This window comes from Microbacterium paludicola (assembly GCF_015235415.1).
Classification (GTDB): domain Bacteria; phylum Actinomycetota; class Actinomycetes; order Actinomycetales; family Microbacteriaceae; genus Microbacterium; species Microbacterium paludicola.
In genome coordinates, this window is the sequence record NZ_JADGLL010000021.1 from 1 (window position 1) to 50,903 (window position 50,903).

49 protein-coding genes, 2 tRNA genes and 1 pseudogene are annotated in these 50,903 nt (G+C 70.0%); 21 read left to right on the plus strand and 31 right to left on the minus strand.

Annotated features, from left to right (window positions below; translation table 11 throughout):
- Window positions 1-292 precede the first annotated feature (292 nt).
- Window positions 293-1,810 carry a DUF7059 domain-containing protein gene (locus IR155_RS09525; RefSeq protein ID WP_135114643.1) on the minus strand — a complete coding sequence of 506 codons (1,518 nt, stop codon included), beginning with the start codon at window positions 1,808-1,810 and terminating at the stop codon, window positions 293-295.
- 138 nt (window positions 1,811-1,948) lie between these two features.
- Here IR155_RS09525 and IR155_RS09530 point away from each other — a divergent pair, with 138 nt between their 5' ends.
- Complete coding sequence (locus tag IR155_RS09530; protein ID WP_135114601.1) at window positions 1,949-2,383, plus strand: Hsp20/alpha crystallin family protein; 435 nt, start codon at window positions 1,949-1,951, stop codon at window positions 2,381-2,383.
- A 181-nt stretch (window positions 2,384-2,564) separates the two neighbouring features.
- Here the strand turns inward: IR155_RS09530 and galK are convergent, their stop codons facing one another.
- Together galK and galT are read right to left on the minus strand one after the other, a co-directional pair.
- Entirely contained in the window at window positions 2,565-3,794 is a 1,230-nt protein-coding gene (galK, locus tag IR155_RS09535; protein ID WP_135114602.1) for a galactokinase, read from the minus strand.
- Window positions 3,758-5,014 (minus strand): galactose-1-phosphate uridylyltransferase, encoded by a 1,257-nt coding sequence (gene galT / locus IR155_RS09540; RefSeq protein ID WP_135114603.1) that lies wholly within the window; start codon window positions 5,012-5,014, stop codon window positions 3,758-3,760. The genes galK and galT overlap by 37 nt, the downstream gene beginning before the upstream one ends.
- A 94-nt stretch (window positions 5,015-5,108) precedes the next feature.
- Between galT and IR155_RS09545 the strand changes: the two genes are divergently transcribed.
- The 6 genes from IR155_RS09545 (at window position 5,109) to IR155_RS09570 (ending at window position 13,116) form a co-directional block, all read left to right on the plus strand.
- Complete coding sequence (locus tag IR155_RS09545) at window positions 5,109-6,074, plus strand: LacI family DNA-binding transcriptional regulator (RefSeq protein ID WP_135114604.1); 966 nt, start codon at window positions 5,109-5,111, stop codon at window positions 6,072-6,074.
- 119 nt (window positions 6,075-6,193) lie between these two features.
- On the plus strand, window positions 6,194-8,431 hold the full coding sequence (locus IR155_RS09550) for a DUF6049 family protein (RefSeq protein ID WP_135114605.1): 2,238 nt from the start codon (window positions 6,194-6,196) through the stop codon (window positions 8,429-8,431).
- Window positions 8,424-10,040, plus strand: a complete 1,617-nt coding sequence (gene murJ / locus IR155_RS09555; protein WP_135114606.1) for a murein biosynthesis integral membrane protein MurJ — start codon at window positions 8,424-8,426, stop codon at window positions 10,038-10,040. The genes IR155_RS09550 and murJ overlap by 8 nt, the downstream gene beginning before the upstream one ends.
- A gap of 137 nt (window positions 10,041-10,177) precedes the next feature.
- A complete protein-coding gene (locus IR155_RS09560) occupies window positions 10,178-11,572 on the plus strand; it encodes an OFA family MFS transporter (RefSeq protein ID WP_135114607.1) in 1,395 nt (464 codons plus the stop codon).
- Window positions 11,569-11,712: an MFS transporter small subunit gene (locus IR155_RS09565; protein WP_167760758.1), complete on the plus strand. Its 144-nt coding sequence runs from the start codon at window positions 11,569-11,571 to the stop codon at window positions 11,710-11,712. Before IR155_RS09560 ends, IR155_RS09565 begins: the two co-directional genes overlap by 4 nt.
- 75 nt (window positions 11,713-11,787) lie before the next feature.
- Window positions 11,788-13,116 (plus strand): HNH endonuclease signature motif containing protein, encoded by a 1,329-nt coding sequence (locus IR155_RS09570; protein ID WP_135114608.1) that lies wholly within the window; start codon window positions 11,788-11,790, stop codon window positions 13,114-13,116.
- Between the two features lie 13 nt (window positions 13,117-13,129).
- On the opposite strand, the gene IR155_RS09575 is transcribed toward IR155_RS09570, so the two are convergent.
- From IR155_RS09575 to IR155_RS09635, 13 genes are all read right to left on the minus strand, one after another.
- The gene (locus IR155_RS09575) at window positions 13,130-13,696 is read right to left on the minus strand and encodes a prepilin peptidase (protein WP_167760759.1); all 567 of its coding nucleotides are present in this window, start codon (window positions 13,694-13,696) and stop codon (window positions 13,130-13,132) included.
- Entirely contained in the window at window positions 13,693-16,161 is a 2,469-nt protein-coding gene (locus IR155_RS09580; RefSeq protein WP_135114609.1) for a LysM peptidoglycan-binding domain-containing protein, read from the minus strand. Before IR155_RS09580 ends, IR155_RS09575 begins: the two co-directional genes overlap by 4 nt.
- Before the next feature lie 128 nt (window positions 16,162-16,289).
- A complete protein-coding gene (locus IR155_RS09585) occupies window positions 16,290-16,886 on the minus strand; it encodes a hypothetical protein (RefSeq protein WP_135114610.1) in 597 nt (198 codons plus the stop codon).
- A 14-nt stretch (window positions 16,887-16,900) separates the two neighbouring features.
- Window positions 16,901-17,950 carry a hypothetical protein gene (locus tag IR155_RS09590; protein ID WP_135114611.1) on the minus strand — a complete coding sequence of 350 codons (1,050 nt, stop codon included), beginning with the start codon at window positions 17,948-17,950 and terminating at the stop codon, window positions 16,901-16,903.
- Between the two features lie 11 nt (window positions 17,951-17,961).
- Window positions 17,962-18,378: a pilus assembly protein TadG-related protein gene (locus IR155_RS09595; protein ID WP_135114612.1), complete on the minus strand. Its 417-nt coding sequence runs from the start codon at window positions 18,376-18,378 to the stop codon at window positions 17,962-17,964.
- A 1-nt stretch (window position 18,379) separates the two neighbouring features.
- Window positions 18,380-18,826: a pilus assembly protein gene (locus IR155_RS09600; RefSeq protein WP_135114613.1), complete on the minus strand. Its 447-nt coding sequence runs from the start codon at window positions 18,824-18,826 to the stop codon at window positions 18,380-18,382.
- The gene (locus tag IR155_RS09605; protein ID WP_135114614.1) at window positions 18,826-19,242 is read right to left on the minus strand and encodes a hypothetical protein; all 417 of its coding nucleotides are present in this window, start codon (window positions 19,240-19,242) and stop codon (window positions 18,826-18,828) included. Before IR155_RS09605 ends, IR155_RS09600 begins: the two co-directional genes overlap by 1 nt.
- A gap of 9 nt (window positions 19,243-19,251) precedes the next feature.
- Window positions 19,252-19,449 (minus strand): hypothetical protein, encoded by a 198-nt coding sequence (locus IR155_RS09610; protein ID WP_135114615.1) that lies wholly within the window; start codon window positions 19,447-19,449, stop codon window positions 19,252-19,254.
- A 62-nt stretch (window positions 19,450-19,511) separates the two neighbouring features.
- Window positions 19,512-20,405: a type II secretion system F family protein gene (locus IR155_RS09615; RefSeq protein ID WP_135114616.1), complete on the minus strand. Its 894-nt coding sequence runs from the start codon at window positions 20,403-20,405 to the stop codon at window positions 19,512-19,514.
- Between the two features lies 1 nt (window position 20,406).
- Entirely contained in the window at window positions 20,407-21,252 is an 846-nt protein-coding gene (locus IR155_RS09620; RefSeq protein ID WP_209306766.1) for a type II secretion system F family protein, read from the minus strand.
- A 1-nt stretch (window position 21,253) separates the two neighbouring features.
- Window positions 21,254-23,056, minus strand: coding sequence for a CpaF family protein (locus tag IR155_RS09625; protein WP_167760760.1), 1,803 nt, complete (start codon window positions 23,054-23,056; stop codon window positions 21,254-21,256).
- Entirely contained in the window at window positions 23,053-23,865 is an 813-nt protein-coding gene (locus IR155_RS09630; RefSeq protein WP_167760761.1) for a P-loop NTPase family protein, read from the minus strand. Before IR155_RS09630 ends, IR155_RS09625 begins: the two co-directional genes overlap by 4 nt.
- Window positions 23,866-23,868: 3 nt before the next feature.
- The gene (locus tag IR155_RS09635) at window positions 23,869-24,549 is read right to left on the minus strand and encodes an SAF domain-containing protein (protein WP_135114618.1); all 681 of its coding nucleotides are present in this window, start codon (window positions 24,547-24,549) and stop codon (window positions 23,869-23,871) included.
- A gap of 214 nt (window positions 24,550-24,763) precedes the next feature.
- Here IR155_RS09635 and IR155_RS09640 point away from each other — a divergent pair, with 214 nt between their 5' ends.
- The 3 genes from IR155_RS09640 (at window position 24,764) to trxA (ending at window position 26,678) form a co-directional block, all read left to right on the plus strand.
- Complete coding sequence (locus tag IR155_RS09640; protein WP_135114619.1) at window positions 24,764-25,222, plus strand: DUF4383 domain-containing protein; 459 nt, start codon at window positions 24,764-24,766, stop codon at window positions 25,220-25,222.
- Window positions 25,223-25,315: 93 nt separating this feature from the next.
- On the plus strand, window positions 25,316-26,290 hold the full coding sequence (gene trxB / locus IR155_RS09645) for a thioredoxin-disulfide reductase (RefSeq protein WP_135114620.1): 975 nt from the start codon (window positions 25,316-25,318) through the stop codon (window positions 26,288-26,290).
- Window positions 26,291-26,354: 64 nt separating this feature from the next.
- Window positions 26,355-26,678, plus strand: a complete 324-nt coding sequence (trxA, locus tag IR155_RS09650) for a thioredoxin (RefSeq protein WP_135114621.1) — start codon at window positions 26,355-26,357, stop codon at window positions 26,676-26,678.
- 105 nt (window positions 26,679-26,783) lie between these two features.
- Here the strand turns inward: trxA and IR155_RS09655 are convergent, their stop codons facing one another.
- From IR155_RS09655 to rpmH, 15 genes and pseudogenes are all read right to left on the minus strand, one after another.
- On the minus strand, window positions 26,784-27,758 hold the full coding sequence (locus IR155_RS09655) for an SRPBCC family protein (RefSeq protein ID WP_135114622.1): 975 nt from the start codon (window positions 27,756-27,758) through the stop codon (window positions 26,784-26,786).
- Between the two features lie 29 nt (window positions 27,759-27,787).
- Window positions 27,788-28,123 carry an ArsR/SmtB family transcription factor gene (locus IR155_RS09660; RefSeq protein ID WP_135114623.1) on the minus strand — a complete coding sequence of 112 codons (336 nt, stop codon included), beginning with the start codon at window positions 28,121-28,123 and terminating at the stop codon, window positions 27,788-27,790.
- Between the two features lie 64 nt (window positions 28,124-28,187).
- Window positions 28,188-28,526 carry a tryptophan synthase subunit alpha gene (locus tag IR155_RS09665; RefSeq protein ID WP_194210320.1) on the minus strand — a complete coding sequence of 113 codons (339 nt, stop codon included), beginning with the start codon at window positions 28,524-28,526 and terminating at the stop codon, window positions 28,188-28,190.
- A gap of 141 nt (window positions 28,527-28,667) precedes the next feature.
- Window positions 28,668-28,925 (minus strand): DUF7218 family protein, encoded by a 258-nt coding sequence (locus tag IR155_RS09670; RefSeq protein WP_135114625.1) that lies wholly within the window; start codon window positions 28,923-28,925, stop codon window positions 28,668-28,670.
- Between the two features lies 1 nt (window position 28,926).
- Entirely contained in the window at window positions 28,927-29,817 is an 891-nt protein-coding gene (locus tag IR155_RS09675; RefSeq protein WP_233441168.1) for an SDR family oxidoreductase, read from the minus strand.
- A 392-nt stretch (window positions 29,818-30,209) separates the two neighbouring features.
- A complete protein-coding gene (locus IR155_RS09680; RefSeq protein ID WP_135114626.1) occupies window positions 30,210-31,193 on the minus strand; it encodes a ParB/RepB/Spo0J family partition protein in 984 nt (327 codons plus the stop codon).
- Entirely contained in the window at window positions 31,193-32,137 is a 945-nt protein-coding gene (locus IR155_RS09685; protein WP_135114627.1) for a ParA family protein, read from the minus strand. The genes IR155_RS09680 and IR155_RS09685 overlap by 1 nt, the downstream gene beginning before the upstream one ends.
- Window positions 32,138-32,242: 105 nt before the next feature.
- Window positions 32,243-32,365, minus strand: a complete 123-nt coding sequence (locus IR155_RS16335; protein ID WP_409366552.1) for a hypothetical protein — start codon at window positions 32,363-32,365, stop codon at window positions 32,243-32,245.
- Between the two features lie 112 nt (window positions 32,366-32,477).
- Window positions 32,478-33,254: pseudogene (locus tag IR155_RS16340) on the minus strand (diacylglycerol/lipid kinase family protein); the annotation flags it as partial.
- A gap of 727 nt (window positions 33,255-33,981) precedes the next feature.
- Window positions 33,982-34,617, minus strand: a complete 636-nt coding sequence (rsmG, locus tag IR155_RS09695; RefSeq protein ID WP_135114629.1) for a 16S rRNA (guanine(527)-N(7))-methyltransferase RsmG — start codon at window positions 34,615-34,617, stop codon at window positions 33,982-33,984.
- Between the two features lie 2 nt (window positions 34,618-34,619).
- Window positions 34,620-35,111, minus strand: a complete 492-nt coding sequence (locus IR155_RS09700) for a Jag family protein (protein ID WP_135114630.1) — start codon at window positions 35,109-35,111, stop codon at window positions 34,620-34,622.
- Between the two features lie 52 nt (window positions 35,112-35,163).
- Complete coding sequence (gene yidC, locus IR155_RS09705) at window positions 35,164-36,234, minus strand: membrane protein insertase YidC (RefSeq protein WP_135114631.1); 1,071 nt, start codon at window positions 36,232-36,234, stop codon at window positions 35,164-35,166.
- Between the two features lie 6 nt (window positions 36,235-36,240).
- Entirely contained in the window at window positions 36,241-36,552 is a 312-nt protein-coding gene (yidD, locus tag IR155_RS09710; RefSeq protein ID WP_135114632.1) for a membrane protein insertion efficiency factor YidD, read from the minus strand.
- 50 nt (window positions 36,553-36,602) lie between these two features.
- Window positions 36,603-36,941, minus strand: coding sequence for a ribonuclease P protein component (gene rnpA, locus IR155_RS09715; RefSeq protein WP_135114633.1), 339 nt, complete (start codon window positions 36,939-36,941; stop codon window positions 36,603-36,605).
- Window positions 36,942-36,978: 37 nt separating this feature from the next.
- Window positions 36,979-37,116 carry a 50S ribosomal protein L34 gene (rpmH, locus tag IR155_RS09720; protein ID WP_043595303.1) on the minus strand — a complete coding sequence of 46 codons (138 nt, stop codon included), beginning with the start codon at window positions 37,114-37,116 and terminating at the stop codon, window positions 36,979-36,981.
- Between the two features lie 438 nt (window positions 37,117-37,554).
- Here rpmH and dnaA point away from each other — a divergent pair, with 438 nt between their 5' ends.
- From dnaA to IR155_RS09775, 11 genes are all read left to right on the plus strand, one after another.
- Window positions 37,555-38,868, plus strand: a complete 1,314-nt coding sequence (gene dnaA, locus IR155_RS09725; protein WP_409366553.1) for a chromosomal replication initiator protein DnaA — start codon at window positions 37,555-37,557, stop codon at window positions 38,866-38,868.
- 16 nt (window positions 38,869-38,884) lie between these two features.
- Complete coding sequence (locus IR155_RS09730; protein WP_135114635.1) at window positions 38,885-39,838, plus strand: D-2-hydroxyacid dehydrogenase family protein; 954 nt, start codon at window positions 38,885-38,887, stop codon at window positions 39,836-39,838.
- Between the two features lie 462 nt (window positions 39,839-40,300).
- Window positions 40,301-41,443, plus strand: coding sequence for a DNA polymerase III subunit beta (dnaN, locus tag IR155_RS09735; RefSeq protein ID WP_135114636.1), 1,143 nt, complete (start codon window positions 40,301-40,303; stop codon window positions 41,441-41,443).
- Window positions 41,444-41,852: 409 nt separating this feature from the next.
- Complete coding sequence (recF, locus tag IR155_RS09740; RefSeq protein WP_135114637.1) at window positions 41,853-43,067, plus strand: DNA replication/repair protein RecF; 1,215 nt, start codon at window positions 41,853-41,855, stop codon at window positions 43,065-43,067.
- Entirely contained in the window at window positions 43,064-43,552 is a 489-nt protein-coding gene (locus IR155_RS09745; RefSeq protein ID WP_135114638.1) for a DUF721 domain-containing protein, read from the plus strand. Before recF ends, IR155_RS09745 begins: the two co-directional genes overlap by 4 nt.
- Before the next feature lie 122 nt (window positions 43,553-43,674).
- On the plus strand, window positions 43,675-45,729 hold the full coding sequence (gyrB, locus tag IR155_RS09750; RefSeq protein WP_135114639.1) for a DNA topoisomerase (ATP-hydrolyzing) subunit B: 2,055 nt from the start codon (window positions 43,675-43,677) through the stop codon (window positions 45,727-45,729).
- Between the two features lie 100 nt (window positions 45,730-45,829).
- The gene (gyrA, locus tag IR155_RS09755) at window positions 45,830-48,394 is read left to right on the plus strand and encodes a DNA gyrase subunit A (protein WP_135114640.1); all 2,565 of its coding nucleotides are present in this window, start codon (window positions 45,830-45,832) and stop codon (window positions 48,392-48,394) included.
- Complete coding sequence (locus tag IR155_RS09760; protein WP_135114641.1) at window positions 48,391-48,795, plus strand: DUF3566 domain-containing protein; 405 nt, start codon at window positions 48,391-48,393, stop codon at window positions 48,793-48,795. The genes gyrA and IR155_RS09760 overlap by 4 nt, the downstream gene beginning before the upstream one ends.
- A gap of 83 nt (window positions 48,796-48,878) precedes the next feature.
- Window positions 48,879-48,955 (plus strand) — tRNA-Ile (locus IR155_RS09765).
- A 141-nt stretch (window positions 48,956-49,096) separates the two neighbouring features.
- Window positions 49,097-49,169: transfer RNA gene (locus IR155_RS09770), tRNA-Ala, on the plus strand.
- Between the two features lie 800 nt (window positions 49,170-49,969).
- Window positions 49,970-50,614 (plus strand): hypothetical protein, encoded by a 645-nt coding sequence (locus tag IR155_RS09775; protein ID WP_135114642.1) that lies wholly within the window; start codon window positions 49,970-49,972, stop codon window positions 50,612-50,614.
- The last annotated feature ends 289 nt before the right edge of the window (window positions 50,615-50,903 follow it).

Genomic DNA, 50,903 nt, shown 5'->3' on the forward strand with positions numbered 1-50,903 from the left:
CTCGATAACCGCGGTTGGGTGGAGCGCTGTGCCCCCCACCGGTTGCTGAGCGAGCTTGCGAGCCGAAGCGACCGACCCCAAGCCGCCCGCCCGTGCGAGCCGGTCATCTCGACTCGCTCCGCTCGCTCGATAACCGGGGTTGGGCAAACGCTTGTACCCCTGTGCGAACGAAGTGAGCGTGGAGCGAAGCGACCCCGCAGCGCGAAGCGCTGCCGCAACGGAGCGACAGCGACGGTGCCTCGCTCGCCGAGTGGCGGCGCGGAGCGTCGCCCGAGCGCGTGCGAGCCGCTTCTTAAAAGAAACTCAGGAACCCGTCCACCACCAGCTCGCGCACGCGGGGGAGCAGCTCCGCGCGGAGGGCGGGGCCGTCGGCCTCGAGGAGGTCGGCGATCGCGGCGATGAGCGGGCCGACGGCGAGGTCGCCGTCGCACGCGCCGACGAGGGCCGCGAGGCCGGGGTCCGCCTGGATGGCGCGTCCGAAACCGGCTCCCTGGCGCAGCTCGATGACCTGCGGGTCTCCGATGCCCGGCAGGTGGTGCCTCGCCTCGGTGACGTCGGCAGCGGTGCGCAGCGTGGCGGCGGCGAGCGCGTCGTCGTCCATCCGCGCGAGCCGGTCGTGCGCCTCGAGCGCCTGGGCGAGGTGCGCGCCGAGCCCGCCCTCCGACGGGATGGGCTGCGACACGCGCTCGTACCGGGCGAGCGTGGGATCGCCCTCGGGGCGCCTCAGCAGCACGTAGCCGAAGCCCACCGACGTCACGCCCCGCTCGGCGAAGTCGTCGAGCCACGCGCCGAGCAGCTCGTCGTGGCGCGGCGATCCGGGAGCGGTGCCGCCGTCGCGGATCCACATCTCGGCGTACTGGATGGGATCCAGCTGCTCGCGTTCGATGACCCACGCGTCGAGCGGCACGGGCGAGGACGCCACCCACTCGCGCACCCGGTCGAGGCCGTCCACACCGTCTCGCGTCTCCCAGTTGCCGAGCAGCTGCGCGACCCCGCCGGGCGCGAGGTGCATCCCGACGCCGCGGACGACCTGCTCGACGAGCGCGTCGCCGACCATCCCGCCGTCGCGGTACTCGTAGCCGGGAACTCCCTGCGCGCGCGGCGTGATGACGAACGGCGGGTTGGTGACGATCCGGTCGAAGGTCTCTCCGGCGACGGGCTCGAACAGGCTCCCGAGCCTGGTCTCGATCGCGTCGTCGCGGTTGAGCAGCGCGTTCAGGCGGGTGAAGGCGAGGGCCCGCTCCGACAGGTCGGTGGCGACGACGGACCCCGCGTACCTCCGTGCCCGCAGGGCCTGGATGCCGCATCCGGTGCCGAGGTCGAGCACGCGGCCCGCCGGCGTGGGCAGCTGGAGGCCGGCGAGGGTGAGCGAGGCGCCGCCGACGCCGAGCACGTGATCCTCGGCGAGCGCGCCGCCGCCCGTGGCGATCTCGTCCAGGTCGCTCGCGAGCCACCATTCGCCCGTGCCCTCGGTGTCGAGATAGGACTGGGGCCGGATGATCGCGCGCGGGAGGACGTCCTCGCCGGCCTCGGCGAGACCGAGCCGCTGCAGCCCGTCGGCGCCGAGCGTCGGCAGGGCGGCGTCGACGGCCGCGCGCGACTGGGCGACGCCGAGCACAAGCAGCCGCCCGAGGGTGGCAAGCGCATCCCGTCGTTCGCCGAGGCCGCGGAGGGCGGGCACGCGCAGCCCGCGCCCGATCGCGTCGTCGGCCTCGACGCCCCACGCGGCGCGCAGCGCCTCGGAGCGGAAACGTGCGGCCTGCAGGTCGGCGGCGAGCGCGGCGCAGAGCGCGGCATCGGGGTGGGGCATCACGCCTCCATTCTCGGCGACTTCTTAATCTCCTCTCAGCCACACTTCTGGCACTCTCACCCCGAGAGTGCTAATTCATATATCGAGTCCTCAAGACTCCAGGTCTGAAGCGCCACGAACAGACAGAGGAGGATCACTATGGCGATGTTCTTCGACCCGTTCCGTGAGTTCGACCGCATGGCCGAGCAGCTGTTCGACCGTCAGGGTCCGCGGCTGATGCCGATGGACCTCTACCGCGACGGCGACCACTACGTGCTGAGCGCCGACCTCCCCGGCATCGATCCGGGCAGCGTCGACATCGACGTGGACGGCCAGCTGCTGACGATCCGCGCCGAGCGCACCGCTCGCAGCGCCGAGGGAGTGAAGTGGATCACCCGCGAGCGCTCGACCGGTTCGTTCCTGCGCCAGCTGAACCTCGGTCAGGGGATCGACACGGCCGGCATCTCGGCGACGTACGACAACGGCGTGCTGAGCGTGCTCATCCCCATCAGCGAGAAGGCGAAGCCGCGCAAGATCGAGGTGCAGCGCTCGGTCGGCGGCGCGCAGGAGGTCACGCCCGAGCTGACCGCCTGACGCCCTCACGCACGACACAGGGACCCGGATCCGTCCGGGTCCCCTTCTGTGTGCGGGCGGCGCTCGTCATCTCGACTCGCTGCGCTCGCTCGATAACCGGGATCGCGAGTCTCCGCCGCCGGTTGCTGAGCGAGCGAAGCGAGTCGAAGCGACCCGCCTCCGGGCGACCGTGCGAAACGGATCACGCGTCGCGGCGCACGCCCTCCGAGGGAACGACCGTGAAGGCGTGCGGGGCCGCATAGCCGCGGGCGGCGAAGGCGCGGGCAGCGGCGTCGGCGACCGCATCCACCGCGTCCGCCTCCACGAGCGCGACCGCCGAGCCGCCGAAGCCGCCGCCGGTCATGCGTGCGCCGATGGCACCCGCCGCGAGCGCCGCGTCGACCGCGGTGTCGAGCTCGGGCACCGAGATCTCGAAGTCGTCGCGCATCGACGCGTGCGACGCCACGAGCAGGTCACCGATGGCGCGCGGCCCGCCGGAGGCGAGGGCGTCCACCGTGTCGAGCACCCGCTGGTTCTCGGTCACGATGTGGCGGACGCGGCGGAAGGTGACGTCGTCCAGGATGTCGCGCGCGCGATCCAGATCCGCCTCCGTCAGGTCGCGCAGGGACGGCACCCCGAGGGCAGCCGCTCCGCGCTCGCAGGCGGCGCGGCGATCGCGGTAGCCGCCGCTCGCGTGCGCGTGCTCGACCTTCGTGTCGATCGCGAGCAGGATCAGCCCCTCGCGCTCGAGCCCGAGGTCGACCGAGCGCGTCTCGAGCGTGCGGCAGTCGAGGAAGGTCGCGGCGTCGGCCCGTCCGAGGATCGACGAGACCTGGTCCATGATCCCCGTCGGCGCCCCGACGGCCTCGTTCTCGGCGCGGCGGCCGACCTTCGCCATGTCCAGCGGTGACAGGCCGAGCTGCCAGAGGTCGTTGAGCGCGGCCGCGACCGCCCCCTCGATGGCGGCGGACGACGACAGTCCCGCCCCCACCGGCACGTCCGAGGCGATGGCGATGTCCACGCCGGGCACGTCCGCCGCCGAGCGGCCGGATGCCGCCAGCGCGGCCCAGGCGACGCCGAGCGGGTATGCCGCCCACTCGGGCACCGTGCCGTCCGCCACGGCCGCGCCGGGCGCCCCCGCGAACAGCGTCTCGAGCTCGGCGAGTGCCACCTCGACGGGGTCGGGCGAGAACGTGGAGGCCACGCGGATCGCCAGGTCGGCATGCATTCCGGCGGCCGCATACGTGCGGTGCTGGATCGCGAACGGGAGCACAAAGCCCTCGTTGTAGTCGGTGTGCTCGCCGATGAGGTTCGCGCGCCCGGCCGACGACCAGACCCCCTCGGCGCCGCGGCCGGTCAGGGAGGTGAACAGGGCCTCGGCGTCGTTCAGCGCGGTCACTTCGACCCACCCTGCTGGTTCAGTGAATCGCATGCCGGATCCTCCGTGATCGTGGCGAGGGCCTCGCGCAGTCTGTCCGCCGACTGCTCCGGCGGGATGTCGCCGATCCAGGCGCCCATGGCGGCCTCCGATCCGGCGAGGAACTTGAGCTTGTCCGCCCCGCGGCGCGGCGAGGTCAGCTGCAGGTGGAGACGAGCGGTGTCGCGCCCGATCTCGACGGGGGCCTGGTGCCAGGCCGCGATGTACGGCGTGCCGCCAGCGAACGCGATGTTCGAATCGGTGCGGTACATCGCGTCGACCCCGCGCAGCAGGCGCAGGTAGAGCGGGGCGAGCTCGTCGCGCTCGGCCGTCGACAGCGCCGCGAAGTCGGGCACGTGCCGGCGCGGCGCCATGTGCACCTCGATCGGCCACCGCGCGGCGAACGGCACGTAGGCGATCCAGTGCTCGCCTTCGAGCAGCACCCGCGGCCCGGCCGCCTCGAACTCGATGATCCGCTCGAACAGGTCGGCGCCCTCGCGCTCGATCGATGCAAGCAGGGTCTGCGTGCGCGGCGTCACATACGGGTAGGCGTAGATCTGGCCGTGCGGGTGCTGCAGGGTGACGCCGATCTCGGCGCCCCGGTTCTCGAACACAAACACCTGCCGCACTCCCGGCAGCGCCGAGAGCGCCGCCGTGCGGTCGGCCCACGCCTCGATCACGGTGCGCGCGCGGGTGACGGTCTGGGTGCCGAACGAGCCCGTGCGCTCGGGGCTGAAGCAGACGACCTCGCACCGGCCGACCGACGAGCGGGTGCGGCCGAGACCCGGGGCGTCGAGGTCATCGAGTCCGCGCGCGGGATCGACAGCGGCGGGGGCGTCGCCGGTCGCCTCGTCGAGGGCGGGGCCGAAGGACGGCGAGCGGTTCTCGAACACCGCGACGTCGTAGTTGCTCGGAAGCTCGGACGGGTTGGTCGGCGACTGCGGAGCGAGCGGATCCAGATCGGCAGGCGGCATCACAACGCGCCCCTGCCGGGACGTGGCGACCGAGATCCAGTCGCCCGTCAGCACGTCGCGCCGCATCGTCGCGGTCTCGGGACGCGGCGCGAGGTCGCGCTCGTCGACGCGCCTCTCGGGCGGCAGCGTCGTGCCGGGGTCGTCGAAGTAGAGCAGCTCGCGGCCGTCGGCGAGCCGCGCGGTGCGGCGCACGACGCCGGCGCCCAGCTCGACCGCCTCGGGCACGGGAGCCCCTGCGGGCGGGTTCGCGGAGAACGTCATCGGATTCCTTTGGTCGCAGTGACGTGTGTTGACGTCAACATGCATGATAGGACCTGCGGGTGCTGCATCCGCAACACATGATCGGAGTTCAAGGATGGCGCGCAGTGTCTCGGCGGCGGATGTCGCCCGTCTCGCAGGGGTGTCGGGGCAGACGGTCTCGCGCGTGACGAACGGCTCGGCCCGCGTCGATCCGGCGACCCGTGCGCGCGTCGAGGCCGCGATGAGCGAGCTCGGCTACCGCCCGAACCGCGCCGCCCGCGCCCTGCGGACGGGCCGCACGCACACGATCGGCGTGCTCGTGCGCACCCTCGCCTCGGTCGGCAACGCGCGAATGCTCGAGGCCGTCGTCACCGCGGGCGCGGCGCGCGACCACGCGGTGCTCGTGCTGCCGCTCCGCGACGACACCACCGAGGCCCTCGACGCGGCCTACGCCTCCCTCGCCGACCACGGCGTCGACGGCGTGATCGCGCTCAACGAGGCGACTCCCACGGTGCAGGCGGCCGCCGCGCCGGCCTTCCCTCTGGTCGCGGTGGATGCCGCGCCCGCGCCGGGGCTGACGGCGATCTCGTCCGACCATGCCGGGGGAGCGGCCGCCGCCGTCGGCCACCTCCGCGCGGGCGGACACGCGATCGTCCATCACCTCGCCGGTCCCACCGGCTCCTACGCCGCCGACGAGCGCGAGCGCGGCTGGCGCGAGGCGCAGCCCGGCACCGCGCTTCCCGCGCCCGTGCGGGGCGATTGGACCTCCGCCGCGGGATTCGCGCACGGACGCGCCCTCGCGGCCGATCCCGCCGTCACGGCCGTGTTCGCCGCGAACGACCAGATGGCCCTCGGCCTGCTGCGCGCGCTGCGCGAGGCGGGGCGCGCAGATGTCGCCGTCATCGGCTTCGACGACGTGGTCGACGCGGCCGAGTTCCAGCCGCCCCTGACCACGGTCGCGCAGGACTTCGATGCCCTCGGCGCCCGCGCTGTCGCGCTGCTGCTCGACCGCGTCGCGGGCGGAGAGCCGGGGGCACGGACCGTCATCCCGACCCGGCTCGTCGTGCGCGAGAGCGCCTGAGCGACGCGGGCGACCGGGCGACGGGGCCGTGCCCCTGTCGGTCGATCCACAGGCGCCTCCGTAGAATCGAGTGGATCCGTGGCCTGGGCCTTCCGGCACACCCGCGATCACAGCTCACCATGACGACGGACCTTCCCCGGGGCCGGGCCGCGCGCAGCAGGCGCCGCCTCCACGCCCCTCTCCCCGCTGCGGCGTTCGCCGTGCTCCTCGGTCTGTCGTATGCGACGCCGGTGCACGCCGCCGTCGCCGAGGAGGAGCCCCCGCAGCTCACGGTCGCGGCGGCGTCACGCGGAGTGCTGCAGACCGGATCCTCGCTGACCGCGACGCTCACGATCACCAACCCCGCGGACGAGCCGCTCGAGGGGTCGAGCGCACGGCTGCAGCTCGGTCGCACGCCGCTCGCCGACCGCGACGCGCTGCACGACTGGCTGGAGGGCCCCGACCCCGAGGTCGAGCTCACGCCCGTCGGCAGCGGCCCCGCCGACGACATCGCCCCGGGCGAGACCGACACGGTCGGCATCACCGTCGCGGCCGACCACACGGCGCTCGCGGGGCTGCAGCCCGGCGTCTACCCGCTGCGCGCGCAGTACGGCGAGGCCTCGGCCGACACCGTGGTGGTCGTGCCGCAGGCCGCCGCGCAGCCGGTCGGGCTCGTGATGCCGATCACCGCCCCGGTCGCCGACCGCGGCCTGCTCGACGCCGACCGCCTTGCCCAGCTCACCGGCACCGACGGCGTGCTCACTGCCCAGCTCGACGCCGCGGCGGGCTCCGAGGCGATCCTCGCGATCGATCCGGCGATCCCGGCGGCGATCCGGGCCCTCGGCGAGACGGCGCCCGTCAGCGCGGTGCAGTGGCTCGATCGCCTTATGCTCGCCCCGAACGACCGCTTCGCCCTGCAGTTCGGTGACGCGGATGTCGCGGCGCAGCTGCAGGCCGGGCTGACGGCGCCGCTGCAGCCCCTGTCCCTCGAGGGCTATCTGCCGCCCGAGCCGGCCGAGCCGGATCCCACGCCCACACCGACGGAGTCGCCCGCCAGCACCGGCGACGAAGACCAGGACGGGCTCGACCTCGACGAGCTGCTCGACATCGGCGACGACCCGGGGTCGGTGTACTGGCCGGTCCCCGGACACGCGACCGCGGCGGTCATCGACGGCCTCCACGCCGCCGACCCCGAGGCAGTGACCCTGACGCCCTCCACCGCGACCGCGCAGGGGGCGGAGCTCGCCGGCGTCGCCGCCGCCGGGGTCACCGCCGGCGGGGGAGCGGCCCTCGTGTACGACGGATCGGCCTCCGCGGCTCTCGACGAGGTCGCGAAGGCCCGCGACGAGGGCGAGCGCGCCACGGCCGCCGCCGCGGCCGCCGCGGAGCTCTGGTTCGCGGGACGCGACGTGGGCGGGGCGCCCGTGCTCGTCGCCCTCGACCGCGCCACCCCCGCCCTCGCGGCCGCCGCGGACGAGACGACCGGTGAGGCGCCCGTCGACCTCGAGGCGCAGCTGGACGAGGCGCTCGACGTCGTGACGCTGAGCTCGGCGGTCGAGGCACAGAGCCTGTCCGACCTGCTCGACGCGCAGCGCCGTCGGATCGCGCCGGCCGAGAACGCCCCGAGCGACGTGCGCACCACGTTCGTGAAGGAGATCGGCGACTCCGAGCAGCGCGTCGCCCACACGGCGACCGTGCTCGAGACGCCCGACGTCCTGACGGGGCTCGTGCGGGCCGAGGCGCTGCAGGCGCTCGGGGTCGGCTGGGAGCAGCGGGCGGATGAGTGGCAGGATGCGCTCGGCGCCTTCCGCCAGCGCACCCGCGAGCGAGCCAACGCCGTCGGCATCCAGGATCCGACGCCGGTCAACCTTGTCAGCGCGGGTGCCGATCTGCCCGTGTGGGTGCGCAACGACCTGCCGTATCCGGTCACGGTCACGCTGCACGCCGACCCGCAGGATCTCCGACTCGACGTCGCCGATGAGAAGACGGTGACCATCCAGCCCTCCAGCAGCACGACCGTGCAGATGCCTGTCGAGGCGCGTGTGGGAAGCGGCAACGTCGACATCGAGCTGACCCTCCTCAGCCCGACGGGCGAGGTGATCGGACCGCGCCAGACCGTCGAGGTCGCGGTGCGCGCCGACTGGGAGCGCATCGGGATCGGCATCCTCGTCGTCCTCGTTGTGGGACTCATCGGCACCGGCATCGTCCGCACCATCCTCCGCCGCCGCCGCACCACCGCGGCCGCCGCCCGCGAGACGGATCCGGATGACGCCCCCGAAGCGCAGGATGCCGGGGACGCGCCGGACGCGGACGCCCCGGATGGCGCCGATGCCGCGGTCACGGATCCCCAGAAGACGGAGACACACCCGGATGCCTAGCCTCGGCCGCGCGAGCGCGATGATCGCCGCCGGAACCATCGCGTCCCGCGCAACGGGGCTCATCCGCGCCGTCGTGCTGGTCACCGCGATCGGCGCCTTCGGGGAGGCCTCCGACGCGTTCTCGGTCGCCAACCAGCTGCCGAACTACGTGTTCCAGGTGCTGTCGGCGGGGCTCATCACCGCGGTGCTCGTCCCGCAGATCGTCAAGTGGAGCGCGCGCGAGGACGGCGGCCGCGCCCACCTCTCGAAGCTGTTCACCCTCGGCACCATCGCGATGCTCGCGGTGACGGCCGTGGCGATGCTGCTGGCACCCTGGCTCATCGCGCTGCTCGGCCGGGACTGGGCTCCGGATCAGCGCGCGCTCGGCACCGCCTTCGCCTACTGGTGCCTGCCGCAGGTGTTCTTCTATGGGATGTTCGCGCTGATCGGCGAGACCCTCAACGCCCGCCGCGTGTTCGGCCCGTACGCGTGGGCGCCGATCGTCAACAACATCGTGTCGATCATCGGTTTCGCCGCGTTCATCGTCATCTTCGGCGGGGAGCGCAGCGAGCTGCACCAGTGGGATCCGCTGCTCATCGGCGTCTTCGGCGGCATCACGACGTTCGGCATCGTCGCGCAGACGATCGTGCTGGTGATCTTCTGGCGCCGCACCGGCCTGAGCCTCCGTCCGGACTTCCGGTGGCGCGGGATGGGGCTCGGCGACCTCCGCGACCTCGCTCGCTGGAGCTTCGCGATGCTGCTCGTCGGCCTTGTGGTCTCTGTTGTGCAACAGCAGGTGATCTCCGACGCATCCGGGGACGACGCCTCGGCGACGGTCTGGATGAACGCGTGGCTCGTGTTCATGCTCCCGTACTCGATCATCGTGATGTCGATCGGGACGCCCTACTTCACGCAGCTCTCCGAGCACGCCTCCGAAGGCCGCGACGACGAGGTGCGCGCCGACATCGGCCGCGCGATCCGCACCCTCGGGCTCCTCGTCGTGATCGCGGCCGTCGCCCTGATGGTCGCCGCCGTGCCCGCCTCCCGCGTGTTCACGGGAAGCGAGGAGCAGGCAGTCGCCGCCGCACCCGTCCTGATCGGCTTCCTCGCCAGCCTGGTGCCCCTTGCCGTGCAGTTCATCGTGCAGCGCGCGTTCTACGCGTACGGCGACACGCGCACGCCGTTCCTCTTCACCGCCTTCCAGGCCGCGATCGCCATCGGGCTCGCGCTGCTGATGCCGCTGATCTTCTCGGAGGGCTACCTGGCGGCCGCGGTTGCGTTCTGCCAGTCGCTCTCGAGCCTCGCCCAGGTGATCCTCGCCTCCTGGCTGCTTCATCGGCGCCTCGGCTCGCTCGGGATGGGCACGTCGATCTGGGCGCTGACGCGTTTTACGCTCGCGGCCATCCCGGCGGGCATCGCCGCGTTCGCGGTGTACATCCTGGCCGGTGGCGACGGAAGCTGGATGGCCGGATCGGGCATCGACGGCATCCCGGGCAAGCTCCTCGCCGCGGTCGGCGCGGGCATCCTCGGACTGATCGCGATCGTTGTGTACATCGCGATCCTCGCGCTGTTCCGCGCGCCGGAGCTGCGCACCACGGCGGGCCTCGTCCGCCGCCTCACGGGTCGCTGATCCTCCCGCCGTACCTCCCACTGACCGGGAGGCAGGTCGTCCGACCCATTGTGGCGACCGCCGACCGCCGATAGCTTTCGGGGCATCGCGGCCGGCGCGGGGGAGCGTCATGTCGCCCGGAGTACAAGGGAGTACTTGTGTCGTTTCTCGACAGGCAGCACACGATCGCACCGCCCGGCTACAGCCGCTGGCTCATCCCGCCGGCCGCTCTCGCCATCCACCTCTGCATCGGACAGGCATACGCGACGAGCGTCTACAAGAACGCACTCGTCGCCCACTTCGACACCTCGCTCACGGCGATCGGGATCATCTTCTCGATCGCCATCGTCATGCTCGGGGTCTCGGCGGCGGTGCTCGGCACCTGGGTCGAGAAGGTCGGCCCCCGCAAGGCGATGTTCACCTCGGCCTGCTTCTGGGCGGCGGGCTTCCTGATCGGCGCGCTCGGCATCGCGACGTCCCAGCTGTGGCTCGTGTATCTCGGGTACGGCGTCGTCGGCGGCATCGGCCTCGGCATCGGCTACATCTCGCCGGTGTCGACGCTGATCAAGTGGTTCCCCGACCGGCCGGGGCTCGCGACCGGCATGGCGATCATGGGCTTCGGCGGCGGCGCGCTCGTCGCCTCGCCGATCTCGCGGCAGCTGATGGCGCTCTACGACCCCGCCTACAACCCGTCCGACTCGACGTCGGTCGCCTCCGGATCGGCCGTCGCGCTGCTGTTCCTGACGCTCGGCATCGCCTACTTCCTCGTCATGATGCTGGGAGTCTTCAACGTCCGCACTCCCGCTCCCGACTGGAAGCCCGCCGGCTGGGATCCGGCATCCGTCAAGAGCAAGCCCCTCGTCACGACGGCGAACGTGTCGGCGCGCAACGCGATCAAGACGCGCCAGTTCTGGCTGCTGTGGATCGTCCTGTTCTGCAACGTCACCGCGGGCATCGGCATCCTCGAGCAGGCGAGCCCGATGATCCAGGACTTCTTCCGCGACGGGGAGGCCTCGCTCGTGACCGCGACGACGGCGGCCGGGTTCGTCGCCCTGCTGTCGCTGTTCAACATGGCGGGGCGGTTCGTCTGGTCGTCCACGAGCGACTACATCGGGCGCAAGCCGATCTACATGATCTACCTCGGCGTCGGCGTCATCCTGTACGCGCTGCTCGCGCTCGTGGGCGCCTCGAGCACCCTGCTGTTCGTCGCCCTCGCGGCGATCATCCTGTCGTTCTACGGCGGCGGGTTCGCGACCATCCCGGCCTACCTGCGCGACCTGTTCGGCACGTTCCAGGTCGGCGCGATCCACGGCCGGCTGCTGACTGCCTGGTCGGCGGCGGGAATCGCGGGTCCCCTGATCATCAACGGGTTCCTCGACGCGCGGGGCAAGCCGGGCGAGCTGGTGGCGGTCGACTACCAGCCGGCGCTGCTGACGATGGTCGCCGTGCTCGCGATCGGGTTCGTGGCGAACCTGCTTGTGCGCCCGGTGGCATCGAGGTTCCACGAGCCGCAGAAGGCGACCACGCCGGTCGCGGAGGAGGTGGCGAAGTGAGCGAGCAGAACGCCACAGGATCGGGTGCGCCCGCGTCGCAGACCGCCCGCCTGGTGGTCTCGTGGCTCATCGTGGGAGTGCCGCTCGTCTACGCGCTCGTCCAGACGATCACCTCGGTGCTGCCGCTGTTCGCCGGCTGACACTGGGACGCCGCGCGTTCTCCACAGCCTCCCGACTTTCGAACGGATGTCCGAGGCCTCTGGGATGATGGAGGCATGCCGCGGTTCACGGATTCAGACGACGTCAGCTGGGGGTTCACCCCCGCTGAACGCTCGCGCACCCGTGACGCGATCGAGCAGCTGACGTCGCTCCGTGCGGCGCGGGCGGCGCTCGACGCGCAGGAGGCGCAGCTGCTGTCCGGGGTGATGGGGATCGCCCTGGATCAGGTCGCCCGTGATCCGCACGGCAGTGCCCACGCGTTTCCGGTGCGCTCGATGGCCGCCGAGCTCGCTCTCGCGCTCCGGGAGTCGCCGCGGGCGATGCAGTCGCGGATGGACCGCGCCCACGAACTGGTGGAGCGATTCCCCGCCACGCATGCAGCCCTGCGGGCGGGCCGGATCACCGAGCGCCACGCCCGCGAGATCGCCGCGGCGGGATCGGATCTCCGAGACGACGACGCCCGCGGCGCTTACGAAGCGGACGCGGCCAGGGTCGCCGAGCACACCACCCCGCAGCGCACGAAGGCGGCCGCGCGCCAGATCGCCGAGCAGCACCACCCGGTGACCCTCGCCGAACGGCACGAGAGGGCCCGGGCCGATCGAGCGGTCTCGCTCGATGACCTGCCCGACGGGCAGGCGATGCTCACGATCATCGGTCCCGCCGTGCCCATCCACGCCGCCTACGACCGGCTCACCGGCTGCGGACAGGCGGTGAAGCGCGACCGCCGCGCCGTCACCCGCGCACTTGACGGCGTCGAACCGACGCCGGAAGACCCGGCGTACGTGAAGTACACCGACGATCGACACCTCGCCCAGCTCCGCGCGGACATCGCCCTCGACCTCCTCCTCACCGCCGAGCCCGCGGGGCACGACCTCGACAAGGCGATCACCGCGACGGTGGAGATCGTGATCCCCGTCGCCACGCTGACGGGGCTGGATGACGGGCCGGCTGCTCTCCTCGGCGGAAGCGGCCCGATCGACCCGGACACCGCTCGCCGCCTCGCCGCCGGCACGGCGGGCTGGGAGCGACTGTTCCTCGAGCCTGACACCGGGGCGCTGCTCACCGTCGATCACTACACGCCGACCGCAGCGCAGCGCCGGTTCCTCCTCGCCCGGGACAAGACCTGCCGGGTCCCGGGATGCGAGACCAAGGCCAAGCACTGCGACATCGATCACGTCGTGCCGTACTCCCGCGGCGGCCCCACCGATGTGACGAATCTCTGGCCGGTCTGCGAGGGACACCACACGATGAAGCACCACGCACCATGGGGGTTCGAGCAGCTCGCCCACGGCGGCACGCGCATCCACAGTCCCGCCGGATACGACTACACGTACGGCCCGACCCCGATCCTCTACATCGGAGGAGGCGGCCCGGCGCCGTTCTGACGCCCGGGCCGGATCAGTCCTGCAGCGCGGACACCAGCACCCCGGCCATCACCAGCAGCGTGCCGCCCACGAGGTACGGGCCGAAGGCGAGATGGCCCGGGGCGTCGGGATGGCGCCGGCGTCGGATCAGCCCGACGATCGCCTGCGGCAGCGCCAGGATGCACGCCGCGAGCAGGGCGACAGGCGTCAGCTGCCAGGCGAACAGGCCGAGGAGGAGGCCGATCGAGAGGCCGAGCTTCACGTCGCCGAGCCCGAGGCCTCCCGCGAGGCCCATCAGGAACAGGATCAGCGCGAAGCCCAGCGCGGTCAGGGTCGCGACGACCGCCATCGGGATGCCGTCCCCGACGATCGCGGCGACCCACACCAGGGCCGCCAGGAAGGCGGCGAGCGGCAGGGTCAGCAGGTCGGGAAGCCGCTGCTCGCGCGCGTCGACCACGGCGAGCGCGATGCCGACCAGCACAAACGCGGCGAGCGCGATCCACCGCAGGGCACCGCCGGCGAGCCCGAGCGCGGCCCCGACGACCGCGGCCGCCCCGACGACCGCGCCGAGGCGGGCCGGGGTCGTCCGGAGAGCGGTCAACTCGCGGCGGCGGCGCGACCGCTGAGGCTCGCGAGCACCTCGTCGACGCGCGTCGCGCTCGCCCACCCGTAGACGCCCGCAGGACCGGTGAACGGCGTGCCGCGCACCTGGGCCAGGGCGTGCTCGGCAGCCGCGGGATGCACGGCCTCCCCGTCGGCGCGGCTCACGGCCGCAACCGCGGTCAGGTCGGTGACGACATCGGGGTGAAGGCTCATCCCGTCGCCCGCGTATGGCACGTACGGGGTGCCGTCGTCGGCCGTCCCCATCCACTGACGCAGATCGTTCACGCGGGTGCGAAGCAGGGCCATCCGCGTCGCCTCGTCCTCGATGTGCGGCATCAGCAGGTCGGCGACGCGCTCGGCGGGCTGCCCCGGCCAGGTCACGAGCAGCGCGGCGAGCTCGAGGGCCTGCGCCATCGCGGTGCCCGACGGGCGTCCGGTCGCCTGATTGATCGGCGGCACGCCCCGCACACCGCGCAGCTGCACCGGTCCGAGCACAAGCACCGCGGGGCGGTCGTCGCCGTTGTCGGATGCCCGCGCGGCCATCGCGGTCGGGGCGGAGTCGATCGACACGGGAAGCGTGTCGAGGTCGTCGCCCTCGTCGACGGTCGCCGCGGCGAGGAGTTCGGCGAGGGCCGTGCGCTCGCGCGCCCCCAGCAGCTGCGGGTGGAACGGGATCGACACCGGCGTCCCCGGCAGCTCGAGCCGGGCGCTGGACACGTCGTCGACGACCATCCGCCATCCCGGATGCGCCTCGTCCACGACGATCGAGACCGGCGCGGTTGCATACCGAGCGCGCGTGTTCAGGATCGCCGCGCGCTGCGCGTCGCTGAGCGGCTCGCTGAAGAGCATGAGCTCCGGGGCCCACGCCTCGGCGCCCCCGGGACGCACACGTGCGGCGCTGAGCGTCGGCACACCGAGCCGCGCGAGCCCCGCGTCGGCCGCAGCGGCGAGGGCGTCCACCCCGTGCAGCGCGTCCGCCGCCGTGTCGACGAAGCGGGTGTGGCGCGAGGACAGCTCCCGGGGCACTGTGACGTCGTCGCCGACGACCGTCACGCGCAGCTGCTCCGACCACGGGTTGAGCGCGACCTCCAGCAGCAGCGCGGTCAGCACGCTCTCGCGGAGCGTCTCGTTCGCGCACACGAGAGCGAGGGATCCGAGGCGCTCGAGGTCGGCGAACAGGATGCCGCCCGCCGCGTCGCGCCCGATGCCCGCCAGGGCGGGGTACGGCGCCGGCAGCCCACGCCCAAGCGCGGGAAGCTCGCCGAGACCGGCGGGACCGAGGCCGATCGACCACACGAGACCGGCGTCGTCCGCGCGCGTGTACGGCGCCGGCAGGCCGGCGGGCCCGGTGAGGTACAGGGTCAGCGCATCGGCATCCGCGCGCGCCACGTACACGGCCGGCAGCGGCGCACCGGTCTGCGACGCCCACGCCGCGAGGTGGCCGAGCACGGTGTCGATCGCGGTGGCGCCGGCGAGGTCGGCGGCCTCCTCCAGCCGCCGCTCGTAGTCGACGGCTGCCGCCGACAGCGGCGCCGCGGAGGCTCCGAGGGATCCGGCCCGACGGCGGGCACGGCGCACGGCGAGCAGCCCCACGAGACCGGCCGCGAGCACGCCGCCGACACCGCCGGCGGCCGCGGCCGCCGCGACCTCGGCACCGCCCGCGCCTCCACCCTGATCGGCGGCCGCTCCCGAGTCGGCGGATCCGTCGGCTGATCCGGCGTCCGATCCAGTCGCCCCGCCGTTCTCGACCGTCCCCGCGCCGGCATTGCTGTTGCCCACGGGCACGGCGATCTGGGTCACTGTCGTGACGGTCTTCACCGTCGGGACGTTGACGGTCTGTCCCGGGAAGATCAGATCCGGATCCTCGATCCCCTGCGATGCGGCGTGGATCTCGGGGTAGCGGGCGCCGTCGCCGAGCTCCTGCTCGGCGATGTCCCACAGGGTGTCGCCACTGACGATCGTGCGCTGCTCGAGCGTGTTGACCTGCTCCTTCTTGACCAGGTTCTTCACCACCGTCTGCGGCGCGGCCGCCTGGGTCGCCGACGCCGAGCTGGACGAAGAGCTCGACGACGAGGTGGGGGAGTCCGCCGCGATCGCCGCTGTCGGCGCCACGCCGACGGCGAGGATCGTCGCGATCAGCACGCCGGCCGCCTTCTGCTGCCAGCCGAGGCCCGCGATCCGGATCGGGCGCCGCGAGCGCCCCGCGGCTCCGAGCTCGGCGAGCTGGTTCGGGATCTCGATGAGGAACCCGATCGCGAACGTCGCCCAGGCGATCCAGCCGACGAGCGGCAGCACCGTGCCGAGCAGGAACGACCCGCTGTAGTCGGGCAGCGTCATCGCCCGCACGAGTTCGTCCCACGACGGGATCGGATTGCCCGCGAGGAACACAAGCGCGGCCGGGATGCCGACGAGCAGCGCCGCCGTGAGAATCAGCGCGAGCAGCGCCTTCACGATCCGGATCATCCTGTTCTCCTTATCCCCCCATGAGCCACGCGGGCCCTGGTTTCGGATGCGTCCTGTCTGTCGACCCTAGGACTCTCGCGCCCGGCTGGCGATGGGCACGACGGCCCGGGGTCACCCCTCGGCCAGGCTCAGCCGGCGCACTCGTCCGACTCGTCCTGCAGCGTGTCGAAGCCGGTGACGTACCAGCGTTCCTCATCGGGCCAGTAGGCGAGCGTGAGCTGGTCCTTCCAGGGGCCGAGCGGCGGCACCTCCTCGCCCGCGGCGTCCTCGCCGACGGTGTCGCTGTAGTCGGCGCAGCCGAACAGCGTGACCGCTCCGAACGGCACCTTCTCGCCCGCGAAGGTCGACTCGGAGGCGAAGCTCTGCCCGTCGAGCAGAGACCACTTCGTGCCGCCCTTGGTGATCGTGATGCCCGCCTCCGCGTCCGAGTTCTGGATGTTCTGGACGGTGTCGAGGGCGGCGTCCCGCGCGACCTCCTCCAGCGGCGAGACGTCCGTGGGGTCCTCGCTGAGAGTGACCTCGTCCCAGATCCGGAAGAACTCGAGCGCCACCTCGTTGGCGGCGGCGATCGCCTCGTCCTGGGTGGTGACGGCCGTCTTCGTGGGGGTGGGCGTGGGTGTCGGTGACGCGCTCGACGGAGCGACAGAGGGTGCGTCACTGCAGCCCGCGAGCAGCAGCCCGCCGAGCAGCAGCGCGCCTGCCATCGTCATGGCTCGCTTGTTCATGCACTCTCCTTCGCTCAGCCCGCGGGCGAGGTGTTCACCGTCTGCAGCTCGTTGACCTCCACGCGCGTGGTCGATGTGGTCGTGAGCGGGATGGATCCCGACCGGCCGCCGGCCGTCCAGTCGAACACCCAGTTGGTGGTCTCCGTCACCGTGAAACGGTCTCCCGGCTGGTCCGCGCTGGTGCGCGAGTACACGTGACCGCAGTCGGGCGACTCGCGCCATCCGAATCCCGCCTGGTAGGGCTGCCCGGCCGTGCCGCAGGTGACGGTCGTACCGTCGCCCATGTTCCACTGGAAGGACGTGATCCGCATCGTGCCCGTCACGGCGAGCCCGCCCTCGGAGTCGGACACCGACCACCCCTGCGAGGTGCCTTGTCCGGGGTTGGCGACCCACATCCACACCGGCACCCCCACATGGGTGCGACGATGACCCCATTCCGGATTCGTGCGCGGGGCCATGCCGATGTCGATCGGCTCCACGGTGAGGCGAGCGAGCACAGCCGCTGCGGCGACGCCGGGGTCGATGGTCGGCTCCCCGTCCGCGATCCAGACGAAACCCGGGGCGCATGGGCCGATCATCAGGTGGAGCGGCTCGCAGTACATCGTGCCGCAGTGGTACCACGTGCCAGGTCCTTCTCCCGCCCCCAGCATCGGCGGGTGCCATCCCTCCGGCGTCTGCCCCTCTGCCGGTTGCGGGTCGACGGGCGTGATGTAGCAATTGCGCGGCGAGTACCAGGTCCAGCCGCCGACCGAGCATGGCACTTCGCGGTCGCCGGAGTAGCACTTCGGCGGCTCGCCGCCGCCGGTGCTGCCGGTGTCCTCGTCGCTGCCCTGGTCGCCGTTGCCTTCGCCCTGGTTTCCGTCATCGCCCGAGTTGCCGTCACCCACGTCGCACGTCCGTGAACCACAGCCGGCGGGGCCGTTCCCGTTGCCGTTTCCGTTGGCCGCAGCGGGAACAATTGCGGGGCTATCGGCAGCCGCCGGGAGTGCCGGCATCAGCATGGCCAGCACGAGCACGATCGCCGCGATCACGGCGTGCATCCGGGACAGCGTTCCTGTCGCCATCTCATTTCTCCTCATCGGCTCACCAGGTCCGCGCTCGCCGACGCGCTCACCGGCAGGCACCCGATGCCGATCGCCGACAGGAACTGCGTCGGCTGGCACTTCTCGACGCTCACGTGCAGGCTGTCGCCCTCGCGGACGGCGGAGCCGCCGTATCCGGCCGCATCCATGTAGCTGCGTGCCTGAGCGGCCGCCGCGTCGCCGAGGCGCACCGTGCCGCTGTCGATCGCGCCGCCCGCCTCGAGCACGTTCGCGCCGGCGCGCGCTGCGGCCTGTGCGACGGCGTACGCCTGGGTGTGTGCGTTGGCGTTTGCGGCGCCGTCGATTCCCAGCCCGAGCAGGGGGATGATGCCGATCATCAGCACCACCATCAGCATCGTGACGTTGCCGCGCTCGGCGGCGTCACGGATGCGTTCGCGGATCCGGATCATCTCAACCTCGTTCCCTGAAGGCGTCGACCGGCACGGTCACGCTCGCCCGCAGCTCGCGCGACCCCGGCAGCCCGACAAGGGCGGCGCGGGCGAGGTCGACGGTGCACGACACGTGAGCCGTGACCCGGCCGATCGTGCCGATCGCTGCCTGCAGTCCGACGGCCTGGATCGTGACGTTCATGCCGGCGCACTCGACGCCCGACTGCTGCAGCGACGAGTGCGCGAAGGCGCGCGCGGCGTCGGCGGCCGCGGCATCCGTGCTCTCGAACGACGCGGCGCGCGCCGCGGAGGCCGCCGCGCTCTGCACCGCCTGCTCGGCCGTCATCATCCGTACCGAGGCTCCCATCAGCACGAGGAACAGCGCCATCGGCACGCCCCATGCGGCGACCTCGAGCGTCGAGGTTCCCCGCTCGGGGCGGGAGAGCAGATGGCGAATGCGGGCGAGCATCAGTCGATCCACCGTTCCGTCGGCGCCGAGACCCGGTGCTCGACCCGCTGACCGAGCCATGACACGAAGCTCGTCGACACGCCGCTGACGGTGGCCGTCGTCACCTCCGGGCCGCGCTCGACCTGGATCGCCGCGCTGTCCATCGGGGTGCCGGCGAGATAGTCGCGCGCCGCGGCCTCTCCGGCGCCGCCCGTGCCGCCGACCACGCGGGCGGTGTTCAGGGCGATCGTGGCGGCCGCCTGCGTGACGTTCGAGTTGTGGAACTGGATGCCGACGTGCAGCGCGATCGCGAAGAACAGCAGGATCGCCGGGTAGATGATGACGTTCTCCAGCGTCACCACTCCCCGTTCGCGGGCGCTCCGATCACCGGATCCGCGCAGGCGGATCCGGTCGCCGAAGAGCGCCCGGCGCTGCATCGGCCCGCGTCAGAGCCCGGTGGGGATCTGCGCGGCGAAGCTGTTGATGATCGCGACGATGCCGGCGATGACCGCCACCGCGACGATGCCGATGCCTGCCGCCCAGAGCACCTGCTCAAGAGTGACGGCGCCGCGCTCGGATTCGGCGAACAGGGTGCGGATGCGACCGCGCAGGGCGCTGCGCGTCTCGCGGCTGATGGTGCTCATGTTCTCTCCTCGTGTGGATGGATCGTGTGGATGGATCGTGTGGGCGGAATAGGGCGAACAGATCAGGATGACAGGAATGCGTCGAGCACGAAAGGCGTGCCGATGAGCAGCAGAAAGATGAAGCCGGTGGCCGCCATCGGGATGACCATCGCCGTCGTCGACTTGTTCGCCTGCTCCTGCCGCTCGTTCAGCAGGCGGTTTCGCAGGCTCTTTCCCTGCGCGCGCAGGGTCTCGTAGACGGAGGCGCCCTCCTCGCCGGAGAGGCGCATCCGTCGGGCGAGCTCGGTGAGATCCGGCACGTCGATCTCGATGCTCAGCCGCTCGAGGGCGTCCCACGCGGCGATGCCGGCGTAGCGGGCCTGAGCGAGCTCCTGGCTGAGGCGCACGAACACCCAGCTGCGCCCGACGCGCGCCGCCGACTCGAGCGCACGGCTGGGCGAGGCGCCGCGGTTGCGCTCGCTCGCCACCAGCTCGAGGTACACCGCGACTGCGCGCGAGAACTCGGCACGCGCCTCCGCTGCCTGGCCGCGCACGATGAGGTTCGGCACGAACCATCCGGCGATGGCAAGCGGCAGGCCGAACAGCGCGGGGATGTAGAACGCGCTGAGACCGAGCGCCTGGAACACGAAGCCGATCGCCAGCGGGGCGATGAGGAACACGCCCGCCATGAGCACCTTCTGGGTCATGTAGCGGTTCGTGCTGAGCCCGATCAGCTTGAGGTCGACGAGCGGGAGTCGGAAGCCGGGCAGGCCGGAGAGCTGCCGGATGGCGCGCGCGCCGATCTGCTCGTTGAGCGTCGCCGCGGTCGGACCGCCGACCTCCGACGCGATTCCCCGGCCGCTCAGCCGCTCGAGCGCCGCTCCCAGCGAGGGAGCAGCAGGCACGAGGGCCGCCACGACGAGGGCGAGACCCGCGCCCGCGAGCACCCCAGGCAGCAGCATCATCCACGGGGGCATGTCAGCGCGCTCCTCTCTCGCTCGGCACGAGGATGCGCGGGCCCGGCTTGCTGCGCGCGACGCGCTTCAGCGCGAACAGCAGCAGGATGTCGAGCGCCACGTACAGCGCCAGCAGCAGCTGACCGAGGGGAGTGCTGTAGGGCGCCGAGTAGTCGCGCGCGACGAACAGCAGCGCGAGCACGCCGATCGTGATGTACACGACCATGCGCACCTCGTTGCGAGGGCCGGCGCGCTCGGTCTCGATCTGCCGGCGGGCGCGCACCTCCGAGAGGATGCTCTCCGCAAGATCCTCGAGGGCCGTCGCGAGACCCGGCCCGCGCAGCTCGGCCTTCAGCAGCAGGTGGGCGACGACGAGGTCGCCGGTCTCGTCGTCGAGCTCGTCGGCGAACAGGCGCAGGGCCTCGTCGGTGGGCGTGCGCGAGTTCAGCCGCGCGACAAGCCGCGTCACCTCGGGCTTGATCGCCGCCGGGCAGCTCGCCCGCGACGCGCTGATCGTGCGCTCGAGGCCCGCACCGGCCACGGTGAGGCCGGCGAGGCTGCGCGTCCACGACTCAAGCGCGTCGAGGCGGGCGATCGTGAGGTCGTCGCCCTGAGCGCTCAACAGCCACGGCACGCCGATCACCGCGAGCGGCACGATGACGATCAGGACGACCCAGCCGGTGAACAGCGCGGCGACCAGCCCGATGCCCGCGCCGACGAGCAGCTGGATGCGCCGGGCGGGGCTCAGCGTGAAGGTGGGAAGCGTCCGGCGCCGTGCGGTGGCGGGACGCGGCGGGAGAGCGATCGCGAGCAGCACGATCACCGCGCCTCCCATCGCGACGAACAGCGCCAGGATCACCAGGGGCATGTCACTCGCCGCCCCTCAGCCCGGCACCGTCGTAGCCGACGTCGTGAAGGGTCTCCATAAGCTGCGGCGAGGGAAGCGTGTCGCGCACGAGATGGCGCTGACGCTTGTCGAACCGGTAGACGAGGGACGCCACGGGCCGGCCGTCGTTCGACGATTCTCCGGGCAGGATCTCGGCGATCTCCGTGACCGCGCGGCGCGGCCGCTTCGTGACAGGATCCGTCATCTTCGCGATCTGCACCACGAGCCGGATGTTCTGCTCGATCATCCGGTACGCGTAGGTGGGCGTCGAGTTGTGCCCGCGCGAGAGCATAAGCGCCGACATGCGGTCGATCGAGTCGTCGGCGCTGGCGGCGTGAAGGGTCGACAGCGAGCCGACACCCGACTGCATCGCCTGCATCATCGCGTAGATCTCGGGACCGCGGACCTCGCCCACGACGAAGCGCTGGGTGTCGAGGCGCAGCGTGTCGTACACGAGGTCCTCGAGCGTGATCTCGCCGGGCAGGCGGCCATCCGGAAGCGGCTCGCCGCCGCCGGGCCGGTACTCGAGCGACGTGACGCGCGGGTGCCGGTGCGGGATCTTGTCGAGGTAGAGCTCGCGTTCCATCTCGATCGTGACGAGCTTCTCGTCGGCCGGGATGCAATCGGCGAGCGCGCGCAGCAGCGTGGTCTTCCCCGCGCCGGGGAATCCGCTGGTGACGATCGAGACGCCCGCGCGCACCGCCGCCGCCAGGAAGTCGGCCGCGTCGCGCGTGATCGTGTCGCGCTCGACGAGGTCGTCGAGCGTGACGTCGACGAGGCGGTGGATGCGCAGAACGATGGTCGGTCGCACCGCGACGGGGGCGGCGACGGCCGCAAGACGCGCGCCTCCGGGCAGGTCGAGGTGAAGCCGCGGGCTGGCCGACGTGAAGCTGCGCGCGCCCTCACCCGACCGCGTGGCGAGCATGTTGATGTGGCGGGTGAGGTCCTCATCCGATTCCGCGACCGGATACTCGTGGCGCACGACCCGGCCGTCGGCGTAGGAGAGCCAGACGTCGTCGAAGCCGTTGATGTGGATGTTCTCGACGCCGTCCTCGTCGACGAGCGGCTGAAGCCGGCCGAGGCGGAAGATCGCATCGAGCACCGCCTGCCGGATCGCCTGCTGGAAGCGGGCGGGCCAGCGGGAGTGGACGCCGTCGCCCGCACGCGTCTGCGCGTCCACCCGGGTGCGGATGAGGTCGTCGATGTGCTCGGTCGCGATCGCCACGCGCTGCGGCTCGGGAAGGTTGGGCTCGTCCGTCAGACGCTGCGACAGAGCGCGCGACACCTCGTCCGTGATCGCGTCGATCTCGTCCCACGGGAGGCGGCTGCGCTCCTCGAGCGAGCCCTTCCAGCCGTCGGACGCCCCGGGCCGTGCCAACGCCGAGGGCTCACCGGGCGGACCGGGCTCGACGGTCCGGGTCGACGGCAGCAGCTCATGCGGCGCGAACGCGAGCCACTCCGAGCCACTCGCCGGCACTGTCTGCACGCGGATGGGGTTGGTGTCGGACGCCGGCTCGCTCGCCGCGGGTGCCGGTGCCGGGGCCGCCGCCGGGGCCGCAGCGTCGGGGGAGCGGCGCGAGCTGCGCTGTCCCGCACGGGTGAGGTGCTCGGCCGCCCTGGCGAGGTTCGCGGCGCCGGCGGACTGCGCCGGCTGCGCGGGGGCAGCTTCGGTCTGGGCGCCATCCGCCTGGGCGCCATCGTTCTGGGCGTCGCCCGGCGCGCCGCGGAAGAACGGCAGGTCGGAGAGGGGCGGCGCCTCGGCGGGGGTGTTCGACTTGTCGTTCACGCGGGCACCTCCTCGCGCGGGGCGCGCTGCGCGAAGGTCTCGTCGTACGCCGTGCGCACCGTCTGGAGCGCGCGCGCATAGCGCGTGCGCCGGCGGCCGGGTTCGGCGTGGAACGTGAACTGGGCGGCTCCGCGCGGATCCGACGGAAGCGAGCCGACGAGGTGGAGTCCAAGGATCTGCGCGATCTGCGACGCAGGATAGGCGGCGCCGATCACCGGATGATCCACGACGAGCAGGTCCATCCACTCGCCGTGCCCGATCTGCTCCATCGATTCCCGCAGCCAGCCGACCTGCGCCGATCCGGCGTCGCTGCGCTGCACGTGCGGGTGGAGAGCCGCGACGCCGGGGAGCGTCGCCTCCACAACGAGCGTGACCGACTCGGCCTCGCGCAGCATGTCGATCCGCTCGTCATCGACCGTGATCCGACCGGCGTCGATGAACACGTCGATTCCGCGTGCTTCGACCACGCGGAGCGCGTCCACCAGCGTCCGCCAGAACCGCGGATCGATCGACCGCGCGGCGCGCAGCGACGTGAAGCCGGGGACGACGTGCGCGTTCTCACCCAGCTGCACTGCCTGATCCCACACGGCGCCCTCGTCGAGGCGACCGTAGTAGTCGGCGACGGTCAGCTCCGTGAGACCCGTGATGTGCGGCACCTGCCCGCGCAGGGCGCCGGGAAGGATCTGCGAGGTCGATGCGGTGTCGGCCTCGACGATGAGGACGGGCCGGTTCCACTCACTGGCGAGCCCGACGACGGCGGTCGTCACTCCCGGCGCGCCGCCGGCCGATGCGAACAGCACGACAGCCACGGGTCACTCTCCCGTGACGGTGTCGAGAACCAGCGCGACGCGACCCGACGCGGCGCGCGCGGCGATGTCCGCAGCCTCGTCGGACGGGACGACGAGGTCGATCACCCACGTGCCGGCCTCGGCGTCCTCGCGCACCGTGAAGACGGATGCGGCGAAGGTGCGCGGCGTCTCCGCGGGCGGGTCTCCCTGCGCCACCGGGGTGTCGACGAGGCGCACGCGGTCGCCCGCGGCAAGAGGGTACGCGGGCAGCTGGGCCCGGGTGAGGGAGACGCCGACGATGGACGAGCTCGACGGCACAGCCAGGGCGTCGCCGACGTTCGCGGAGGTCACGAGCGTGCCCGCGGGAAGGTCGACGAGCGCCGTGCGGCCGACGACCGTGTCGGCGGCATCCGCCGTGACGGCGTCGAGATCCTGCCCACCGGCGACCTGGATGGCCCGCAGGTCCTCCGCGGCGACGGTGTCGCCGCGTCCGACATCCGCCGAGACCACCAGCACGCTGACGGTGCGCGTCATGTTCGTGACGAGCCAGACAGTCGCGAGCCCACCGAGCACGATCAGCGCGATGCCGAGGGCGATCATCGCGGGGCGACGGCGCGACCGGACGGGACGGTGTCGGGCGACGCGGACGCTCTCGGCATCCGGCGTCGGAGTGTCCGACATCGAGCTGTCCACGGTCGTGGTCATCAAGGGCCCCCAGCCTTGCGCGCGTCCGCGGCGCGGCGCGCGCGGATCGGAACAACGCCTAGGGTAACGACTTCGTGCGAACGGTGCCTGCTCGCAGGGTGGGCACCTGCACCCGTCCTGGCCTCCAGGTCAAGCCTCTGTCACCGGGCGCAGCGGACTGATTGCCTGAACATCCTCACGCCGCGCAGTCGGCGTCCGAACGAGAGGCACACCAATGAGCACAGCATCCCGACGCACCGGAAGCTACGCGGACACTCCTTTGCAGAAGGTCGCGCTGGTATTCGGCATCGTCTTCCTCATCGTCGGCCTGGGGGGCTTCATTCCCGGTCTGACGTCCAACATCGAATCGCTGCAGTTCGCCGGACACGAATCGGAGGCGATGCTGCTCGGCATCTTCCAGGTGTCGATCCTGCACAACATCGTCCACCTGCTCTTCGGCATCGTTGGTCTGCTGGCGGCCCGCTCGTTCGGCGGCTCCCGTGCATATCTGATCTGGGGTGGCGCGCTCTACGCCGTGCTGTGGCTGTACGGCCTGTTCGTTCCGCACGACCACGCCGCCAACTTCGTGCCGCTGAACACCGCGGACAACTGGCTGCACTTCGTGCTCGCTGTGACGATGATCGGCCTGGGCCTGCTGCTCGGCCGCGGAGCGCGCGACGCCCTCCGAAGCTGATCGGTTCCACGTCCGGGGTATTACATAGACATTGATCTATGGAATACCCCGGACGTACCATGTGTTCTGGCAGTCGGAACCTAGGAGGCGCTCGTGCGACAGCTCATCATCATCGGATCGGGACCGGCAGGCCTGACCGCCGCCATCTACGCGGCGCGCGCGAACCTGAAGCCGCTCGTCGTGGCCAGCTCGGTCGAGGTCGGCGGTGAGCTGATGAACACCACCGAGGTCGAGAACTTCCCCGGCTTCCCCGAGGGCGTCATGGGCCCCGACCTGATGGCGAAGATGCAGGAGCAGGCCGAGAAGTTCGGCGCCGAGATCGCCTACGACGACGTCACCGAGCTTGATCTCGCCGGCGACATCAAGAAGGTCACGCTCGGCAGCGGCAAGACCGAGGAGGCGGAGGCCGTGATCTTCGCGACCGGATCCGCCTACCGCAAGCTCGGCATCGAGGGCGAGGACCGCCTCTCCGGCTACGGCGTCTCCTGGTGCGCCACGTGCGACGGCTTCTTCTTCCGCGAGAAGACGATCGCCGTCGTCGGCGGCGGCGACTCCGCGATGGAGGAGGCCACCTTCCTCACCAAGTTCGCGTCGAAGGTGTACGTCATCCACCGCCGCGACACGCTCAAGGCCTCGAAGATCATGCAGGACCGCGCCCTCGCGAACGAGAAGATCGAGTTCATCTGGAACGCCGAGGTCGCCGACATCCTCGGCGACGAAGCGGTGACCGGCGTGACGCTGCGCGACACGGTCACGGGGGAGACCCGCGACCTGGCCCTGGAGGGCCTGTTCATCGCGATCGGCAACGACCCGCGCACGCACCTCGTGCACGAGAAGCTCGACCTCACCGAGGACGGCACCATCTGGGTGGATGGCCGCTCGTCGCGCACGTCGGCCCCGGGCGTCTTCGCCGCCGGCGACGTCATCGACCCCTCCTACCGCCAGGCCGTCACGGCCGCGGCGAGCGGCACGGTCGCGGCGCTCGACGCCGAGCACTACCTCGCCGCCCGCGGTGACGCCGGCGAGCCCGCCCCCGCCGAGGACCAGCTGGTCGAGGCGAACGCGTAACAGGAACAACTCGCCACCCATCCGCGTTGCGGATGGAGAACGACTTTCACGACAGGAGACTCACATGACCGCCAAGGCCACCACTTCGGCCACCTTCGAGCAGGACGTGCTGCAGGCCGAGGGTCCTGTGCTCGTCGACTTCTGGGCTGCCTGGTGCGGCCCGTGCCGCATGGTCGCGCCCGTCCTCGACGAGATCCAGGCCGAGAACCCCGACAAGATCACGGTTCTCAAGCTCAACGTCGACGAGAACCCGGATCTGGCGATGAAGTACCAGATCACGTCGATCCCGGCGATGAAGGTCTTCTCGGGCGGCGAGGTCGCCACCACGATCATCGGCGCCAAGCCGAAGTTCGCCCTCGAGCAGGACCTCGCGGAGTTCCTGAAGTAATCGACTCCGCTCACGACGGAACCCCTGGCCCATCGGGTCAGGGGTTCCGTCGTTGTGGGGAGCGCGATCCGGATCCGCATGATCCGGGCGGGCACCCTCGGCAGGTCAGGACACCGGCACGAGCTCCTCGAGCCGGCGGTAGCTCGCCTCCATGCCGTCCGTCATCCCGGTGGCGAGCACCATCTCGCGCACCTCGGCGCTCGGGTAGGTGATCACGAGCGTCAGCAGCGTGCCGCCGTCGACCGGAGTGAGGGTGAGCTCGTTGCGCGACGGCTCGCCGGGCATGCCGATCATCGCCTCGGTCGTGACCTCGCGGTGCGGCGCGTGCGACTCGAGCAGCTCTCCCTCGAAGCCGAACCCGTCGGATCCGTCCTCTCGCGTCCACTCCTGGCGGAACCGGTCGCCGACGTTCTCCGCGGCGTCCGCCACGGTCATCACCCAGCCGTCGGGTCCGAGCAGCCAGCGCTTCATAAGCTCGGGGTCGTGGTGAGCGCGCCACACCTGCTCGACGGTGCCCCGGATGACGCGGCTGACGCGCACCTGGGTGTCGCCGATGAGCTGGGCCGCGACGGGGAGGTCTGCCGCGAAGGCCCGAAGATCCTCGAGCACGGCGTCGATCTGACCCATGGCGGAGGTCATCCCCTGCTCCATTCCCATCTCGACGAGCTGCTCCATCTCCTCGAGCGAGGGGAACGTGGTCACCGTCACCAGCCGCGATCCGGCGTCCGTCTCCGTGAACGAGAAGGTCATCAGCATCGTCGGCATGTCGGTGTTGAGGGTGCCGTCCTCGCGGGCGAACCCGTCGCGCACGGTGAACGAGCGGCCCTCGTCGACCGCCTCGAACTGCCAGAGGCCTCCGGAGCGCGAGCCGTCCGGGCCCGTCATGTAGTAGCTGGACGTTCCTCCGGGGAACACGTCGTGGCGCGTGAAGGTGGCCGGCCACTCCGGCGGACCCCAGAAGCGCTCGATCTGGCGCGGGTCGACGTAGGCGTCCCACAGTCGGCGGACGCCCACCGGGAAGTCGGCCGTGACGGTCATGGTGAGGGCGTCGAGGTCCTTCTCGACAGAGGTGAGGGGCATGATCTTGCCTTTCTGCGATTCCTGTGGGGTCATTCCTCGGTCAGCAGGTCATCGAGGCGGGCGATGCGGCCTCGCCAGATCTGCTCGAACCGGTCCAGCAGCGCCTGCGCGCGCCGGATCCGCTCGGGGTCGCCGCGCACGATGCGTTCGCGGCCCTGCGGGTGCTTCGTCACGAGCCCCGCTCCTTCCAACACCGCGACGTGCTTCTGCACGGCCGCGAAGGACATGTCGTAGGCCGCGGCGAGCTGCGACACGGTGGCCTCGCCCGCGAGGGTCCGGCGCAGGATGTCGCGGCGCGTCGCGTCGGCGAGGGCCCGGAAGATCCGGTCCACCTCGTCGTCGGTGAGTTCCGTTTGTACAACCATTTGGTTGTACGTTAGCGCATGCGACGCGGATGTCAACAGGGGGAGGAGAAGATCCTCGTCCGGATCAGCGGGCGTCGGAGACGCGCACGACGGCATCCCAGCGACGGTGAGTGTTCTCCTGGCCGATGAGCCGCCAGACGGCGCGGGTCAGCTGGGGGTACTCCTGCGCGATCAGTCGCAGCAGGCGCTGATTGCGCGCGTGCGTGGGGCGCAGGCCGCCGTCGGCCTCGATGTGCTCGGCGCGGAGGGTGAAGACGACGAGCTCGTCGACCGTCGGCAGATCCTCCATGAACTCCCACGGGTCTTCGCCACCCCGCAGCCGCTCGTGCACGAGGGCCGCGAGCTCCTCGGCGGCCTCTGCGCGCAGCACCTCGACGCTCGCGCGCCGCCGGGGCAGGTCCATGGGGTCGTTCACCCATCAAGGCTACGCGCGCGAGCCTGGGCGGGATCCGGATGTGCAAACTCTGTCTGCCCGTGACGTCGCCCTCACGAGGGCAGAGGAAGGGGCCGACGGACCTCGGATCCGCCGGCCCAGGGGGAGCGCTCAGTGGTTGCGGAGCTTGTCGATCAGCTCGTCCTTCTTGAGGTTCGAGACGCCCTCGATGCCGAGGTCCTTCGCGCGGTCGCGCAGTTCGTCGACGGTGCGGTCCTCGTAGTTCTCCGCGGCGCCGCCACGCTCGCCGACCTCATCGCGCCCGTCGCGCGCCGCGGCGTTGGCGATCCGGGCGGCCTTCTCCTTCGAGTTGCCCTCGTCGCGGAGCTTCTCGTAGAGCTTCTCGTCCTTGATGCTGTTGTTGGGCATGTCAGAACCCCTTTCCTCCTGTCACCGGAAGCACGGCGCCGGACGTGTACGACGCCTCGTCGCTTGCGAGGTAGACGTAGGCCCCCGCGAGCTCGACCGGCTGGCCGGCCCGGCCGAGCGGGGTGTCGGCCCCGAACTCCTTGACCTTCTCGGCCGGGAACCCAGTGGCCGGGATGAGCGGCGTCCAGATCGGGCCGGGGGCAACGGCGTTGACGCGGATGCCCTTCTCGCCCAGTTCCTCCGCGAGCGCCTGTGTGAAGGCGACGAGCGCCGCCTTCGTCATCGCGTAGTCGAGCAGGCCCGGTGCCGGGCTCGACGCCTGGATCGACGTGGTGACGATGATCGATGCCCCGGGAGACATATGCGGCACCGCCTCGCGCGCGAGCAGCATCGTCGACACCAGGTTCGTGTGGAACGTCCGCTCGATCTCGGAGGTCGTCAGGGTTTCGACGCCGTCGCGCTGGCGCTGGTATGCCGCGTTCGGAATAAGGATGTCGAGGCCACCAAGTTCGCTCCGGGCCGCGGCCACGACGTCCACGCACGCCTGCTCCTCGGTGAGGTCGGCGGGAAGGAGGACGCACTTGCGCCCCGCCTCGCGGATGAAGCGCTCGGTTGTCTGCGCATCCTCTTCCTCCTCGGGGAGGTAGACGATGGCGACGTCGGCGCCTTCGCGCGCGTAGGCGATCGCGACGGCCCGGCCGATGCCGGAGTCTCCACCGGTGATGAGCGCCTTGCGTCCCTCGAGCCGGCCGCGGCCGACCCAGCTCGTCTCGCCGTGATCGGGGGTGGGCTCCATCGCCTCGGTCATGCCCGGCTGGCTCGGCTGCTCCTGCTCCGGGAAGCTGCCCGAGGGCTCACGCGGATCGGACTGGTTGAGAGTGTCGTCGGTCACGAGGCCTCCTTGGCGTGGGTGTCGGTATGACGATCACGCTAGAGACTCGAGCCGCGCCCTCCCACCCCCTTGACGGAACAGGACGCCGCGCCTAGGTCCGCTGCTTCACGGGCGCTGACGTGTCACGCCACGGCTTCGACTCGTCGCTGCGCTCCTCGCTCACCCAGTTTCGACTGCGTTCGCTGTCGCTCACTCCGCTCAACGACCGGAGGGTTGTGCCCGCCCACCGGTCGTTGAGCGGAGCGCAGCGGAGTCGAAGCCGGCGGGTGCCCTCCCATGACAACGGGACCTCACCCATCCCGGTCGTTGAGCGGAGCGAAGCGGAGTCGAAACGGGCTGAGCGAGCGCTAGCGAGTTGAAGCCGGCGGGTGCCCTCCAACGACAAATGGACCTCAGTTGCCGTAGCCCTCTTCGCCGAGTTCCGCGAGGATCCGGTTCAGGTCCTGGATCGTTGCGAAGTCGATCTTGATCTGGCCCTTGCGGGAGGTCAGGTCGATCTTCACCTTGGTGTTCAGGCGGTCGCCCAGACGATCGGCGACGTCGTTGAGGAACGCACGACGCGCTCCCGGCTGCGGCTTCGGCGCCCGGGGGCCCGCCTCGGCGGTGACGGTCTTGGCGGCGGCCTCGGCCGCACGCACCGACAGGTCCTCGTTCACGATCTTGTCCGACAGTCGCTGCATGGCGTCGGCGTCCTCGAGAGACAGGATGGCGCGTGCGTGCCCGGCGCTCAGCACGCCGGCGGCAACACGCTGCTGCACAGGAACGGGCAGGCGCAGCAGACGGATGGTGTTGCTGATCTGGGGGCGCGAGCGGCCGATCCGCTTCGCGAGCTCGTCCTGGGTGATGCCGAAGTCCTCGAGCAGCTGCTGGTAGGCCGAGGCCTCTTCCAGCGGGTTCAGCTCGGAGCGGTGGAGGTTCTCGAGAAGCGCGTCGCGCAGCAGGTTCTCGTCCGACGTGTCGCGCACGACGGCGGGGATCGACGTGAGGCCGGCCTCCCGCGACGCGCGCGTGCGGCGCTCGCCCATGATGAGCTCGTACGTGCCGTCGCCCTTGTCGCGGACGACGACCGGCTGCAGCACACCGAACTCGCGCACGCTGTGCACGAGCTCGGCGAGATCCTCGGGGTCGAAATGCGTGCGCGGCTGGCGCGGGTTGGGGACGATGCTGTGCGGGTCGATCTGCACGAGCCGCGCGCCGGGCACTGCGACCAGGTCGTCCTCCGCCTCGGCAGCGGCCGTCGCCTTCTCGGCGGCTTCGGCCGCCTTCTTCGTGGGGGCGCCGGGGAAGAAGACATCGACAGGCCGCGCCTCGCTCGACTCCGCCGTGGGGATCAGTGCGCCGATGCCCCGTCCAAGTCCCGTTCGCTTCGCCGCCATCAGGCTTCCTCTCCCGTATCGCCGGCTGCTGCGCCGGCGTCATTCTGACTGCGTCGGACGATCTCGACCGCGGCCTCGCGATACGCGATCGCCCCCGCCGAGTTCCCGTCGTACGCAATGACCGTCTGACCGAAGCTCGGAGCTTCGGAAATCCTGACTGACCTGGGAATCATGGTCTGCAGCACCTCATCCGCGAAGTGGCTGCGCACCTCATCCGCAACCTGCTGCGCGAGCTTCGTGCGACCGTCGTACATCGTGAGCAGGATGGTCGACAGGTGCAGCTTCGGATTGAGGTGCTTCTGGATCATCTTCACGTTCCCGAGCAGCTGGCTCAGCCCCTCGAGCGCGTAGTACTCGCACTGGATGGGGAGGAAGACCTCCTCCGCAGCCGTGAAGGCGTTGATCGTGAGCAGCCCGAGGGAGGGAGGGCAGTCGATCAGGATGAAGTCGAGCGGTGTCTCCTGCTCACGCACGTACTCGTCGATCGCGGTCTTGAGTCGCTGCTCGCGAGCGACCTGCGTGACGAGTTCGATCTCCGCACCGGCGAGGTGGATGTTGCTCGGCGCGCAGAACAGGCGATCCGACTCCGGGCTCGTCTGCACGACGTCCGAGATCGGAAAGCCATCGATCAGGACGTCGTAGATACTCGGGGTGTCGGCACTGTGCGGGATGCCGAGCGCCGTTGAGGCGTTGCCCTGCGGGTCGAGGTCGATCACGAGCACGCGGCCGCCGAGCGAAGCGAGCGCCGCGGCGATATTGACCGTCGTGGTCGTCTTGCCGACGCCGCCCTTCTGGTTCGAGATGGTCATGACCCGCGTATGACCGGGGAACTCGACCTCCACCGCCGCCAACGCGCGCCGCCGGGCCGAGAGATCGGCCAGCTCGCGAGCGAGAGGCGTGTCGTCTGGGAGTGCGAACGACGCCGCCTTCTCGGACTGTTTCACGTGAAACACTCTTCCCTTCGGAGCAACTGGCCTCCCCCACTCTAACCGCCACCACGGACACAGCCCGCGTGTCGGCTGAGCGGCCTCGCCGTTTCACGTGAAACATCACCCGAGCAGTCGAAGTGCCCCTCGGTGGACCTGTACGCGGATGGGCAGCGCTCCGATGCGCTCGCCGTCGCCGTACACGATGGGGGAGCTCGCCGGTCCGTCGAGCGAATCGATTGTCACCGCACGGGCTGAGATCGCACGCAGGTGAGGCGAGCGCAGGTGTGCGCCGGGCGATCATGAGCGGGAACAGCCGGGCAGCCGTGAGCCGTCCCACATCCCGGGCAAGCACAAGCTCGAGCGAGCCGTCGTCAATGCGTGCGTTCGGCGCGACGCGGATGCCGCCGCCGAAGGTGGATCCGTTCGCCGCAGTGACGAGGGCACCGCGCTGCTCCCAGGTGAGCGTGTGCTCCCCACGCTCGTCGCGGGCCCCGACCAGCAGGCCCGCGAATGTCTCGAGCTCCGCTCGCTGTGGGGGAGTGGGCGCAACGCCTTCGATCGTCAGCCGGTAGCCCCAGGAGCGATAGCCGAGAATCTCGCGGATCGCCGCGATCACGTACCGTGAGGAGCCGCGCGGGAACCGCATCCGGTTGGCGCGCGCGTTCACCGCGGCATCGATTCCGGCCGATACCGCGCCTGCGACCCAGCACCCTCCGTCAACGACCCCCATACCCTCGACACGCAGCAGATCCACGGCGCGTGGGGTGGTGCCGGCGGTGATGCCCGCGACGAGCTTCTCGATCGCCCGGGCGGTATCTATGTCGAGGCGAGCCGCGGCCGCGAAGTCGTTCCCGGTGCCGACGGGGATGATGCCGAGAGGAATCAGCGTGCCGGCGACGGCCTGGATACCGAGGTGCACCATCCCGTCACCACCAACGACGACGAGGTAGTCGAGTTCGGACAGCTGGTCCCGCACGTTGTCGAGGGCGACATCGGCACTCAGGGCCGACAGCCCGATGACGTCGCACTCGGCGTCGACCAGGCGTCGCGCCAGTTGCGCGCCGACATCCTTGGCGGTTCCACCCCCAGCTGTTGGGTTCACCACGAGCCCAACTCGCCGCGTCTCTTGCACCCACCCACGCTACCGCCCCGTTTCACGTGAAACATCACATCCCCCACCCGGTCGTTGAGCGGAGCGAAGCGGAGTCGAAACGGGCTGAGCGAGCCAAGCGAGTCGAAGCCTTACCGCCTGCCCGCCGCAGGGCTTCGACTCGTCGCTGCGCTCCTCGCTCACCCCGTTTCGCCTGCGCTCGCTAGCGCTCACTCCGCTCAACGACCGCGACCCGCACAACTCGCACGTCGTTTCACGTGAAACATCGCACTGGACGTTGAGCGGAGCGAAGCGGAGTCGAAACGGGCTGAGCGAGCGAAGCGAGTCGAAGCCGCTACCGCCTGCCGCCGGCAAGGCTTCGACTCGTCGCTGCGCTCCTCGCTCACCCCGTTTCGACTGCGTTCGCTGGCGCTCACTCCGCTCAACGACGGGAGCTATGTCCGCCGTTTCACGTGAAACATCCCACTGGTCGTTGAGCGGAGCGAAGCGGAGTCGAAACGGGCTGAGCGAGCGAAGCGAGTCGAAGCCGCTACCGTCCCCGTCCGCAAGGCTTCGACTCGTCGCTACGCTCCTCGCTCACCCCGTTTCGACTGCGTTCGCTGGCGCTCACTCCACTCAACGACCAGAAGCCGCGAGACCGCACGCCGTTTCACGTGAAACATCGGCCGGTCGTTGCGCGGAACCAAACCGAGTCGACGTCGATGGCCCGCCTACAGTCACCGTTTCACGTGAAACCCACCACGGGACTTCAGCCGCGGACGACCGCCCGGACCACGCGGGTCTCCTCGGCGAGAACGCCCTCGCCGAGCACCTCGACGCGGACGTCGCTGAGCTTGTACTTGCGGATCGCCTTCTGCGCCGCCTCGATCTCCGTCGGAGCGCCCGTGCCCTTCAACAGGATCAGCTCGCCGCCGTCACGCGCGAGAGGAGCGACCCACGGGATCAACGTCCGCAGCGCACTGACCGCTCGGGCGGTCACGGCATCCAGGGTTCCTTCGTAGCGGCCGGCCTCCTCGGCGCGCGCCCGCTCGACGACGACGTTGTCCAGACCCAGCGCCGCCACCTGCTCCTCGAGCCAGGCGACGCGACGCTCCATCGGCTCGATCAGCACGAACCGCACATCCGGACGCGCGATGGCGAGGACGATCCCCGGCAGTCCTGCACCAGAACCCACGTCTCCGACCACGCCACCCGCGGGGAACAAGGGAGCGGCGATCGCGCTGTTCAGGATGTGACGGGTCCACAGGCGCGGAACCTCGAGCGGGCCGATCAGCCCGCGCTCCTCGCCGTGCTCCGCCAGTGCTGCGGTGAAGGCGCGGGCGAGCTCGATCCGGTCGCCGAACAGCGCGACGGCAGCCGCCGGCTCCGGCTCGAGGCCCTCCACGATCAGCCCCGCCGGATGACGGTGTGACGGTCGGCGCCGTCGCCGTACGACTCCGACACGAGGCCGCGGTCGGCCACGATGTCGTGGACGAGCTTGCGCTCGTAGCTCGACATCGCGGGAAGCGACGCCTGCGAGGCGCCCTCGTCGAGGCGGGCCACGGCGGCATCCACCAGCTTCTCCAGCTGGCGCTGACGAGCGTCTCGCGATCCGCCGACGTCCAGGATCAGACGCGAGAAGCGCCCGGTCTTCGCCTGCACCGACAGCCGCGTCAGCTCCTGCAGCGCCTGCACGGTGTCGGGGTGGGCGAGCACGGAGAGCGAGTCGTCATCCGACTCCACCGAAACGTACGCGCGACCCTGCTTCACGTCGAGCGTGAGGTCGCCCTCGATGTCGGCGATGTCGAGCAGGCCCTCGACGTAGTCGGCGGCGATGTCGCCCTCGGCCTCGAGCTCGGCCTGAGTGGGGGCGTCGCCCGTGACGGGAGTGGTGCTCATGTGCAGATCCTCGCGAGTGTCAGAGAACGGGATAATGCCTGATCAGAGGGTATTACGAAACCGGTGCACCCGCGGAGCCGTCGTCATCCGGCTTCGCGGTCGACCCGGTGCCGTCCGAGCGCTGCGCCTGCTTCTTCGCGCGCTGCTTTCCCATCGGCTGCTGGCGCTTGGGCTGCACAGCCTTGCGCTTCTCGGACTCCTCGAGAAGGCGACGCTGCTCCTCCTCGTACTCGGCCATGGACACGACCTTGCCCTGCGAGTTGAGGGCCTTGCCGCGGCGGGCGAGGCGCTCCTCGCGGGCCTTGGCGGCCTCGGAGCCGGGCGTCGGCAGCTCGCGGATGACGACGAACTGCTGCGCCATCGTCCACAGGTTGCTGAAGAACCAGTACAGGACGACGCCGAGCGGGAAGAAGACGCCCGAGAAGATGAAGCCCAGCGGCAGCACCCAGAGCATGATGCGCTGCATCTGGTAGGCCTGGCCGGTCTTGGCCTCGGGGGAGAGGTTCTTCGAGATGATCTGCAGCTGCGTGTAGAACTGCGACGCGATCATCAACACCACGAGGACGGCGAGGATGACGATCGTCGACGTGGCGCCCGCGGCCCACGCGTCACCGAGCGTCTGGTGGAACGGCGCGATCTCGAAGAGCTTCGCGTCGTTGAACTGCTTCGTGAGCTCGGCGTTCAGCAGGCCGACGCCGCCGACGCCCCGGTCGGCGTGCAGCTTGACGTCCGACAGCGTGTAGTACATCGAGAAGAAGATCGGCATCTGCACGAGCAGGGGCCAGCAGCCGCTGAGCGGGCTGGAGCCGTGCTTCTTGTACAGGTCCATCGTCTCGCGGCTCATCGCCTCGCGAGACAGCTGGTCGCGCTTGCCCTTGTACCGCTCCTGGATCTTGCGGATCTGCGGGGCGAGCTCCATCATCGCTCGCTGGCTCTTGATCTGCCGCACGAACAGGGGGATCAGCGCCGAGCGCACGATGATCACGACGCCGACGATGGACAGCATCCAGGTCAGGCCGCCGGCAGCCGGCAGGCCGAGGGTCGTGAACAGCCAGTGCCAGGCGACGAGGATCGCCTCCACGGCCCACTTCAGGGGCCAGAGGATCGTTCCGAAGAAATCCACGAGGGATCAGTCCTTTCGACAGGGCACGACGAAGCCGTGTGGAGTGAGGTCGTAGCGGAAGGCCGGATGCGGACGGACGTCGTCCTGTCCACCGGCCGCCCAGGGGTGGCACCGGGCGATGCGCGCGGCCGCGAGCACCGATCCTTTCACGAGTCCGTGCTGCTGCACCGCGGTCACGGCGTAGGCCGAGCACGACGGGTAGTAGCGGCAGACATCGCCGTAGATCGGCGAGATGACGGCCCGGTAGCCGTGAAGCAGGGAGAGTCCCGCGTTGCGGGGGAGCAGTGAGACGGCGACGAGCGCGTCGGATGGGCGCATCCCGGATACAGAAAAACGCGCCGTCCCGCGTGCGGAGGCCGGCAGCACACTCACGCTGCGGCCCTCCGCGCGAGACAGCGCGTCACTTCCGTGCGCAGCTCCTGGAACGTCGCCGTCGCGGCCGACGGGAGCGCGCGGATCACCACGTCGGCTCCCTCACGCACCTCGGGCAGCGCCTCTGCGCAGACCGCCTTGAGGCGTCGACGGACGGTGTTGCGCGTCACCGCGTTCCCCACGGCCTTGCTCACGATGAAGCCGAACCGCGCGGCGCGCGGTTCGGCTGTCAGCACGACGTGGGTCACGGTGTTCGCGCCTGCGCACCGAGCGCCCCGGCGGACGACGAATCGGTAATCGTCGCCGCGGGTGAGGCGTCTCGGCCGCGCGAGCACAGGCCGGTCGGCTGCGGGGTGGCCCAGCGAGCCGGCGTTATGCCGACAGCTCGGTGCGGCCCTTGCCGCGACGAGCGGCGAGGATGGCGCGACCGGCGCGGGTGCGCATGCGGGCACGGAAGCCGTGCTTCTTGGCGCGACGACGGTTGTTGGGCTGGAAAGTGCGCTTGCTCATTGGATCACTCCGGAGAAGGTGTCACCGGATCGGAAGCTGCCGGAGACGTAGACGGTACGGGAATGCCTCGAGGGCATAAGTCAACCGACCTAGAGTACGTCCGCTCGTGTAGTTCTCGCAAACCAGCCCGACAACCTGACAGTATCTCCACAGCCCGCGCCGGGACGCCGCAGGGACACGCGCCCACCGGCCCCGGATGCCCGGATCGCCATTTGCCGATACGCCTCTGGATGACTAGCGTGGCACCAGTTATCCACAGGCTGAGCCGCGTGATCGCGCCGAAGCGTCCCACCCGAGAGGATGCCCTGTGGATCGTTCATCAGTTTGAGGGGACCCATGTCTACGCAGGACGCAACACCCGGACCGGCCATCCCGGAGGTCCCGGTGTGGCGTGCCGTGCTGAACGAGCTCGAGCACGACGACCGCGTCACGCCGCCGATGAAGGGGTTCCTGAGCCTCGTCGTCGCCGAGGGCGTCATGGGCGGGACGCTCTACCTCGCCGTGCCGAACGACCTCACGGCCGCGCAGATCACCAAGCGCCTGCGCGAGCCGATCATGGATGCCCTCGCCCGCATCGGCGACGACGCCCAGTCGTTCCGCGTCACCGTGAGCCCCGATCTGTCCGAGGTGCAGCTTCCCCCGATGCTCCCGCCGACCGAGGCCCCGCCGGCCCAGCCCCAGCGGCCGGTCGAGAGCACGGTCGAGTCGCACACCCCGAGCCGCAGCGACACGCGCCTCAACCCGAAGTACACGTTCGACAACTTCGTCATCGGCCAGTCCAACCGGTTCGCGCACGCCGCGGCGGTCGCGGTCGCCGAGGCGCCGGCGAAGGCGTACAACCCGCTCTTCATCTACGGCGACTCGGGCCTCGGCAAGACGCACCTCCTTCACGCGATCGGCGACTACGCGCAGAGCCTGTTCGCGGGCGTCCGCGTCCGCTACGTCTCGAGCGAGGAGTTCACGAACGACTTCATCAACTCGATCGCGAACAACCGCGGCGCCGCCTTCAACGCGCGCTACCGCGATGTGGACATCCTGCTGATCGACGACATCCAGTTCCTGCAGGGGAAGGCCGAGACGCAGGAGGCCTTCTTCCACACCTTCAACACGCTTCACGACCACGACAAGCAGGTCGTGATCACCTCGGATGTCGCCCCGAAGCACCTCACGGGCTTCGAGGACCGGATGCGCAGCCGCTTCGAGTGGGGCCTCATCACCGATGTGCAGGCGCCCGACCTCGAGACGCGTATCGCGATCCTCCGCAAGAAGGCGCAGTCGGAGCGGCTCTACATCCCGGACGACGTCGTCGAGTACATCGCGACCGTCGTCTCGACGAACATCCGCGAGCTCGAGGGCGCCCTGATCCGCGTGTCCGCGTTCGCAAGCCTGAACCGGTCGGATGTCGACATCCAGCTCGCGCAGAACGTGCTGCGCGACATCGTCGACCAGACCGAGGACAACGTGGTGTCGGAGAACGACATCATCACGGCCACCGCCGCCTACTTCAAGCTGACCGTCGACGACCTGTACGGCTCCAGCCGATCGCAGGCGGTCGCGCAGGCACGGCAGATCGCCATGTACCTGTGCCGCGAGCGGACGAGCCTGTCGCTGCCGAAGATCGGTCAGCTGTTTGGCGGACGCGATCACACCACCGTGATGTACGCGTACAAGAAGATCAGCGAGCTCATGAAGGAGCGCCGCTCGATCTACAACCAGGTCACCGAGATCACGACGCAGCTCGGCCGCCGCTGAGCGACGCCCGCCGAAGATGCCGACCCTCGTCCTGCTCGACGACTACCAGGGGGTCGCGCTGCAGTTCGCGCCGTGGCACGAGCTCGAGGGCTGGGACATCCGCGCGCTGCGCGAGCCGCATCCGGATGAGGACGCCCTGGTCGCCGCCCTCGCCGAGGCCACGGCGATCGTCGCGATGCGTGAGCGGACGCCGTTCCCGCGCCGGGTGCTCGAGCGCCTGCCGCGCCTCGAACTCCTGATCACGACCGGAGCGGCGAACGCGTCGATCGACGTGGCGGCGGCCGGCGAGCTCGGGATCACCGTCTGCGGGACGCGCGCGTCCGCCTCCGCGGCGCCGGAGCTCTCGTGGGCCCTGCTGATGAGCGCCGTCCGCGACATCCCCGGTCAAGAGCGGGCGCTGCGCGACGGCCGCTGGCAGACGGGCATCGGCGGCGAGCTGTCGGGACGCACGCTCGGCATCGTGGGCCTGGGGAAGATCGGGATCCGGATGGCCGGCTACGCCCGGGCGTTCGGGATGGACGTGCTCGCGTGGAGCGAGAACCTGACCGCCGAACGCGCCGCCGACGCCGGAGCGCAGTACGTGTCGAAGCACGAGCTCTTCTCGCGCGCCGATATCGCCACCCTTCACCTGCGGCTGTCGGAACGCACCCGCGGCATCGTCGAACGCCCCGAGCTGCAGGCCCTCGGCCCGCAGGGCCTGCTCGTCAACACGGCCCGGGCCGGCCTCGTCGACACCGCGGCCCTCGTGACCGCCCTCGAATCCGGGGCACTGGGCGGCGCCGCCCTCGACGTCTTTGACGAGGAGCCCCTGGCGGCCGATCATCCGCTTCTCACCGCGCCGCGCACCCTGCTCACTCCCCACATCGGCTACGTCACCCGTGAGCAGTACGCCGTCTTCTACCGGCACGCCCTTGAGGACATCCGCGCCTGGGCCGCCGGATCGCCCCTCCGCGTCGTGTCCGCCGGCTGAGCCGCGATCGCGCGCATTCCGGATCGGGCGTGAGTTCGCGTCCGCATGTATGCCTCGATCCGCGCTTGACAGGCCCCGCCACGCGGCCCTATAACGACTTCTCCCCATGTGGAAAACTTGTGGATAACTGTTGAGACACGCCACGACGCATGTGAACGACACGCGAACGAGGTGTGGACTCACCGCTCGGCGACGTCTCGACCCCGCCGAGCTCATCCCCGGACCGTCCGCAGCAGATCCACAACTCACAAACGTGTAGTTCCCTACGCGCGACGGGGATCCACAGAGTTATCCACATTTTCCACAGGCGCTACTACCACTACAGATCTCTGGTCTTCTGAGAGACTCCGATGACCGTGACCGGCGAAAGCCGTGGAATCACAGGAATCCCGGCCGGGCACTAGCATGGGAGGCCCACGGGCGGTGAGGTCCGTGATTGTTGTGATTCGAGGGGAAGCACCAGTGAAGTTCCACGTGAACCGCGACGTCTTCAGCGAGGCCGTGTCGTTCGTCGTCAAGCTGCTGCCCCAGCGCAACCCCCAGCCGATCCTGGCCGGCGTGCTGATCGAGGCGACCGAGGACGGCGCGCTCGCGCTGTCGGCCTTCGACTACGAGGCCTCGGCGCGCACGACGATCGAGGCGACGATCGACGAGCCGGGCACGATCCTCGTCCACGGGCGTCTGCTGTCGGACATCGCGAGCCGGCTGCCCAACGCGCCGATCCAGATGACGACCGAGGAAGACGGCAACATCGCCCTCACCTGCGGCTCGGCCCGGTTCGCCCTCGCCTCGATGCCCGTTGAGGAATACCCCGCGATCCCCGAGGTCACCGGTGAGTCGGGTCTCGTCCCGGCCGACGACTTCGCCACGGCGATCGCGCAGGTCGCCTTCGCCGCCTCGCGCGACGACGTCACCCCGGTGCTCACCGGTGTGCAGCTCGAGGTCACCGACCAGCAGCTTAGCCTCGTCGCCACCGACCGCTACCGCGTCGCGCTGCGCGACATCGACTGGGACGGCGGGCAGCAGGAGGCCCACGCGCTCGTCCCCGCCCGCACGCTGCAGGAGGTCGGCAAGACGTTCTCGCACGGCGGCAACATCTCGATCGCCTTCTCCGGATCGGGCGACCGCGAGATCATCGCCTTCACCGCGGGCAACAAGACCGTCACCTCGCTGCTGATCAAGGGCAACTTCCCGCCCGTGCGCCGCCTGTTCCCCGAGCAGACCGACCACTACGCGGTCGTCAGCACCGCCGACCTCACCGAGGCAGTGCGTCGTGTCGCGCTGGTGCTCGACCGCTCGGCGCCGCTGCGCTTCACCTTCACCACGTCGTCGGTGACGATGGACGCCTCGGGTGGCGACCAGGCGCGCGCCTCCGAGTCGGTCGACGCGCACCTCCAGGGCGAGGACGTCACGCTCGGCCTCAACCCGCAGTACCTGCTCGAGTCGCTCGCGGCGGTGAAGAGCGAGTTCGTGCGCATCACGTTCACGTCGAGCGACAACGCCAACAAGCTCAGCCCGGTGCTGATCACCAGCCAGACCTCGGTCGACCAGGCAGGCAAGGACTCCTTCAAGTACCTGCTGCAGCCGAACCTGCTTCTTCGCTGATCTCCCGCTTCGCGGGGTAGTGCATTGAGCGTGCGCGATCTCTCGCCCGACGCTTCGCGCCGGGACTTGTGATCGCGGGCTGCCGCTTCGCTCCATCCGAGGATGGGCGTCACTTCATCGACATGGGGGCGGCCGCTTCGCTCTACGCTCCCTGCGGTCGCAAGGGGTGGCAGTCGCTCGCGAATCAGGTGGGTGTCGGTCGATGGTGGTTGAGTTGAGGTGAAGAACCGGACGAAGGAGGAGTGCAGGCCGTGCGAGCGAAGCGAGCGTGGAGCGGAGCGACTGCCGACCACCTCGAGAACGCGGCGTCCGCCCCCGATGGAGCGGAGCGACAGCGCGCGATCTTGAGTCCCGGCGCTTGCGCCGGGCGAACGATCGCGAACGCCACCATGCTCTACCGAAGAAAATCATGATCGTCGAGCACCTGAGCTTGAAGGACTTCCGCAACTATGCGGAAGCCGAGCTCGCGCTCATCCCGGGACCGAATGTGCTCGTGGGGCGCAACGGTCAGGGCAAGACGAATCTCGCCGAGGCGATCGCCTACCTCGCGACCCTCGGCTCCCACCGGGTGTCGGCCGATGCGCCGCTCGTCCGCGAGGGGTGCGATGCCGCGTTCGTCCGGGCGCGCCTCGCCCACGGCGAGCGGCGGGTGACGCTCGAGCTGCAGCTCAACAAGCAGGGATCGAACAAGGCGCGGATCGGCGGCTCGCCCGTCCGCACGAACGAGCTGCCGCGCTACGCGCAGGTGGTGCTGTTCGCGCCGGAGGATCTGCAGATCGTCCGCGGCGACCCGTCGTCGCGGCGCCGGTTCGCCGACCAGCTGCTGATCCAGCGGACACCGCGGATGTCGGCGGTGCTCGCCGACTACGACCGCACCCTCCGGCAGCGCACGGCGCTGCTCAAGTCGGCCCGCGCCCGCGGCATGAAGTCGGCGCAGCTGCCGACGCTCGACGTGTGGGACGACAAGCTTGTCGCGCTCGGATCAGAGATCATCGACGCCCGCGCCCGCCTCGCTCAGGATCTCGCCGCGCCGGTCTCCGCCGCGTACGCCGCGATCGCCGGCGAGGATCACCGCCCCGAGCTCGAGTGGGCGCTGTCGATTCGCGGGGCGGACCCCGAAGAGGGCGACGACCACCAGGACCCGGCAGCCGGCGCGACCGCCGAGCTGTTCCGCGCGGCCCTGCAGGAGAAGCGCGCCGCGGAGCTTGATCGCGGACTGACGCTCGTCGGCCCGCATCGTGACGACCTCATCCTGCGCGTGCGCGGTCTCCCGGTGAAGGGGTACGCCTCTCACGGCGAGTCGTGGTCCGTCGCGCTCTCGCTGCGCCTCGCCTCGGCCGAGCTGCTGCGGGCCGAGTCACCCGGCGGAGACCCGGTGCTGATCCTCGACGACGTCTTCGCCGAGCTCGACGCCGACCGGCGCGCGCGGCTCGCCGGCGTGGTGGCCGACTACGAGCAGGTGATCGTCACGGCCGCGGTGGCGGGCGACGTCCCCGAGCCCCTGCGCGCGAACGCGGTGCGGATCGAGTCGGGGCGCGTGCTCGGTCCGCTGCGCGAGCATCCGCTGGACGGCTCGTCGCCCGTGGCCGTCTCTCCCGCCGCAGCCGAAGGGGGCGCCGAATGACCGACGACATCCCCGAGACGATCTCGACCTACCTCCGGCTGCGGGGCCTCGAGCCGAGCCGGCGCGCGCAGTGGCGCAATAAGAAGAAGCGTCGCACGGACGACGACGACAACCAGCCGTTCATGAAGGGGCGCGATCCCGGGTCGATCGGCGACGCCCTCGACGGGCTGACCCGCGCGCACGGCTGGGCTCCCCAGCTGGCGCGCGAGGACCTCGTGCGCCAGTGGGAGGACGTCGCCGGCGCCGAGACCGCGCAGCACTCGAGCCCGGTGTCGCTCAACGACGGCACGCTGACCATCCAGTGCGACTCGACGGCATGGGCGAAGAACCTGTCGTACATGCGCGCGCAGATCCTCACGCAGATCGTCACGAGGCACCCCGAGGCGGGGGTGTCGTCGGTGCGCTTCGTCGGGCCGGACGTCCCCACCTGGAAATGGGGCCCCAGATCGATTCCAGGGCGCGGCCCGCGCGATACCTACGGGTGACCCACGTCCCGGGGTATCCGGATCGGATTTCGTGCGTCTGCGGGCCTGTCACGGCCAGTCGGGACTGTCCCGCTTGATAGGATGGCGGTGCACCCGAGTACAGATGTGGAGCGCCCCCGCACATGACGATCGACAACCAGGACGAGCCGAACGCGCCGACGCAACCGCAGGTCCCTGACCGCTCCTCCAAGAAGGTCGGAGGAGAGTACGGCGCAGACGCCATCCAGGTCCTCGAGGGTCTCGAGGCGGTGCGCAAGCGTCCGGGCATGTACATCGGATCCACGGGTCCGCGCGGCCTCCACCACCTCGTGTACGAGATCGTCGACAACTCGGTCGACGAGCACCTCGCCGGCTACTGCGACACCATCGTCGTGACGATCCTCGCCGACGGCGGCCTCCGCTGCGTCGACAACGGCCGCGGCATCCCGGTCGACATGCACAAGACCGAGGGCAAGTCGACGCTCGAGGTCGTGCTGACCGTGCTTCACGCCGGCGGCAAGTTCGGCGGCGGCGGATACGCGGTCTCCGGCGGTCTCCACGGCGTCGGCTCATCCGTCGTGAACGCGCTGTCGACCCGCCTCGACGCGGTGGTCAAGCGCCAGGGAAGCGTGTGGCGGCAGTCGTTCGAGAAGGGCGGTGTGCCGCTTGCCCCCGTCGAGCAGGGTGAGGACACCGACGAGACCGGCACCACCATCACGTTCTGGCCCGACCCGGAGATCTTCGTCGAGGGCGTCGACTTCGACTACGAGACGCTGCGCACCCGCTTCCAGCAGACCGCGTTCCTCAACAAGGGGCTGCGGATCGAGCTCTACGACGAGCGCCCCGACTCGGCCGAGGAGGTGCAGCGCGAGGACGGCTCGACCGAGATGGTCAAGCGCCACAACGTCTTCCACTACGAGCGCGGCCTCGTCGACTATGTCGAGTACCTGAACAAGGTGCGCAAGGCCGAGCACGTGAACGAGGACATCGTCGTGCTCGAGCAGGAGCAGGCGGATGGCCGGATGTCGGTCGAGATCGCGATGCAGTGGACGACGTCCTACAGCGAGAACGTCTTCACCTACGCGAACATGATCAACACGCACGAGGGCGGCACGCACGAGGAAGGGTTCCGCGCGGCGCTGACGACGCTCGTCAACAAGTACGCCCGCGCGAACAACCTGCTCAAGGAGAAGGAGGACAACCTCACGGGCGACGACGTCCGCGAGGGCCTGACCGCCGTCATCTCCGTGAAGCTCTCGGAGCCCCAGTTCGAGGGGCAGACGAAGACCAAGCTCGGCAACACCGAGGCGAAGGCGTTCGTGCAGAAGGTGGTGGGCGACCAGCTCGCCGACTGGTTCGAGCGCAACCCCGCCCAGGCGAAGAACGTCATCCGCAAGGCGATCGACGCGGCCACCGCGCGCCTCGCCGCGCGCAAGGCGCGCGAGACCGCTCGCCGCAAGAGCGTCTTCGAGTCGGCCGCGATGCCCGACAAGCTCAAGGACTGCACGTCGAAGGATCCGTCGATCTCCGAGATCTTCCTCGTCGAGGGCGACTCGGCCGGCGGCTCGGCCGTCGGCGGCCGCGACCCGCACACGCAGGCGATCCTCGCGCTGCGCGGCAAGATCCTGAACGTCGAGCGCGCGCGCATCGACAAGGCGATGGGCAACAAGGAAGTCCAGGCGATGATCCAGGCCTTCGGCACGGGCATCGGGCCGGAGTTCGACATCGAGAAGGCCCGCTACCACAAGATCGTCCTGATGACGGATGCCGACGTCGACGGCCAGCACATCACGACGCTGCTGCTGACCCTGCTCTTCCGCTACATGCGCGGGCTTGTCGAGGCCGGCTTCGTCTACCTCGCGATGCCGCCGCTGTATCGCCTCAAGTGGTCGAACGCCCCGCACGAGTACGTCTACAGCGACCGCGAGCGCGACGCGCTGCTCAAGGAGGGCGCCGCCGCCGGCAAGCGCATCCCCAAGGAGGCGGGAATCCAGCGCTACAAGGGTCTCGGCGAGATGAACGACCACGAGCTGTGGGACACGACGATGAACCCCGAGACCCGCACGCTGCAGCAGGTCACGATCGACGACGCGGCCGCGGCCGATGAGATCTTCTCGGTGCTGATGGGCGAGGACGTCGAGTCGCGTCGCTCCTTCATCCAGCGCAACGCCAAGGACGTCCGCTTCCTCGACATCTAGTCCCCCGCGCTCTACTCCCCACGACCCGGTCCCGGTCGTTGAGCGAGCGAAGCGAGTCGAAACGGTCCAGACCTCCCACGGGTAGAAGACAGAAGAGAACATGACTGACGAAGAACGCCCCGACCTCACCGCCGCGCACAACCACGGCCGGATCGACCAGGTCGACCTGCAGTCGGAGATGCAGCGCAGCTACCTCGACTACGCGATGAGCGTGATCGTCGGGCGCGCGCTGCCCGACGTGCGCGACGGACTGAAGCCGGTGCACCGCCGCGTCGTGTACGCGATGTACGACGGCGGCTACCGTCCCGACAAGAAGTTCTCGAAGTGCGCCCGCGTCGTGGGCGAGGTCATGGGTCAGTACCACCCGCACGGCGACTCGGCGATCTACGACGCCCTCGTGCGCCTCGTGCAGCCGTGGTCGCTGCGCTACCCGCTCGCGCAGGGCCAGGGAAACTTCGGCTCGCCCGGCAACCAGGGCGCCGCGGCCCCCCGGTACACCGAGACGAAGATGGCCGCGCTCGCGCTCGAGATGGTGCGCGACATCGAGCAGGACACCGTCGAGTTCCAGGACAACTACGACGGCGAGACGCAGGAGCCCACGGTCCTTCCTGCCCGCTTCCCGAACCTGCTCGTCAACGGATCGGTCGGCATCGCGGTCGGCATGGCCACGAACATCCCGCCGCACAACCTCCGCGAGGTCGCGGACGGCGCGCTGTTCGCGCTCGCCAACCCCGACCTCCCCCGCGAGGAGCTGCTCGAGGGCCTGATGCAGCGCATCCCCGGCCCCGACTTCCCGACCGGCGCGCAGATCCTCGGCACCAAGGGCATCCACGAGGCGTACCGCACCGGCCGCGGCTCGATCACGATGCGCGCGGTCGTCGAGATCGAGGAGATCCAGGGCCGCACCTGCCTCGTGATCACCGAGCTTCCGTACCAGGTGAACCCCGACAACCTCGCCGTGAAGATCGGCGAGCTCGCCCGCGAGGGCAAGGTCACGGGCATCGCCGACATCCGCGACGAGACCTCGGGCCGCACCGGTCAGCGACTCGTCGTCGTGCTCAAGCGCGACGCGGTCGCGAAGGTCGTGCTCAACAACCTGTACAAGCACACCGAGCTGCAGACCAACTTCGGCGCGAACATGCTCGCCATCGTCGACGGCGTGCCCCGCACCCTGTCGCTCGACGGCTTCATCGGCTACTGGATCGCCCACCAGCTCGAGGTCATCGTGCGCCGGACGAAGTACCGCCTGCGCGAGGCCGAGAAGCGGATGCACATCCTGCGCGGCTACCTCGCGGCGCTCGACGCGCTCGACGAGGTCATCGCGCTGATCCGCCGCTCGCCGACGGTCGACGAGGCGCGCGAGGGCCTGAAGGACCTGCTCTCGATCGACGACATCCAGGCGGATGCCATCCTGTCGATGCAGCTGCGTCGCCTCGCGGCCCTCGAGCGTCAGAAGATCATCGATGAGGCGACCGAGCTCGAGCTGAAGATCGCCGACTTCAAGGCGATCATCGCCGACGAGATGCGCCAGCGCGAGATCGTCCGCACCGAGCTCACCGAGATCGTCGACCGCTTCGGCGACGAGCGGCGCACGCACATCCTCCACGGCTTCGACGGCGACGTGTCCATGGAGGACCTCATCGCCGAAGAGGACATGGTCGTCACCGTCACCCGCGAGGGCTACGTCAAGCGCACGCGCAGCGACAACTACCGCTCGCAGCGCCGCGGCGGCAAGGGCGTGCGTGGCGCGCAGCTGCGCGCCGACGACGTTGTCGAGCACTTCTTCGTCACGACGACGCACCACTGGCTGCTGTTCTTCACGACCAAGGGCCGCGTCTACCGCACGAAGACCTACGAGCTGCCGGAGGCCGGTCGCGACGCAAAGGGGATGCACGTCGCGAACCTTCTCGCGCTGCAGCCGGATGAGCAGATCGCGCAGATCATCGAGCTCAAGAACTACGAGGCGGCCGAGAACCTCGTGCTCGTCACGCGTGCGGGTCTCGTGAAGAAGACGCGTCTCGCCGAATACGACTCGAACCGCCAGGGCGGGATCATCGCGATCAAGCTCCGCGAGGACGACGAGCTCGTCAGCGCGCTGCTGGTCGACTCGTCCGAGGACATCCTGATGATCAGCCGCGGTGGCCAGTCGCTGCGCTTCTCGGCGACCGACGAGGCGCTGCGTCCGCTCGGCCGCTCCACCAGCGGTGTGAAGGGCATGTCCTTCCGCGAGGGCGACAGCCTGCTGACCGCCAACGTCGTCACCGACGAGGGATACGTGTTCGTCGTCACCGAGGGCGGCTTCGCCAAGCGCACCCACGTGAGCGAGTACCGCGTGCAGGGACGCGGCGGCCTGGGCATCAAGGTGGCCAAGCTGTCCGACGAGCGCGGCGGCCTGGCCGGCGGGCTCATCGTCTCGGAGGACGACGAGGTGCTCGTGGTTCTCGCCAAGGGCAAGGTGGTACGCTCGGCCGTTGCCGAGGTCCCCGCCAAGGGCCGCGACACCATGGGCGTGCTCTTTGCGCGTCCGGACAAGGACGACCGCATCCTGGCCATCGCCCGCAACACCGAGCGGAGCGTCGTGGCCCTGGACGACGCCGACGGCGAGCCCGCCGTCGAGGAGGCGTCCGCCGAGACCGCGCCCGAAACCCCCGGAGAGAACGCATGAGCACGGTAGCCGACAAGCTCGCGAAGAAGTCGACTCACAAGACAAACGCCAAGCAGGTGCGACTGCGCCTTGTGTACATCGACTTCTGGTCGGCCGTGAAGCTGTCGTTCCTGGCGGCCGTGGCGCTCGCGATCGTGACGATCGTCGCGTTCTTCCTGATCTACATGGTCGTGCAGACGACGGGCCTCATCGCCCAGGCGGATGAGTTCTTCAAGGGCTTCACGGAGGGCGACATCGCGATCTCCGACTTCATCGGCCTGCCGCAGGTGATGGCCTTCGCGACCGTGGTGGCGATCCTGAATCTGGTGGTCGTCACCGTGCTCGGCGCGGTGGTCGCGGGGATCTACAACCTCGCGGTCAAGATCACCGGCGGCCTGCTCGTCGGCTTCACCTCGAACTGACGCGCGCGGGACTGGCCCGATTCGCGAACGCCGTGCGGATCGGGTAAAGTCTCTGAGGTTGAGGACGCAAGTCCTTCCCTCTTGGGGGTATAGCTCAGGCGGTTAGAGCGCTTCACTGATAATGAAGAGGTCCCAGGTTCAAGTCCTGGTACCCCCACCATCGAGAGCCTTCGCGGAAGCGGAGGCTTTTCTCGTTCCCGGGCGCAGCGCGCGGGTCGGTCGCATCCTGACAACGCGACGAGAACCGGGGTCGCCGGCCCATGTAAACTCTCCCGAGGGTCTTTCGAGATCCACCCCTTCCGGGGCCTTAGCTCAGTTGGTAGAGCGCCTGCTTTGCAAGCAGGATGTCAGGAGTTCGAATCTCCTAGGCTCCACAGTGAATTCCAGATCAGCGACGGTTCCCCGGTACTCACCTCGTGTGAAGAGCGCCGCTGAAAACGAGCGCAAAGCGGGCAGGTATCGCTGGTGGCGCTGCACTCGCGCCCCGGGAGATCGCTGGCTGGTCACCAGCACGGGCAACCGGCTTCGCCCTGGTGCGATGAGCTCACCCTCGAGCGTGGCGGCATGCTAGCTGGCCACGGAAGGTCGGTTAGGTGCGACCTCGAACTCGGAAGAGGTGGCGACGGGGTTGGACTTCCTCGCCGAGGCGGCTACACGAGCCAGAGTGTCGTCCGTCCACAGCCGCGCGGTGGCCCCTATCTGGGTTCCTGGAGAGGGACCGCATGCTCCGGAGCTTTCTTATTGCTTAAGCGGAGGGCGCAGAAACGATTGCAGGTCGGTTGTGCGAGCGGCAGACTGCGAGTATGGAGTACGTCGGTGGGGTACCCACTGACGCGCCGGATCCGCGCGTCGAGTGCGAGGTGCGGCTACGGAGCCTTGCTTTCCCCGTGTTTCAGCTCCGCCCTCAGCCATCGCTGACGCGTGTACGAGTCGCCGGATTCACGGAGAGCAACGAAGAGTGCGCAGCGGAGTTCTCATACCCGTTCTGGGACCGGGACCAGACGTCCTGGCCTGCTTGACCTGCAGAACTGCAGAAGGCAATGACCGTATGCAAGGCAGCCGGCGGTGGCAGGACGCCGATCGGCGTTGAGATCGATAGGAGCGGAAGCTACAAGGTGTACCCCAACCACACGTCGCCGAGGAACGGAGCGCGCTGCTTCTACGGAAGCCAGCGATGAGTGGCTCGCCCACGCTTGAGCAGCTCGTCGATGCGTGGCGTGCTCATCCGCCGAGGCCAGCCGCCGCTGAGGCACTCGTAGACCTGCTGAAGCAGCGATTTCGAGCGTACGAAGTGCCGGCGACTCTCATCCCGCGCTCCGACTACGAGATGGATGATGATGTCGTCGCAGATGATGTCTGGAAGCTGTTCTTCATCACAGACCCCGATACCGTCAACGCCCTCGTTTCGCCAGCCGCTTTCGATCGAGAGAAATGGCCTCCGCCTGCGGAAGAAGGTTGGCCGCCGTCGCTTGTCGAGGACTGGGCGGAAGTGTTCGGAAGCGCCCGGGGCGAGGTGTTGCCCGTCGAGGAGGTTGGCTACCGTCTGTTTACCTCGCTGGTCGGGAAGGGCATGGCGCTGGGGATCGCTCTCGAGTCCCGCGACGGCAGGATCGTGGATGGGTTCAAGGTCTATGGCCCGTCGGATCTGCTTGCCGATGTGCTGATCGGCCACATCAGCTGGGAGAAGTACCGAGCGACCGAGGAGAATCCCTACGGCGTCGCCGTCGGCGATATCGCCGATGAAGACTTCGTCCGGTATCTGAGAATGGCGCACGTCGAAGGTCTACTCCGCCCCGCCGCTGGAAACAGCGCGCGGTAGATAGGAAGCCTCAATGCGACAGCCGCATCGTCACGGTGTGGCCTTTGCTCTGCGTCGCGACCGAGCAGAGCCTCCGGCGCCGGCCGGGGATCAGCCGGCCTGCTCTCAGCGACCGCCGCGAACCTTGGGTGTCGTCGGCGCTCGAAAACTGGACAGTAACGGGGCTCATCGCATTTGAGCGTGTAGCGCTGGTCTGAACCCGCCGGTCTCGAGCAGGGATCTGGTGATGTAGTTGGTGAGGTTGCGGAAGCCGAGTGCGGAGCCGCGCAGGTGCTCGAGACGTCCATTG

Coding starts and splice junctions, on each gene's coding strand:
- yidD (WP_135114632.1), bottom strand. CDS start 36,552: ATGCGCCCATCCGACGCGCTCGTCGCCGTCTCACTGCTCCCCCGCAAC.
- IR155_RS09680 (WP_135114626.1), bottom strand. CDS start 31,193: ATGGCGGCGAAGCGAACGGGACTTGGACGGGGCATCGGCGCACTGATC.
- IR155_RS09580 (WP_135114609.1), bottom strand. CDS start 16,161: ATGATCCGGATCGTGAAGGCGCTGCTCGCGCTGATTCTCACGGCGGCG.
- IR155_RS09730 (WP_135114635.1), top strand. CDS start 38,885: ATGCCGACCCTCGTCCTGCTCGACGACTACCAGGGGGTCGCGCTGCAG.
- murJ (WP_135114606.1), top strand. CDS start 8,424: ATGCCTAGCCTCGGCCGCGCGAGCGCGATGATCGCCGCCGGAACCATC.
- IR155_RS09670 (WP_135114625.1), bottom strand. CDS start 28,925: ATGCCCAACAACAGCATCAAGGACGAGAAGCTCTACGAGAAGCTCCGC.
- IR155_RS09600 (WP_135114613.1), bottom strand. CDS start 18,826: ATGCTCGCCCGCATTCGCCATCTGCTCTCCCGCCCCGAGCGGGGAACC.
- rpmH (WP_043595303.1), bottom strand. CDS start 37,116: ATGAGCAAGCGCACTTTCCAGCCCAACAACCGTCGTCGCGCCAAGAAG.
- IR155_RS09655 (WP_135114622.1), bottom strand. CDS start 27,758: ATGCCCCTCACCTCTGTCGAGAAGGACCTCGACGCCCTCACCATGACC.
- IR155_RS09615 (WP_135114616.1), bottom strand. CDS start 20,405: ATGCCCCCGTGGATGATGCTGCTGCCTGGGGTGCTCGCGGGCGCGGGT.
- IR155_RS09700 (WP_135114630.1), bottom strand. CDS start 35,111: ATGAGCACCACTCCCGTCACGGGCGACGCCCCCACTCAGGCCGAGCTC.
- galT (WP_135114603.1), bottom strand. CDS start 5,014: ATGACGTTCTCCGCGAACCCGCCCGCAGGGGCTCCCGTGCCCGAGGCG.
- IR155_RS09525 (WP_135114643.1), bottom strand. CDS start 1,810: ATGCCCCACCCCGATGCCGCGCTCTGCGCCGCGCTCGCCGCCGACCTG.
- IR155_RS09610 (WP_135114615.1), bottom strand. CDS start 19,449: ATGAGCACCATCAGCCGCGAGACGCGCAGCGCCCTGCGCGGTCGCATC.
- IR155_RS09585 (WP_135114610.1), bottom strand. CDS start 16,886: ATGAACAAGCGAGCCATGACGATGGCAGGCGCGCTGCTGCTCGGCGGG.
- trxA (WP_135114621.1), top strand. CDS start 26,355: ATGACCGCCAAGGCCACCACTTCGGCCACCTTCGAGCAGGACGTGCTG.
- IR155_RS09760 (WP_135114641.1), top strand. CDS start 48,391: ATGAGCACGGTAGCCGACAAGCTCGCGAAGAAGTCGACTCACAAGACA.
- IR155_RS09550 (WP_135114605.1), top strand. CDS start 6,194: ATGACGACGGACCTTCCCCGGGGCCGGGCCGCGCGCAGCAGGCGCCGC.
- IR155_RS09605 (WP_135114614.1), bottom strand. CDS start 19,242: ATGCAGCGCCGGGCGCTCTTCGGCGACCGGATCCGCCTGCGCGGATCC.
- IR155_RS09545 (WP_135114604.1), top strand. CDS start 5,109: ATGGCGCGCAGTGTCTCGGCGGCGGATGTCGCCCGTCTCGCAGGGGTG.
- IR155_RS09570 (WP_135114608.1), top strand. CDS start 11,788: ATGCCGCGGTTCACGGATTCAGACGACGTCAGCTGGGGGTTCACCCCC.
- recF (WP_135114637.1), top strand. CDS start 41,853: ATGATCGTCGAGCACCTGAGCTTGAAGGACTTCCGCAACTATGCGGAA.
- IR155_RS09620 (WP_209306766.1), bottom strand. CDS start 21,252: ATGCCCCTGGTGATCCTGGCGCTGTTCGTCGCGATGGGAGGCGCGGTG.
- gyrB (WP_135114639.1), top strand. CDS start 43,675: ATGACGATCGACAACCAGGACGAGCCGAACGCGCCGACGCAACCGCAG.
- galK (WP_135114602.1), bottom strand. CDS start 3,794: ATGCGATTCACTGAACCAGCAGGGTGGGTCGAAGTGACCGCGCTGAAC.
- IR155_RS09595 (WP_135114612.1), bottom strand. CDS start 18,378: ATGATCCGGATCCGCGAACGCATCCGTGACGCCGCCGAGCGCGGCAAC.
- IR155_RS09745 (WP_135114638.1), top strand. CDS start 43,064: ATGACCGACGACATCCCCGAGACGATCTCGACCTACCTCCGGCTGCGG.
- dnaA (WP_409366553.1), top strand. CDS start 37,555: ATGAAGGGGTTCCTGAGCCTCGTCGTCGCCGAGGGCGTCATGGGCGGG.
- IR155_RS09640 (WP_135114619.1), top strand. CDS start 24,764: ATGAGCACAGCATCCCGACGCACCGGAAGCTACGCGGACACTCCTTTG.
- IR155_RS09635 (WP_135114618.1), bottom strand. CDS start 24,549: ATGACCACGACCGTGGACAGCTCGATGTCGGACACTCCGACGCCGGAT.
- IR155_RS09530 (WP_135114601.1), top strand. CDS start 1,949: ATGGCGATGTTCTTCGACCCGTTCCGTGAGTTCGACCGCATGGCCGAG.
- gyrA (WP_135114640.1), top strand. CDS start 45,830: ATGACTGACGAAGAACGCCCCGACCTCACCGCCGCGCACAACCACGGC.
- IR155_RS09660 (WP_135114623.1), bottom strand. CDS start 28,123: ATGGTTGTACAAACGGAACTCACCGACGACGAGGTGGACCGGATCTTC.
- IR155_RS09665 (WP_194210320.1), bottom strand. CDS start 28,526: ATGGACCTGCCCCGGCGGCGCGCGAGCGTCGAGGTGCTGCGCGCAGAG.
- IR155_RS09775 (WP_135114642.1), top strand. CDS start 49,970: ATGAGTGGCTCGCCCACGCTTGAGCAGCTCGTCGATGCGTGGCGTGCT.
- IR155_RS09590 (WP_135114611.1), bottom strand. CDS start 17,950: ATGGCGACAGGAACGCTGTCCCGGATGCACGCCGTGATCGCGGCGATC.